51 protein-coding genes and 1 pseudogene (1 of these 52 cut by a window edge) are annotated in these 56,809 nt (G+C 61.8%); 34 read left to right on the top strand and 18 right to left on the bottom strand.

The features are described from left to right. The 7 genes from NA645_RS13825 to hppD form a co-directional block, all read left to right on the top strand. Window positions 1–837 carry the 3' portion of an MBL fold metallo-hydrolase gene (locus NA645_RS13825; protein ID WP_256049351.1) on the top strand. Its footprint begins 105 nt before the window's first position, so the window shows 837 of its 942 coding nt (coding positions 106–942); its start codon lies beyond the left edge, outside the window; its stop codon occupies window positions 835–837. Window positions 838–917: 80 nt separating this feature from the next. Further along, window positions 918–1,904, top strand: a complete 987-nt coding sequence (gene dctP / locus NA645_RS13820; RefSeq protein WP_256049350.1) for a TRAP transporter substrate-binding protein DctP — start codon at window positions 918–920, stop codon at window positions 1,902–1,904. A gap of 84 nt (window positions 1,905–1,988) precedes the next feature. Further along, on the top strand, window positions 1,989–2,564 hold the full coding sequence (locus tag NA645_RS13815) for a TRAP transporter small permease (RefSeq protein WP_256049349.1): 576 nt from the start codon (window positions 1,989–1,991) through the stop codon (window positions 2,562–2,564). Next, window positions 2,564–3,844: a TRAP transporter large permease gene (locus NA645_RS13810; RefSeq protein ID WP_256049348.1), complete on the top strand. Its 1,281-nt coding sequence runs from the start codon at window positions 2,564–2,566 to the stop codon at window positions 3,842–3,844. The genes NA645_RS13815 and NA645_RS13810 overlap by 1 nt, the downstream gene beginning before the upstream one ends. Before the next feature lie 46 nt (window positions 3,845–3,890). Beyond that, the gene (locus NA645_RS13805) at window positions 3,891–4,994 is read left to right on the top strand and encodes an AbrB family transcriptional regulator (RefSeq protein WP_256049347.1); all 1,104 of its coding nucleotides are present in this window, start codon (window positions 3,891–3,893) and stop codon (window positions 4,992–4,994) included. A gap of 107 nt (window positions 4,995–5,101) precedes the next feature. After that, complete coding sequence (gene maiA / locus NA645_RS13800; protein WP_256049345.1) at window positions 5,102–5,737, top strand: maleylacetoacetate isomerase; 636 nt, start codon at window positions 5,102–5,104, stop codon at window positions 5,735–5,737. A 132-nt stretch (window positions 5,738–5,869) separates the two neighbouring features. After that, window positions 5,870–6,949 (top strand): 4-hydroxyphenylpyruvate dioxygenase, encoded by a 1,080-nt coding sequence (gene hppD, locus NA645_RS13795; protein ID WP_256049344.1) that lies wholly within the window; start codon window positions 5,870–5,872, stop codon window positions 6,947–6,949. A gap of 61 nt (window positions 6,950–7,010) precedes the next feature. Here the strand turns inward: hppD and NA645_RS13790 are convergent, their stop codons facing one another. Beyond that, window positions 7,011–7,940, bottom strand: a complete 930-nt coding sequence (locus NA645_RS13790) for a LysR family transcriptional regulator (RefSeq protein WP_256049343.1) — start codon at window positions 7,938–7,940, stop codon at window positions 7,011–7,013. A 144-nt stretch (window positions 7,941–8,084) separates the two neighbouring features. Here NA645_RS13790 and NA645_RS13785 point away from each other — a divergent pair, with 144 nt between their 5' ends. Both NA645_RS13785 and NA645_RS13780 read left to right on the top strand, forming a co-directional pair. Beyond that, entirely contained in the window at window positions 8,085–9,134 is a 1,050-nt protein-coding gene (locus NA645_RS13785) for an oxidoreductase (RefSeq protein WP_256049342.1), read from the top strand. Between the two features lie 57 nt (window positions 9,135–9,191). Beyond that, window positions 9,192–10,505 carry an NTP/NDP exchange transporter gene (locus tag NA645_RS13780; RefSeq protein WP_256049341.1) on the top strand — a complete coding sequence of 438 codons (1,314 nt, stop codon included), beginning with the start codon at window positions 9,192–9,194 and terminating at the stop codon, window positions 10,503–10,505. Window positions 10,506–10,605: 100 nt separating this feature from the next. Here the strand turns inward: NA645_RS13780 and NA645_RS13775 are convergent, their stop codons facing one another. The 3 genes from NA645_RS13775 to NA645_RS13765 all read right to left on the bottom strand — a co-directional run bounded on the left by NA645_RS13775 (window position 10,606) and on the right by NA645_RS13765 (window position 12,995). Next, window positions 10,606–10,998 carry a GFA family protein gene (locus NA645_RS13775; RefSeq protein WP_256049340.1) on the bottom strand — a complete coding sequence of 131 codons (393 nt, stop codon included), beginning with the start codon at window positions 10,996–10,998 and terminating at the stop codon, window positions 10,606–10,608. A 193-nt stretch (window positions 10,999–11,191) separates the two neighbouring features. Continuing rightward, window positions 11,192–11,800, bottom strand: coding sequence for a LysE family translocator (locus tag NA645_RS13770; RefSeq protein ID WP_256049339.1), 609 nt, complete (start codon window positions 11,798–11,800; stop codon window positions 11,192–11,194). A 247-nt stretch (window positions 11,801–12,047) separates the two neighbouring features. Beyond that, window positions 12,048–12,995, bottom strand: a complete 948-nt coding sequence (locus NA645_RS13765) for a LysR family transcriptional regulator (RefSeq protein ID WP_256049338.1) — start codon at window positions 12,993–12,995, stop codon at window positions 12,048–12,050. 154 nt (window positions 12,996–13,149) lie between these two features. Here NA645_RS13765 and NA645_RS13760 point away from each other — a divergent pair, with 154 nt between their 5' ends. The 4 genes and pseudogenes from NA645_RS13760 to NA645_RS13745 all read left to right on the top strand — a co-directional run bounded on the left by NA645_RS13760 (window position 13,150) and on the right by NA645_RS13745 (window position 18,270). After that, on the top strand, window positions 13,150–14,385 hold the full coding sequence (locus tag NA645_RS13760; protein WP_256049337.1) for a uracil-xanthine permease family protein: 1,236 nt from the start codon (window positions 13,150–13,152) through the stop codon (window positions 14,383–14,385). Between the two features lie 295 nt (window positions 14,386–14,680). Continuing rightward, a pseudogene (locus tag NA645_RS13755) lies at window positions 14,681–16,072 on the top strand (amidohydrolase family protein). Window positions 16,073–16,105: 33 nt separating this feature from the next. Continuing rightward, window positions 16,106–16,813 (top strand): sulfite exporter TauE/SafE family protein, encoded by a 708-nt coding sequence (locus tag NA645_RS13750; protein ID WP_256049336.1) that lies wholly within the window; start codon window positions 16,106–16,108, stop codon window positions 16,811–16,813. Between the two features lie 200 nt (window positions 16,814–17,013). Then, window positions 17,014–18,270: an OprD family porin gene (locus NA645_RS13745; RefSeq protein ID WP_256049335.1), complete on the top strand. Its 1,257-nt coding sequence runs from the start codon at window positions 17,014–17,016 to the stop codon at window positions 18,268–18,270. A gap of 71 nt (window positions 18,271–18,341) precedes the next feature. On the opposite strand, the gene NA645_RS13740 is transcribed toward NA645_RS13745, so the two are convergent. From NA645_RS13740 to NA645_RS13730, 3 genes are all read right to left on the bottom strand, one after another. Beyond that, complete coding sequence (locus tag NA645_RS13740) at window positions 18,342–19,124, bottom strand: alpha/beta fold hydrolase (protein ID WP_256049334.1); 783 nt, start codon at window positions 19,122–19,124, stop codon at window positions 18,342–18,344. A 162-nt stretch (window positions 19,125–19,286) separates the two neighbouring features. Beyond that, window positions 19,287–20,918 (bottom strand): acyl-CoA synthetase, encoded by a 1,632-nt coding sequence (locus tag NA645_RS13735; protein WP_256049333.1) that lies wholly within the window; start codon window positions 20,916–20,918, stop codon window positions 19,287–19,289. Window positions 20,919–21,096: 178 nt separating this feature from the next. Continuing rightward, window positions 21,097–21,570: a MaoC family dehydratase gene (locus tag NA645_RS13730; protein WP_256049332.1), complete on the bottom strand. Its 474-nt coding sequence runs from the start codon at window positions 21,568–21,570 to the stop codon at window positions 21,097–21,099. A gap of 142 nt (window positions 21,571–21,712) precedes the next feature. On the opposite strand from NA645_RS13730, the gene NA645_RS13725 reads away from it, so the two are divergent. Continuing rightward, window positions 21,713–22,201, top strand: a complete 489-nt coding sequence (locus tag NA645_RS13725) for a DUF421 domain-containing protein (RefSeq protein ID WP_256049331.1) — start codon at window positions 21,713–21,715, stop codon at window positions 22,199–22,201. 25 nt (window positions 22,202–22,226) lie between these two features. Here NA645_RS13725 and NA645_RS13720 read toward each other — a convergent pair whose 3' ends face one another. Continuing rightward, a complete protein-coding gene (locus NA645_RS13720) occupies window positions 22,227–23,462 on the bottom strand; it encodes a CynX/NimT family MFS transporter (RefSeq protein ID WP_256049330.1) in 1,236 nt (411 codons plus the stop codon). Beyond that, window positions 23,459–24,085 (bottom strand): NAD(P)H:quinone oxidoreductase, encoded by a 627-nt coding sequence (gene wrbA, locus NA645_RS13715; RefSeq protein ID WP_256049329.1) that lies wholly within the window; start codon window positions 24,083–24,085, stop codon window positions 23,459–23,461. The genes NA645_RS13720 and wrbA overlap by 4 nt, the downstream gene beginning before the upstream one ends. Window positions 24,086–24,187: 102 nt before the next feature. On the opposite strand from wrbA, the gene NA645_RS13710 reads away from it, so the two are divergent. Further along, entirely contained in the window at window positions 24,188–25,096 is a 909-nt protein-coding gene (locus NA645_RS13710) for a LysR family transcriptional regulator (RefSeq protein ID WP_256049328.1), read from the top strand. A 15-nt stretch (window positions 25,097–25,111) separates the two neighbouring features. On the opposite strand, the gene NA645_RS13705 is transcribed toward NA645_RS13710, so the two are convergent. Continuing rightward, on the bottom strand, window positions 25,112–25,891 hold the full coding sequence (locus NA645_RS13705; RefSeq protein WP_256049327.1) for an IclR family transcriptional regulator: 780 nt from the start codon (window positions 25,889–25,891) through the stop codon (window positions 25,112–25,114). Window positions 25,892–26,006: 115 nt separating this feature from the next. On the opposite strand from NA645_RS13705, the gene hmgA reads away from it, so the two are divergent. Next, entirely contained in the window at window positions 26,007–27,302 is a 1,296-nt protein-coding gene (gene hmgA / locus NA645_RS13700) for a homogentisate 1,2-dioxygenase (RefSeq protein WP_256049326.1), read from the top strand. Window position 27,303: 1 nt separating this feature from the next. Continuing rightward, on the top strand, window positions 27,304–28,611 hold the full coding sequence (gene fahA / locus NA645_RS13695) for a fumarylacetoacetase (RefSeq protein WP_256049325.1): 1,308 nt from the start codon (window positions 27,304–27,306) through the stop codon (window positions 28,609–28,611). An 84-nt stretch (window positions 28,612–28,695) separates the two neighbouring features. Here the strand turns inward: fahA and NA645_RS13690 are convergent, their stop codons facing one another. The 8 genes from NA645_RS13690 to NA645_RS13655 all read right to left on the bottom strand — a co-directional run bounded on the left by NA645_RS13690 (window position 28,696) and on the right by NA645_RS13655 (window position 38,197). Continuing rightward, window positions 28,696–29,715: a hypothetical protein gene (locus NA645_RS13690; protein WP_256049324.1), complete on the bottom strand. Its 1,020-nt coding sequence runs from the start codon at window positions 29,713–29,715 to the stop codon at window positions 28,696–28,698. Between the two features lie 3 nt (window positions 29,716–29,718). After that, a complete protein-coding gene (locus tag NA645_RS13685; protein ID WP_256049323.1) occupies window positions 29,719–29,967 on the bottom strand; it encodes an acyl carrier protein in 249 nt (82 codons plus the stop codon). After that, window positions 29,964–31,883, bottom strand: a complete 1,920-nt coding sequence (locus tag NA645_RS13680) for an HAD-IIIC family phosphatase (RefSeq protein ID WP_256049322.1) — start codon at window positions 31,881–31,883, stop codon at window positions 29,964–29,966. Before NA645_RS13680 ends, NA645_RS13685 begins: the two co-directional genes overlap by 4 nt. A 37-nt stretch (window positions 31,884–31,920) precedes the next feature. After that, entirely contained in the window at window positions 31,921–33,459 is a 1,539-nt protein-coding gene (locus tag NA645_RS13675; RefSeq protein ID WP_256049321.1) for an MBOAT family O-acyltransferase, read from the bottom strand. Between the two features lie 621 nt (window positions 33,460–34,080). After that, on the bottom strand, window positions 34,081–35,421 hold the full coding sequence (locus NA645_RS13670) for a short-chain fatty acid transporter (RefSeq protein WP_256049320.1): 1,341 nt from the start codon (window positions 35,419–35,421) through the stop codon (window positions 34,081–34,083). A gap of 133 nt (window positions 35,422–35,554) precedes the next feature. After that, a complete protein-coding gene (locus NA645_RS13665) occupies window positions 35,555–36,736 on the bottom strand; it encodes an acetyl-CoA C-acetyltransferase (RefSeq protein ID WP_256049319.1) in 1,182 nt (393 codons plus the stop codon). Window positions 36,737–36,813: 77 nt separating this feature from the next. Next, on the bottom strand, window positions 36,814–37,473 hold the full coding sequence (locus tag NA645_RS13660) for a CoA transferase subunit B (RefSeq protein WP_256049318.1): 660 nt from the start codon (window positions 37,471–37,473) through the stop codon (window positions 36,814–36,816). 25 nt (window positions 37,474–37,498) lie between these two features. Beyond that, window positions 37,499–38,197, bottom strand: coding sequence for a CoA transferase subunit A (locus tag NA645_RS13655; RefSeq protein WP_256049317.1), 699 nt, complete (start codon window positions 38,195–38,197; stop codon window positions 37,499–37,501). A 149-nt stretch (window positions 38,198–38,346) separates the two neighbouring features. On the opposite strand from NA645_RS13655, the gene NA645_RS13650 reads away from it, so the two are divergent. The 17 genes from NA645_RS13650 to pcaD all read left to right on the top strand — a co-directional run bounded on the left by NA645_RS13650 (window position 38,347) and on the right by pcaD (window position 56,596). Next, window positions 38,347–39,243 (top strand): LysR family transcriptional regulator, encoded by an 897-nt coding sequence (locus tag NA645_RS13650; RefSeq protein WP_256049316.1) that lies wholly within the window; start codon window positions 38,347–38,349, stop codon window positions 39,241–39,243. Window positions 39,244–39,452: 209 nt separating this feature from the next. Continuing rightward, entirely contained in the window at window positions 39,453–40,406 is a 954-nt protein-coding gene (locus NA645_RS13645; protein WP_256049438.1) for an AraC family transcriptional regulator, read from the top strand. A 217-nt stretch (window positions 40,407–40,623) separates the two neighbouring features. Then, window positions 40,624–41,985, top strand: a complete 1,362-nt coding sequence (gene benA, locus NA645_RS13640; RefSeq protein ID WP_256049315.1) for a benzoate 1,2-dioxygenase large subunit — start codon at window positions 40,624–40,626, stop codon at window positions 41,983–41,985. Next, on the top strand, window positions 41,986–42,474 hold the full coding sequence (gene benB / locus NA645_RS13635) for a benzoate 1,2-dioxygenase small subunit (protein WP_256049314.1): 489 nt from the start codon (window positions 41,986–41,988) through the stop codon (window positions 42,472–42,474). 10 nt (window positions 42,475–42,484) lie between these two features. Continuing rightward, the gene (gene benC, locus NA645_RS13630; protein WP_256049313.1) at window positions 42,485–43,495 is read left to right on the top strand and encodes a benzoate 1,2-dioxygenase electron transfer component BenC; all 1,011 of its coding nucleotides are present in this window, start codon (window positions 42,485–42,487) and stop codon (window positions 43,493–43,495) included. 153 nt (window positions 43,496–43,648) lie between these two features. Continuing rightward, the gene (locus tag NA645_RS13625) at window positions 43,649–44,425 is read left to right on the top strand and encodes a 1,6-dihydroxycyclohexa-2,4-diene-1-carboxylate dehydrogenase (RefSeq protein ID WP_256049312.1); all 777 of its coding nucleotides are present in this window, start codon (window positions 43,649–43,651) and stop codon (window positions 44,423–44,425) included. A gap of 118 nt (window positions 44,426–44,543) precedes the next feature. Further along, complete coding sequence (locus tag NA645_RS13620; RefSeq protein WP_256049311.1) at window positions 44,544–45,887, top strand: MFS transporter; 1,344 nt, start codon at window positions 44,544–44,546, stop codon at window positions 45,885–45,887. 28 nt (window positions 45,888–45,915) lie between these two features. Then, window positions 45,916–47,037, top strand: coding sequence for a muconate cycloisomerase family protein (locus NA645_RS13615; RefSeq protein ID WP_256049310.1), 1,122 nt, complete (start codon window positions 45,916–45,918; stop codon window positions 47,035–47,037). A 15-nt stretch (window positions 47,038–47,052) separates the two neighbouring features. Beyond that, entirely contained in the window at window positions 47,053–47,343 is a 291-nt protein-coding gene (gene catC, locus NA645_RS13610; protein WP_256049309.1) for a muconolactone Delta-isomerase, read from the top strand. A gap of 72 nt (window positions 47,344–47,415) precedes the next feature. After that, entirely contained in the window at window positions 47,416–48,354 is a 939-nt protein-coding gene (catA, locus tag NA645_RS13605; RefSeq protein WP_256049308.1) for a catechol 1,2-dioxygenase, read from the top strand. 235 nt (window positions 48,355–48,589) lie between these two features. Next, complete coding sequence (locus NA645_RS13600; protein ID WP_256049307.1) at window positions 48,590–49,816, top strand: benzoate/H(+) symporter BenE family transporter; 1,227 nt, start codon at window positions 48,590–48,592, stop codon at window positions 49,814–49,816. Between the two features lie 114 nt (window positions 49,817–49,930). Further along, window positions 49,931–51,202 (top strand): OprD family porin, encoded by a 1,272-nt coding sequence (locus NA645_RS13595; RefSeq protein ID WP_256049306.1) that lies wholly within the window; start codon window positions 49,931–49,933, stop codon window positions 51,200–51,202. Window positions 51,203–51,348: 146 nt separating this feature from the next. Then, a complete protein-coding gene (locus tag NA645_RS13590) occupies window positions 51,349–52,191 on the top strand; it encodes an IclR family transcriptional regulator domain-containing protein (RefSeq protein ID WP_272892069.1) in 843 nt (280 codons plus the stop codon). A gap of 468 nt (window positions 52,192–52,659) precedes the next feature. Further along, window positions 52,660–53,517 (top strand): CoA transferase subunit A, encoded by an 858-nt coding sequence (locus NA645_RS13585; RefSeq protein WP_256049305.1) that lies wholly within the window; start codon window positions 52,660–52,662, stop codon window positions 53,515–53,517. Then, a complete protein-coding gene (locus NA645_RS13580) occupies window positions 53,517–54,311 on the top strand; it encodes a CoA-transferase subunit beta (RefSeq protein ID WP_256049304.1) in 795 nt (264 codons plus the stop codon). The genes NA645_RS13585 and NA645_RS13580 overlap by 1 nt, the downstream gene beginning before the upstream one ends. Continuing rightward, window positions 54,308–55,513, top strand: coding sequence for a 3-oxoadipyl-CoA thiolase (gene pcaF, locus NA645_RS13575; RefSeq protein ID WP_256049303.1), 1,206 nt, complete (start codon window positions 54,308–54,310; stop codon window positions 55,511–55,513). Before NA645_RS13580 ends, pcaF begins: the two co-directional genes overlap by 4 nt. 294 nt (window positions 55,514–55,807) lie before the next feature. Next, the gene (pcaD, locus tag NA645_RS13570) at window positions 55,808–56,596 is read left to right on the top strand and encodes a 3-oxoadipate enol-lactonase (RefSeq protein ID WP_256049302.1); all 789 of its coding nucleotides are present in this window, start codon (window positions 55,808–55,810) and stop codon (window positions 56,594–56,596) included. Window positions 56,597–56,809 lie beyond the last annotated feature (213 nt).

Genomic DNA, 56,809 nt, shown 5'->3' with positions numbered 1-56,809 from the left:
ACCGTAGGTACCGGGACCCCCGTACCTGAATCGGACCGCGCCGGCGCATCCGTCGCTGTGGTCTACGATGGCCGGTCGTTTCTGTTCGATGTCGGGTCGTCGGTTTCAAACCGTCTGATCAAGCTCGCCGAAGAGGGCGAGAAGAATCTGGCACCGCGCAACATTCAGCATCTGTTCATCACGCATATGCACAGCGACCACACGCTGGGCTTCGCCTCGGTGGCGTTGAATCTGTGGTGGTTGCGGGAGAAGCAGCTGCAGGTCTATGGCCCGGTCGGCACTCGTACGCTTGCCGAGCACATCATCAAAGCCTACGGACAGGACACCGGGATTCGCCAGAAATCGGTTGTCGGAGGCGCCGGAAGAATCACTGATCCGACTCCGATAGTCAGCGAGATCACCGAACCTGGTGTGGTTTATGACGATGGCGAAGTGAAGGTGGAAGCCTTCCTGGTGGATCATGGCGACATCGAGCCGGCGTACGGCTACAAGGTCACCACACCGGACAAGGTGACGGTGATTTCCGGTGACACCACTTATGACGAACGCGTCGCGGCCCAGGCGAAGAATGCCGATTACCTGATCCACGAGGTTTACAGCGAAGCGGGCCTGCAGGCCAGCACCGACCCGAAGCGACCTCAGCGCGCGGACTATCACCGCAACCAGCACGCCTCGATCGAACAGGTCGCAAAGATCGCAGAACAGGCTCAGCCGAAGCTTTTGGTGCTGACACACATCCTCAAGTGGACCGATTCGGTGGAAAACATGCAGACCGAAATGGCGCGGCACTATGACGGCCGTTTCGTATTCGCCCGCGACGCCATGAAGCTGGAATGACCCTGTCGTCCCAACGAGCACGCACGGCGGGGCGTCACCCATCGGCCCGCCAATAAACAGAATTACAAGAAGAGACCACCATGAAAAAGACAGCCCTTGCGTTAGCCGTCCTGTTCTCCGGTACGGCATTGTCCCAGGCCCAGGCAGCCGACTACACGATGCGCCTGAGCCATCAGCTGCCGGCGTCCCACCATGTCGCCAAGGCGCTCGAGCAATTCGCCGAAGACGTGAAGACCAACACCAACGATCAGGTCGAGGTGCAGATATTCGGCGGTGAACAACTGTTCAAGGCCACCCAGAACCACGCCGCTGTTGCCCGCGGCCAGGTTGAGGCGGCCTCGGTGGTGAGCCTGCTGTGGGGTGGCACCGTGCCGGAAGTGCAGGTGTTCAGCATCCCAGGCCTGATGACGACGCGCGCCCAGATCGAGAATTTCTACGGCTCGCCCGCCGAAACCTTGCTGAACGGCAAGCTGCAGAAAAAAGGTGTGCTCAACATCGGCTGGCTGCTGGATGCCAACAACATCACTTTTACTTCGCAGAAGCATCCGCTGCTCGTCCCGGCTGACTTTCAGGGTGTGAAGATCCGCGGCCTGAGTCGCCTCAGCGATGTCGGCTTCATCGCTCTGGGCGCGGCGCCGTCGACCATGCCCGGTTCCGAGGTTTACCAAGGTCTGCAGACCGGTGTGATCGACGCGGGCGCTAGCAGTGCCAGCGCCATCCATGCACGGCGTTATTACGAGGTGCAGAAATACGCCGTGGCGACGCCGCTGATCACCGTGTGGCAGAACCTGATCGTCAATCCACGCTGGTGGGCCTCTCTGCCGGCCGATGTCCAGGCGGGCATCGAGAAGTCTGTGCAGACGGCCGAGCGGCAGCTGTTGCCCGAGAGCGACGAGGTCGATCCCGAGGGTGTAGCCAAGCTCAAGGAGGCGGGCATGGAGGTGACGGTCGTTTCCGGACCGCAGCTCCAGGATCTGGTGTCGATCATGCAGCCGCCCGTCGTGGAGGAATTCAAGAAGACCACCAAGGACGGTGAAAAACTGATCGAGTTGGTCAAGCAACTCTGACCGGTTGTGTGGGGGACGGGTGGCGCGTGGTTGGCTCGCGGCGCCCGGCTCTCGCCTTTGTTGCCATGCGTGCCGAGGTGAGCCATGAATACCAAGCAAGTCTATCTGAGCAGCCAGATGAACGAGATCAATCCCCCGGCGTTCTGCCGAATCTTCAGCACAGCGGTGGCCGGGCTGTTCACCTTTGCGATGGCGCTCTCCGCCATTTGCGTGCTGGTCGCGTTGGTACTGATCGGCTACTCGATCGTAGTGCGTTATTTCGTTGGGCAGCCCTCGCTGTGGATCGACGAGGTGGTGGGCTTTCTGGTGGTCGGCATCGTCATGTTCGGCGCCGCCTGCGCGCTGCGTGAAGGCCGCCATATCGGGGTCGATCTGGTAACCGAAATGATGAGCCCGCGCGTGCAACATTGGGCGCAGGTCTGGTCGATGTCCGTGGTGCTGGTGTTATCCGTGTTCCTGATCGTCAACGGCTGGCGGACGGCGATGTTCTCCAAATCCATCGGGATGGTGACCCAGGGCTATCTGGAATTGCCGATGTACCAACTGCAGTTGTTAATTCCGCTGGGCGGCTTTCTGCTGGCGCTCGCCGCCATCGACAGCCTGTTGCGCCTGGCCTGTGGTGCCTCGGCCTTCGTCGTCAACCAAGAGGAAAAGCACTGATGCTCGCCATTTCTCTGTTGTTGGTGGGGTTGATCCTGCTGCTGCTCACCGGCTTGCCGATCTTCGCCGGGCTGTCGCTGTTCGGCGGTCTGCTGCTGCTCGGTGAGCCGGGCGGGCTGGACATCGTCTCCGATATCGTCTTCGCCAAGACCGGTATGTATGTGCTGGTCGCTATTCCACTGTTCGCCTACATGGCCCATGTGATGATTCGCGGGCGCATCGTCGATGACCTTTACAGCACGGCGTACACCCTGACACGGCACCTGCCGGGCGGTGTCGGCATCGCCACCATCATTGCTTGCATGATCTTTTCAGCGATTTCCGGCTCCAGTGTGGCGACAGCGCTGACCATCGGTGCGGTGGCGATTCCGCAGATGATCCGTTATGGCTACGACCCGAAGATCGCCTACGGACTGGTCGCCGCAGGTGGCACCCTGGGCATTCTGATCCCGCCGTCCGGGCCGATGATTCTCTACGGCGTGGCGACCGACACGTCAATCAGCGGCCTGTTCATGGCCGGTGTGCTGCCCGGCTTCCTGCTGGCCGTAATCTTCTGCGTCTATTGCATGTTTCGTCAGCGCGGCGCGCAGCGTGAAAAGCGTGCCAGCACCGGTGAAATGCTCGTCGCGATCCGTAAGTCCGGTTGGGCGATCACATTGCCCGCGCTGGTGCTTGGCGGCATGTACGCGGGCGTGTTCACCGCCACCGAGGCCGCCGCTGCGGGCGCCTTGCTGGCTCTGGCGATTGCCGCCCTGGTTTACCGCAGCTTCGGTTTGCGTGATGTTTGGGAGTGCGCTAAGGACGCCGCCCGCACCTCGGCGATGCTGTTCATGATCCTCGCCTCGGCAGCAGTGTTCAGCTATGCACTGACCAAACTGATGGTGCCTCAGCAGATCGTCGAGATGGTCACCAAAATGGATATGGGAGCACTGGGCTTCATCATCGCGATGATGGTGATGATCTTCGTGCTGGGCATGTTCCTCGAGTCGATCGCGATCATCCTCATCACCTCGCCGGTGATCATGCCGGTGATGGCGCACCTAGGCATCGATCCGATCTGGTACGGCGTGCTGCTGGTGATCAACCTCGAAGTGGCGATGATCACACCGCCGGTGGGCATGAATTTGTTCACCATCAAGGCCGTTACCCAGTCGCCGATGGGGCCGATCATCCGTGGCTCGTTGCCCTTCGTGGTGCTCATGCTGCTCAGTCTGGCGCTGGTGATGGCGTTCCCGCAGCTGGCGACGATGTTGCCGCAGAGCATGATGAACCCGACGTGATGACACTTGATCGCCATGCGACCCCTACGCCTTGGACCAACGATTGATGCACGTCAGGGTTTGGCTGACGTCGCGTCCGCTGTCGATCCAGTGGCTGGCGCTGATCCTTTGTGCCGGGGCGCTGGGAGGGCTGTTTCGGTTGATCGAATTGCCGGCGGCGTTCTTCCTCGGGCCGATGTTCGCGGGGATCGCTTTCGGCGTGATGGGCTGCGCGGCGCAGGTGCCGCTGCGGGCTTACCAGTTTTCCATCGGCCTGGTCGGCGCGCTGGTGGCGCAGTCGATCACGCTCGGCGTACTGGCGTCATTGTTGCAGGATTGGCCGCTGATGCTCGCTGCCGCGGTGCTCACCGTGTTGTTGAGTCTGATTGCGGGGCTGGCACTCATTTGGCTCGGCCGGCTTCCGCCAAGCAGCGCATTGTGGGGTACGGCACCGGGTGCCGCGCCAGTGATGATGTCGATGTCGGAAACCTACGGAGCCGATCCGCGCCTTGTCGCCACCATGCAGTACGTGCGGCTGATTTGTGTGATCGCCATCAGCGCGCTGCTCGGGCATCAGTTGGCGTCCGCGCCGGATTTGGTCGCGCAGGTCCCATCGGTTCCGCCGACGCTGCCAACGCACCTGCGGGATGTGGCGCTCAGCCTGGCGTTGGTGCTGGTGGGCGTCGTGCTGGGATTGCGTGTGCCGGCCGGCTTGATGCTCTGTCCGCTCATGCTCGGTGTATTGGCTCAGCTGAGTGGCGCGTTTCAGATCACCTTGCCTGGCACGCTGATGGCGGTGGCTTATGCGTTGATTGGCGGTTACGTCGGGTTGCGTTTCGACCGCAATACGCTTGTTTATGTAATGCGCAAGTTGCCGATGATGCTCGCGGCCGCGCTGTTGCTGGTCGCGCTTTGCGCCACCTCGGCCTGGATGTTCGCGGCTTTGCTGGAGCGTGACTACTTGTCGGTGTTTCTTGCGACCAGCCCGGGTGGCCTGGATTCGTTGTCGATCATCGCCATGGAGGCGGGCGGCGATGTCGGTCTGGTGGCGGCGTTGCAGACGCTGCGGTTGCTCGCCGTTGTGCTGCTCACGCCACCGCTGATCAGACTCTGCCTGCATCTCTACCGACGCAGGGCTGAAACAGCGGCGGACAGGAGGGGGAAGGCTTGACAGTCAGAGTCGACTGAAGCAGATTCCACTAAACGTAATTTAATTACGCAAAAATAATAATGCGCTCTGAAAATGAAGCGCGACCTTGCAAACAGCGTGGCCTCGAAATGGAACTACACACCTACTACCGCTCTACGTCGTCCTACCGGGTGCGTATTGCGCTTGCGCTGAAGGGCCTGGATTATCGCGCGGTGCCGGTCAACCTGATCCGTGACGGCGGCGAGCATCGCCAGTCGGGCTATCTCGCGCTCAATCCGCAGGGTAGGGTGCCGACGCTCCGCACCGACGAGGGCGAGCGGGTGATTCAGTCTCCAGCGATCCTCGAATATTTGGAAGAGCGCTATCCAGAACCGGCACTGCTGCCCCAAGACATCATGGCGCGTGCACGGCATCGGGCTGTGGCTGCGCTGATCGGTTGCGATATCCATCCGCTGCACAACGTCGCGGTGCTCAATCGCCTGCGCGGATTGCAGATTGCCGAAGAAGATGTGCTGGCGTGGATCGGCCATTGGATAGGCGAGGGCCTCAAGGCGGTCGAAGCTCTGATCGGCGACGAAGGCTACTGCTTCGGCGAGCCCGGTATGGCCGATGTGTATCTGCTGCCGCAGCTCTATGCGGCACGACGTTTCGATGTCGACCTGAGCGCCATGCCTCGCATCCTGCGCGTCGAGCGCCTGGCGCTCGCGCATCCGGCCTTTCAGCGGGCTCATCCAGATGTTCAACCGGATACGCCGCAAATATGAAGACGCTTGGCTTTCGACTGACCTTGGGCGACCACCTCGGGCGTAGTGTCCGCGGGATTTCCTGTGCGCCGCCGGGCTGACGTTGCCCTCACGTCAGCCTTTATCAATGCACAGCCAGTCAAGGAGCCAATCATGGCCGACCTATTTGAAAACCCCATGGGCCTCATGGGCTTCGAGTTCATCGAATTCGCCTCGCCCACCCCGAACGTCATCGAGCCAGTGCTGGAAAGCATGGGCTTCTCCCACGTCGCTAACCACCGTTCGAAGGACGTGGCGCTGTACCGCCAGGGCGAAATCAACGCCATCGTCAACCGCGAGCCCAAGGGCGTTGCGGCTTATTTCGCTGCCGAGCATGGCCCGTCGGTGTGCGGCATGGCCTTCCGCGTGAAAGATGCGCAAAAGGCTTACGCCCGCGCGCTGGAACTGGGTGCTCAAGCCATCGAATTGCCTACCGGGCCGATGGAGCTGCACTTGCCGGCGATCAAGGGCATCGGTGGCGCGCCGCTGTATCTGATCGACCGCTTCGGCGAAGGCAGCTCGATCTATGACATCGATTTCGTGTTCCTGGAAGGTGTCGATCGTCATCCGGTCGGTGCCGGCCTGAAGATCATCGATCACCTGACCCACAACGTGTACCGCGGCCGCATGGCTTACTGGGCGGACTTCTACGAGAAGCTGTTCAACTTCCGCGAGATCCGCTATTTCGACATCAAGGGTGAGTACACCGGCCTGACCTCCAAGGCCATGACCGCGCCGGACGGCATGATCCGCATCCCGCTCAACGAGGAATCATCGAAGGGTGCGGGGCAGATCGAGGAATTCCTCATGCAGTTCAACGGCGAGGGCATCCAGCATGTGGCCTTCCTTACCGATGACCTGATCCAGACCTGGGACAAGCTCAAGGCCAGCGGCACGGTATTCATGACCGCACCGCCAGAGACCTATTACGAAATGCTCGAAGGACGGCTGCCGAATCATGGCGAACCGGTCGAGGAGTTGAAGTCGCGCGGCATTCTGCTCGACGGTGCTTCGGAGAATGGCGAGCAGCGCCTGCTGCTGCAGATATTTTCCGGCACGCTGCTGGGCCCGGTGTTCTTCGAGTTCATTCAGCGCAAAGGCGACAGCGGCTTCGGCGAGGGCAACTTCAAGGCGCTGTTCGAATCCATCGAGCGAGATCAGATCCAGCGCGGTGTGCTCAGCACCGCCGAGTGATCGCATTGACGGCAGCCGGCTTCGGCTGCCGTTCGCTTTTCAATCGGCTCGGATGGGGCCGCTACAGTAGCCGGTCGGGCGCGGCGGGTGCGCTTTCGAGCGCCTCCGCCTTGATGAAGTCGACGAAGGCCCGGAGCGGTAAGGGCATATGGCGACGCCCATGGTAGTAGAGGTAGGGGCCGTCGAAGTGCTGCCACCAATCCTCGAGTATGGGCACCAGGCGTCCATCGGCGAGCGGCTCGCGCAGGAAATCCTCAAAGGTGTAGATGATCCCAAGGCCGTTGATGGCCGAGCGGGTCTTCAGATCATGCGATGACGTCAGCAGTTGCCCGCGCGGTGGAATACGCAGGATGCGCCCGTCTTTCTCGAACTCGAATACACCCACCTTTCCGCTTTCGAAGCGATGGCCCAGCAGCTCGTGGCCGTCCAGCTCCTCGGGATGACGGGGCGTGCCGCGCGCCGCCAGATAGGTGGGGGCCGCAGCGGCGACGAAGCGTTGTCGGCGCGGCCCGATGGGCACGGCGATGGTGTCCTTGGCCAGGCTTTCCTCATAACGCACCCCAGCGTCATACCCACCAGCGTTCACGTCGATGAAGGTGTTATCCATCACCACCTCGACACTGACGCCGGGATAGAGCTTGAGGAAGCGTGCCAGCAGGTCAGGCAATAGGAAGCGCGCCACCGGCACCGGCACGTTCAACTTCAACGTTCCGACGGGGCGATGTGCCTCGTCGTCCAGGTCATTGAAAGCGGCGTCGATTTGCTGCAGTGCCGGACGCAGTCGCTCAAGCAGCCGCTCGCCTGCGGCAGTTGGCGTGACGCTGCGTGTGGTGCGGTTCAGCAGGCGCAGGCCTACGTCACTTTCCAGCCGGCGCATGCAGTCGCTCAGCGATGAGGCCGAGAGGCCGCGCTTCTGTGCCGCAGCGCGAAATCCGCCGGCTTCCACCACAGCGGCGAACAGCGCGACATCAGTCAGGTTGGGTTGGCGCATGGCAGCTCCTCAATGTGCCCGAACTGTACGCCAGACCGTACGGGGCATCCATGAATATCCGGCTTATCCTCGGATATCCGTACACCAATAATCCCTTCTCGTCCGGACGCACCGGACATCCAAAGACGAGAAGAGGATTTAGCTATGTGGAACCTATCTACCCATTCGACGAACAAGGCGAGCAGGCCTTACCGTGTTTTACAGATGGCCCGCGCGTTGATCGCAGGCGTCGCGTTGGCAGGGGCTCTTGCCGCAGAGGCCACGAACCGTGCCGCGCCAAAGCCCGACTGGTCGGCCAGCGATATCCCCAGCCAGCAGGGCCGCATCGTTCTGATCACGGGCGGTACCAGCGGTATGGGTTATGAGGATGCGCTGGCGCTTTCACGCGCTGGCGCCGAAGTGATCATCGCCGCGCGCAACCCCGAGCGTGGCCAGGAAGCGATCGCGAGCATCCAGCAGGCGGTACCCGATGCCCGCGTGCAGTTCGAAGCCGTGGATCTGGCTGATCTGGCGTCCGTACGCAGCCTGGCTAGCCGCTTGCAGACACGACTCTCGCGGCTCGACGTGCTGATCAACAACGCCGCCATCATGGCCCCGCCGACTCGCGGCACGTCCGCTGACGGTTATGAGCTGCAGCTGGCGACAAACTATCTCGGGCATTTCGCCCTTACTGGCTTGCTGTTACCCATGCTGCGCGAAAGCGAGGACCCGCGAGTGGTTAGCCTGTCGAGCATCGCCAGCGCGCGGGGCCGCCTGAACTTCGCTGATCTGCAGGCCGAACGGGACTACAACCCTTACGCCACCTACGCGCAGTCCAAGCTGGCCGTGCTCACGTGGGCTCTCGAACTACAGCGGCGCAGCGATGCCGCCGGCTGGGGCATCCGCAGCATCGCCGCGCACCCAGGCGTCGCCGTCACCGAGCTGATCGCACGCGGCCCTGGGCTGAACAGCGAATTCGGCAAGCAATGGGCGCAAGACCGCGACGAGTACCACTCCGCCGCGCAGGGCGCCCTGTCGACGTTGTATGCCGCTACAGCCCCTGATGCGCTCGGTGGCGGTTATTACGGGCCTACTGGCGAGGACGAGAAGCGCGGACCGCAGGGTTTCGCCCGGATGCCCCAGGCGGCAGCCGACTCCGATGCGGCCGAGCTGTGGCAGGTATCGGAGCGACTCACTGGTGTGATCTATCCCTGAACGCCGCGGGCACGGGGAAGCTCCGTGCCTGCAACCACCGATCTTTCAGGAGCGCCCATGAACGCGTCCTCTTTGATGCACCGTTTAAGCGTCATTCTCAATGCCGAAAATCACGAACTGCGCCCTGCGCTACATGGCTTCCTGCTGTTCGTCTGTCTGTTCGCGGGTTACTTCATGCTGCGCCCGATTCGCGAGTCCATGGGTATCTCGGCCGGCGTGGAGAATCTGCAATGGCTGTTCACTGCCACCTTTTTTGTCATGCTGGCGGCCGTGCCGCTGTTCGCCTGGCTCAGCTCCCACGTGCCACGTTTGCACTTCATCGACTGGGTGTACGGCTTCTTCTGCGTGAACCTGCTGGTCTTCGCGGTGCTGTTTGGCATGCAGGCGGAAAGCCCCTGGATGGCTCGCGTCTTCTACGTGTGGATATCGGTTTACAACCTGTTCGTGGTGTCGGTGGCCTGGAGCCTGATGGCCGATGTATTCGACGGCGATCAGGCCAAGCGCCTGTTCGCCTTCATTGCCGCCGGCGCCAGTGTCGGCGGGCTGGCTGGACCGGCTCTTAGCGCCTTGCTGATCGGGCCGTTGGGCGAGTCCGGGCTGATGTTGCTGGCAGCCGTGCTGCTCGGCATTGCCATGGTGCTCAAGCGTGTACTGATGCGCTGGCGGGAGGAGGGCGGCGCTGGCCGCCGCGGTGCGGTACCTACCGAAAGCACGCGCCGGCCCTTGCGCGGAAACCCGTTCAGCGGGCTGACCGCCGTAATGAAATCGCCCTATCTGCTCGGCATCGCAGGCTTCGTGGTGCTGTTGGCCACCGTCACCACTTTTCTCTACTTCGAGCAGGCGCGTCTGGTGGCCGAGCACTTTCCGAACCGCGAGGCGCAGGTTCGCGTATTCGGCACCATCGATCTGGTGGTCCAGGCAGGCGCACTGCTGTCTCAGTTGTTCATCACCGGGCGTGTCGCCCAGCGGCTAGGGGTGGGCGTGCTGCTAGCGCTGGTACCGCTACTCGTCTGTGCAGGTTTCATCGGGCTCGCGCTCGCGCCCAGCTTTGGCTTGCTCGTGGCGCTGATGATCGTGCGCCGCATCGGTGAGTACGCATTCGTTCGTCCGGGGCGGGAAATGCTCTTCGCGCCGCTCGACGCCGAGAGCAAGTACAAGGCGAAGAACGTCATCGACACCGTCGTCTATCGCGCCGGCGACGCCATCAGTGGTTGGGCCAAAAGTGCATTGGACATGCTCGGTCAGGGCGTGGGCCTGGTTGCGTTGATCGGCGCGCTCTGTGCGCTGCTGTGGGGGTATCTGGGCTGGGAGCTTGGCAAAAGGGCTGACCAACGCAAGCGTGCGCCGGTGGTTGTGCCCGCGGTTACGTGATGGGCATTTTTTCACAGCAGCGACCGGGGCCACGATGGAGCGACTCCTTGATGACTATCACAAGGCTCGTCTCCGAAGACGGTGGTTTGCCGGAGGCCACCTAGTCCTCAAAGCGGCCCGTGGCGTCACGGTCGTGCTCATACCGTCTGGTGAGAGGAAACAACGGCAACCAGGACTCGCGACGGACCGTCCAGCTCTCATAGGTGGGCATCAGTTGGTCAGGGGCATCCAGGGATCCAAGGTTCACCTCGATTTCGTCCGCGGTACGCGCGAAAACGGACGAGCCGCAGCGAGGGCAGAAAAACCGTCCAGCGTAATCGCGTGTTTCGCCTTCGATCGTCACCGCGTCCTGAGGGAACACTGCGGCAGCAAAGAAGACGGCGCCGTGATGCTTGCGGCAATCGAGACAGTGGCAAAGGCCGACCCGGTACGGGCGCCCCGACGCCACAATTCGGACATTCCCGCAAAGGCAACCGCCAGTGAATCGGTCCATGCTGCTTCTCCTCTGAGTCAAAGGTTCGGAATTTTGCGAAGAATTCCCGTCGGCACCGATGATGCGCCCGCTCGCTCGTGCACCTCGCGGATGACCAGTATTGGTGCTTGTGCAAATTCTGCTAAACGAATGCGAGATTTATTGCCGCGTTAGTTGATGAATCTCCTGCCCGACTGGAGCCGGTGGACCGTCCTTACATGCGAAGGGGCAGGGCGGCACCGATCACGACGAAGATTCCCCCGCAGGCCTGGTTGAAGCGCCGCCCAACACGGGCCAGCAATGGCCGGACCCTGTGCGCCCCGCTCGCCAGCGCGAACTCGGTGATGATCTCGGTAGCCGCGAAGGTCGCGGCTACCACGACAAACTGTTGCACCATGCTGCGCTGAGGATCGATGAATTGGGGTAGAAAGGCACTGAAGAAGAGTAGGACCTTGGGATTGGTTGCGGCAGAGAGCAGGCCCTGACGAAACAGCAACCAGCCTTTCGCCTCGGCATATGCGCCGAGGGAGACAGAGATTGCAGGCGAACGCCAAACCTGGATACCGAGCCAGACAAGATAAAGTCCACCGATCCATTTCAAAGCCGTCAGCCAATGGATAGAGGACTGAATCAAGGCCCCGATGCCAAACATGCACAGCGCGATGATCAGCACGAAGCCCAGCGCGCCACCGAGGATGGTAAAGCAAGTTTTGCGGCTGCCATGCATGGCGCCATGAGTGAGGGCGAGCAGACCATTGGGCCCCGGCGACAACGACAGGCCTACCGATGTCGCCAGAAAGACAAGCCAGGTTTCGAATTGCATATGTAAGAGCGTCTCTTCAGAGCCTGACGAGGAGAGGGCGGTTGGAGAAGTGTATGCCGGAACGCAGCCGCTGCTTGGTTGGTTAATGCTTCTGACCAGCCTTCGCATGCAGGCCGCCAGTGGCTGTTTTTGGCCGGGGCTGAATAAAAACGCTTCTGCCTGGACGCGACCCAAATAGCGCCGCTACGTGCCTTGCCGGCATGAACAGAATATTGCGCTGCGCTGATCCATTTCTGCAGTGCTTCTTCTACCGAAGCACCAAATTTTGATTTATACGACCCTCAACGGCGGCCGGTTCGATAGAAAGCATTGCTTCTCGCAGCTGCTCTATCAGCACTGTTACGGCCAGCGGCATTTCGCGCTCGGCATGGCAGCACAATGTCAGCTGAGCCTTCGCAATGTGGCCATCGGCGAGTGGTTTGAACACCAGCTCTTCCCGAGCAAGCTCGCGAGCGATATCCAGCCGATTGAGAAACGCCACCCCCAGTCCTGACCGAACCAAGGATTTGATGCTCAGGATCCGGTTGCATGCCGATAAAGAGCTAAGGTCGACATCTGAACGCGCCAACACCTGTTCGAGCGTCGAGCCGTGGAACATCTCGGCTCCCGGCAGGATTGTGGGATAAGAACTGAAGTCGCGTAACCAAACAGTCTGCTTTTCAGCCAGTGGATGGTTGGGCGCCATGACCGCACCGAACTCCAGCCCGACCTGTTCGATAAACCGGACCCTGCGGGTTATTGGTGGGTTGATGCAGATACCGATGTCTGCGTCGCCAATCAGCACCTGCTCCAGAATGGTTTCTGTCATACCGGTGGCAAGTATCGAGCGCACACGCGGGAACCGCTCATGGAACTTGAATAGGATGTCGGGCAGCATCTGGTCAGTTAACGACTCCACGGTAGCGATCCTGACTTCCGCACACCCGGCGCCCTTGATCTCCCCGAGTTGCTCCAAGAGTCGCCGTTCATCTCGCTGCCATTGTCGCACTTGTTGAAGCAGCAGCTCACCAGCCGGTGAAAGTCTCAGGCCACGCGGAAGTCGTTCGAATAACGGCACACCAAGCTCATCCTCCAATTTCAAAATCTGGCGATTAATGGCTGAAGCTGCCACATGCAGCCGCTCCTCGGCCTTTCGTAGCGATCCCTGACGCGCTAGCTCTTCGAAATAACGAAGCCCCGACATCAACAAATTCATCGTCCTGACCTTTTATGACTGTTGCTGAATCGGCAACAAAGCAGCCGAAATATTGTTATAGACCAGAACAGTCGAGGCTACTAGGGTTCGCTCATAGAGGCGGCTATGCCGCTCCCAGTGAGCTACCGAACACAAAAATAAAAGGACAGCTGCTATGAGAACGACCCAGACGCCTTTTGAAAAAAGCTTAGATCCAGTGGACGAGAGACTTCCTATACGGACCCTCATCATTTTCGGCCTGCAACACGTTTTGGTTATGGCAGCGGCGCCAATCACGGCGGCCTTTTTGATCGGTCACACGTTGGGGCTTTCTGATGATGTAACCATCAGTCTCATGAGCGCCATTTTCTTAGCCTGTGGCCTGGGGACCATCCTCCAATCCACCGGTGTGGCCGGCTTCGGAGCCCGGCTTCCCTTCGTACAGGTGCCCGGCGGAGCACCTTTGGTGATTTTTCTAGGTATTGCCCAAGCCACTGACCTACAGACCGCCACCGGTGCCGTCATCATGACCGGGTTGTTCTACTTTCTGGCGTTGCCCTTTTTTACCAGGGCGCTGAGGTTCTTCCCGCCTATCGTGATCGGCACCATGCTGTTGCTGGTAGCCGTGAATCTGATCCGCATCTTCGGCAGCCTAATCACGGGCCGCCCGGGTTCGCCCGACTTTGCCAACATGACGAGCATTGCCTTAGCGCTGGCGACAATCGGATTTACCGTGCTCTTTGCGCGCGTTTTTACAGGCATGTGGCAGCGCATTGCGGTCATGCTCGGTTTGCTCGCAGGCGCTTTGGTTGCAGTAGCGACGGGAAGTATGACGGTTGAAAACGTGATGACCGGGGCCATGTTCGCGTTGCCCGAGGCGTTTCCGTTTGGGATGCCCAAATTCGATATTTTCGCTTCGCTTCCGTTGATCATCTTTAGTGTGGTTTCGATGACCGAAGCGACGGGTCAGACCATGGCCACCGCTGAGATCGTAGGCCGACATGGCGACCACCGCTCGATCGTTCCGAAGAACATCCGCGCCGACGCGTTGGGGTCGGTATTCGGCGGCTGTTTCGGCACCTCCTTGATCATTACCAGTGGCGAAAACATCGGAATCATCCGAGCAACAGGTGCTCGCTCCCGCTATGTCACTGTCATGGCAGGCTGCATGCTCACGGTGATGGCGCTTTTCGTCCCGCTCGCCAGGCTAGCCTACGCCGTGCCCAACGCTGTGGTCGCCGGCACTGCCGTAATCGTCTTCGCCATCATCGGGGTGATGGGGATCAACATCCTGCGCAGGGTTGATTTCAACACCAACGGCAATTTGTTCACGCTTGCATCAGCGTTGGCCATGGGCCTGATACCGATTGTTGTGCCTGGCTTCTACAGCGCGTTTCCCTCTCACTTCTAGGTTGTTCTGGGCAATGGCTTGGCCATGGGAACCCTGACGGCCGTGCTCGTGAACATCCTTTTCCACCACATGGGCAGCAGCTCCTCTCCAGCTAAAACAGCCGAGGCAGAGGTAGCGATGGCCCCCGCTGACCCTAATAAATCTTCCGCTTCGGAATAGCTCCGCCTGCCTCTACGCCCGAGCTAGAAGCGCCTGATGCTTGGCCGTAGGCCCGCTCGCTCAAAGGTTTGGTTACCGCGCTATTCGTGACAAGCACTTCACTGGCAACACGCAACTATGAATCTTAAGGACTGATATGAAACCGGCGAAAGAACATCTACCGAACCAGGAGCAATTAATGGCTCCCAATCAATTGCTCGCGCCGGAGTGGCTATTGCTGCCTGAGGGCCCCCGCCAAGGCCACGCCGTGTTGGTGACCGACGGGTGTTTTACCGATGTAGGTCCCCTGGCGTTGCTGCAAGGTCGTTATCCGGGTTTACCGGTACTGCGCCTGGAGCGTCAGTTACTGATGCCTGGGTTTGTCGATACGCATCACCACCTGAGCCAGAGCTTCGGTAAAGGACTCGTGTTCGGGGAGCCTTCCGAAATCTTCAAGCGCATCTGGGTGCCGCTGGAAGGCAGCCTGAACGCTGAGCTGCTCTACCTCACGTCAAAACTGGCTGCTCTTGAGGCTCTGCGTGGAGGCTTCACAACGGTTTGCGATGCGGGGACACGTGCGCAGGAGGGGTTGGAAGCTATCGCCAAGGCTGCGAAGGAAGCGGGCATCCGTTGTGTTCTGGCAAGGGTTTGCAGTGACCGCCGCGGCGAGGACGTCCTTGATTCCGCTCCTGTTCTTGCCGATGCCGAGCGGCATCTATCTGCATGGGACAGCGACCCGCTGATCGTTCCGTCACTGGCCGTCCCGATCCCGGAAATTGCTACGGATGACATGTTGAAGCGCGTGTATGGGCTATGTGCAGAAGCAGGGCGCGTGTTTCAAAGCCATGTCAATGAGCATCTGGTTGCAGTGGAGCGGTCCCTCGAGCGCTTTGGTCTGCGTCCGTTGGAACAACTGTACAAAGCAGGCGCTTTAGGCCCGCAGGCTTTGTTGGCTCATGCCACGCTGCTTACGCCTTCGGAGCTGTCCCTGCTGAGGGATAGCGGCGCGGCGGTTAGCTACAACCCTGTCGCTAGCGCATGGAAGGGCAACGCTGTCGCGTAGGCCCTGATGATGCACAGCCTGAACGTGCCGTTAGGACTCGGCACAGACGGGACCCGGAGCGATGGATTCCGCTTGCTCGATTACGCCGAAGCAGCACAGCGCTTCGCTCATGGCCTTGCCGTCGGGGACTCGGTTTGCGGTTCTGGTCAGGTCTGGTTGGATGCGGGCACGCAAGGCGGCGCCAAGGTACTCGGTCTAGGTGGCGTGACCGGACGCATCGCAACGGGTCTATCAGCGGACTTCCTGCTGGTCGATCTGGCTGTTCCCGAATTGCTGCCTTCTTGGGATCTGTCGTGGGAGCTGGTTCGCCTCGTCAACCGGGACCAGATCCAGGCGGTGGTTGTGCAAGGGCAGTTACGGTTGTGGCAGGGATGGCCAACGGACTGGGACGCGCAGGCGCTCATGACTCAGGTCGATGCGTTGGCCAAGGACGTCATCGCTAGAGCGCCCATTCACAAGGTCAATCCCAGCCCTTTGAATCGGTGATCCCTTCCATCATTAACGTGCACGGATCCAGCCATGCCGATCGAATCGTTTTTCTTCATCGCAGTCGCCGTCGCCGCAGGTGCTCTCGTTCAGGGCACGACAGGTATGGGATTTGCCTTGATCGTGGCGCCGGTGATGGGGCTGTTAGAGCCAACATTGCTGCCCATCACCTTGTTGGCCTTGATGCTGCCGCTCAACGCCATCGTTGCGTGGCGTGAGCGTCACGCTATCGATCTGCGGGGCAGTTCGTGGATTACCTTGGGCCGGGTGTTCGGCACGTTCGGCGGGATATGGGTGCTCTTCTGGCTACCGTTGTCCCAGCTCAATGTGCTGATCGGCTTGTCGACGATTGCGGCTTGTCTTGCCACTTGGATGGCACCGGTCTTCGTACCGGGTCGTTGCGCGTTCGTTTCCACCGGGCTCATAACGGGTATCACCGAGACGGCCACAGGTATTGGTGGTCCCCCATTGGCATTGGTTTACCAACATTCGCCAGTGGCTACCCTCCGCGGGTCCGTAGCCCTCTGCTTCCTGATAGGTGAAGTGATTTCCCTGGCAGTGCTCGCGGCAGGAAACCATCTGCATGTCGAGCAGTTTCCGCCCCTGTTGTGGTTGTTACCGCCGCTTGCGTTGGGCTTGGCGGCTAGCCACTGGGCACGGAATGTTATCGATGATGTCCGTCTGCGCCGCTTCGTACTCCTGTTTGCCTTCGTCTCAGGGCTGTTGCTCTTGGCTCAATAAGACGGCGTTGGCTTAAACGCGATGGTTGCTCGATTCCATTCAGTGGTGGGAATCGACAACAGCAAGGCTTGATCAGTGCTGTGGCTGATTGAGCACCACTGACCTGTTTGCCGCCAGCGCGGCAGCACTACTCCCCCTCGCTTTCGACATCCGCAACGGCGGCGGGGAGCCCTCAACCTTGAAAAAGGAAAATAACAACAATGAATCACCACACCACCCAAGCAAAATGTTTCCTCGCACCCACTCTGCTCGCCGCGTTCATCGCCGCTCTCGTCCCGCTGACCGCCGGTGCCGAGGGATTCGTCGAAGACGCCAAGATCACCGTGAACGCGCGCAACTTCTACATCGGCCGTGAATTCCGCGACGATTCCATTACTCGCACCAAGGCCGAGGAGTGGACCCAAAGCTTCTTCCTAAACGCCCAATCCGGTTACACACCCGGCCCGGTCGGCTTTGGCGTCGACCTGATTGCCGGTTTAGCGGTCAAGCTCGACGGCGGTCGCGGTACTACCGGTACCGCCCTGTTGCCGCGCGACAGTAACGGCCGCCCGGTCGACGACTATGGTCGCCTGGGCGTAGCTGCCAAGGCCAAAATCTCGAATACCGAGCTGAGAGTTGGCGAAATGATGCCAGTGTTGCCGATCCTGCGTTCGGACGATGGTCGCTCGCTGCCGCAGACCTTTCAGGGCGGCATGATCACCTCGCGCGAGTTCGATGGGCTGATGCTCTCTGCCGGCCAGTTCCGCCAGAACAGCGTGCGCGACGACGCGAGCACGGAAGACATGAGCTTTGACGGTGGCGTATCAGACCGCTTCAACTACATCGGTGGCGAATACGCCTTCAATGACAAACGCACCACCGTGGGCCTGTGGACCGCTGAGTTGAAGGATGTGTACGAGCAGCAGTACGTACAGCTGCTGCACACCCATCCGCTGGGCACAGACTTGTCCCTGACCGCCAACCTCGGCTATTTCCAGGGTGACGAAGATGGCAGCGCCCGTGCCGGCGAGTTGGACAACAAAACTTATTCCGGCCTGTTCGGCCTGAAGGCTGCCGGCAACACCTTCTACGTCGGCTTGCAGAAGGTCAGCGGCGACGCGTGGATGCGCGTCAACGGCACAAACGGCGGCTCGGTGGCCAACGACAGCTTCAACAACAGCTACGACAATGCCGGCGAGCGTTCCTGGCAGCTGCGTCACGACTACAACTTCGCTGCATTGGGCATCCCTGGCCTGACCTTGATGAATCGCTACATCAGCGGCGACAACATCAGAACAGCCGATACCGAAGACGGCGAGGAGTGGGGTCGCGATACTGAGCTGGCTTATACAATCCAGAGCGGCCCGGCGAAAAACCTCAACATAAAGTGGCGTAACTCAAGCTTTCGCTCCGAGATTAACGCCCGAGACCTCGACGAGAATCGCCTGATATTCAACTTTCCGTTCTCGATCCTGTAGCTGCGGTCTTTATTGCCCCGGTTGAACGCATTGCTGCTGCGTGCTCTTGCCCGCCATTGGCGGGCCTTTTTTCATTCAGCTTGAAGAAACCGAACAACCGCCTCGACGACAACTTCCGGCTGCTCGCGGTGCGGGACGTGATGGCAATTATCGACCAGCAATTTCTGCGCGGGGCCGCGCCCTAGCTCGACGATGCGTTGTGGGTGCGTTTCGGAGCCGTATTCGTCTTCGAGACCATGAATGGCCAGCAGCGGGCAGGCGATGCTCGGCGCGGTTTCTTCCAGTGTCCAGCCGGCGTAGGTCTCGGACAGCCAGGTGTCGATCCAGGCCGAGAGCACCCATGCGGCCTTGTCGCCGTGATATTTGCTCAGCCGGTCCATCTGACCGGGCTCGGCAAAGGCGGCCTGAGCCTGGTGGATGCCGTCCAGGGTCCGCTGCTCGACGAAGGCTTGCGCCGACTCGGTGATCAAGGCGCGGCATTGTTGCGGGTAGCGCGCCGCGATGCTGGCCGCCATGGCGCCGCCCACGCTGTGGCCGAAGACGATGAAGTGCTCGATGTCCAGCGCCTGCCATACCGGTGGGAAAAAACGCTCGGCCTCGTCGCGAATGAAGCGGTTCGACCAGTCGCCCGGATGCGGTGCGGAACGGCCGAAGCCCAGGCGGTCGTAAGCGATGACGTCGCGTGCGGTGGCCGCCGCGAGCCGCTCGGGAAAGTCGCGCCACAGCTCAACGCAACCGAGCGAGTCGTGCAGCAAGACGATGGGTATCTTGCGCGAGTGGCTTGTGCACCAACGGCGGGTGAACACGTCGCCGTGCTCGGTCGGCACGTAGCGATCTTCGGTCGAAACGGTCATGCATGGTTCCTTGCAATGAATACCGCTCGCCCGATGCGGCCATGCCGGGTTGTATGCGTACGGGCGAGTGAAAAGCGTGTTGCCAGCCGGAGCAGCTGTTCGAAGGGGAGCGCGTTTAGCCGGCTGCTCGTCACCGTGACGCCACGATGGCCGGCTTTAGCTTCAGCTGGTTACCGCCGTTGATGGCTGCGCAGATTTTTCCCGATCACGGAGAAGGAATCGCTGGATCTTGCCGCTCGGGGTTTTGGGCAGCTCATCGACGAACTCGATCTCGCGCGGGTAGGCGTGGGCGGACAGACGTTGACGTACGTGTTGCTGCAGCTGTTCGGCCAACGCGGCGTCGCCCTCGTGGCCGGCATGCAGCACCACGAACGCCTTCACCAGTTCGGTGCGCTCCGGATCGGGTTTGCCGATGACCGCCGCCTCGATCACCGCCGAATGCTCGACCAGGGCGCTCTCCACATCGAAGGGGCCGACGCGATAGCCGGATGTGGTGATCACGTCATCGGCACGGCCCACGAAGCTGATGCTGCCGTCATCGTTCAGCTCGACGGTGTCGCCGCTCAGGTAGTAATCGCCGACGAAGGCTTTGGTTTTGGTGCCCACATAGCCTGAGAACCAGAGCAACGGCGAGCGGCGACGGTCCAGCGCCAGCATACCGGGCGTGCCTGGCTCCAGTTCGCGTTGCTGGTCATCCAGCACCACGACGCGGTGTCCGGGCATGGCGTAGCCCGCCGTTCCGATGCTGACCGGGTGACTCAATGCATGGTGATTGCACAACACCATGCCGAGTTCGGTCTGGCCATAGTGATCATGGATGGTGCAACCGAGGCCGCTGCTGAACCAGCGGATGACCTCCGGCGTGAGTGGTTCGCCGGCACTGCTTACGGCACGCAGACGGCCCTTGATCTGCGCTTCCACCTCGTTGCGGGCCGCCAGTAGCAAGCGGAATGCTGTAGGGGAGCCGGCCATGTTGGTGATGCCGTATTCGCGGACCACGCGGCACGTGCTGTCTACGGTGAACCCGCCTTCATAGAACAGCGTGCTGTGGCCCATGGCAAGCGGGCCCGTGACGGCGTAATAAAGGCCGTACGCCCAGCCTGGATCAGCGATGTTCCAGAAGTTGTCTTCAGGCCGAAGGTCGACTGCGTCCCGCATGTAGGTGACGAATGCCACGATGGCCTTGAGCGGCACATGCAGCTGCTTCGCAGGCCCCGTGGTGCCGGAGGTGAACATCGCGAGAAAGGGCGCTTCGGCGTCCAGCAGCACCGGCTCGAACTCGGGCGACTGACGATTCACCTGGGTCCAGAAATCATCGGCGCCGTTTCCCACCACAAGCCGGCGCGGCGCCGCTTCGATGGCGTCCAGCTTCTCGCTGTTGGTCGCGTCGGTGACCACCATTTTTGCGCCGGATTCTTTGATCCGATGCTCGACTGCTTTGGGGCCGAAAGCAGTGAATAGCGGCTGGTAAATAGCGCCGACGCGCCAGGTACCAAGAATGGTGATCAGCAATTCCGGCGTGCGCGGCAGCAGACCTGCGACGGTATCGCCCGGCTTGATACCGTGGCTGTCCAGCAGATTGGCGAAGCGGGCGGCGGCTTCCTTGAGCTGCGCGAAGGTCCAGGTGGCGCGCTGGCCGTCGCGGCCTTCCCAGACGAGGGCTACCTTGTCCGAGTCTGCGTGGCGGTCGCAGCACTCGACACAGGCATTCATGGCCGAGAGATCACCAGAAAGAATCGCGGCGACCGTCTGGTCATAATCGAACTCGCTGGCCGCAGTGGCATAGTCGCGCATGTCTGGCTCCTGGGTTTCTTGTTATTGGTCCCTGGATATTGGCTCCGCCTGGACGCTGCAACAATGGCAAAAGCCATCAACCTCGATGAGCGGTTTGGACAAATATCGGGGGGCCGATGAGCGGTCTAGCAAGCCGCCCGCAGTCCAGCGTCGCAGCGGCTCTGGCCCGCGGTTTTCTTTAGGCCGCTCCGTTGGTTGGGTCGCCTTCGGCAACCATCTCAGCGAGGCGAGCCCGCTCCGCGTCGCCCGGTAGGACACCGGTGGTTTGCGCCTCGAGGACTGTTACGCCGTCAGGGTTGGTGATGGTGATTACCGCCGTGGCCCGGCCGCGATCGTCGATTTCCGTGATGCTCCAGCGGCAGGAGAGGGCTTCGTCGGCATAGACAGGCCGCCTGAAACGGAACGTCATGCCGGAGGCCAGCCACCCGATCTGCCCGCCGATTTCGGTGAGCAGGCTGGCGGTCAGCAAACCATGGGAAACCGGAGCCTTGAAGTTGCGCAGACGGGCGTAAGGTTCGTCGAGATGGACCGGATTGTAGTCCCGCGACAGGTGCGCGAACTGCCGAATTTCATCCGTTGTGAATGTGCGGGTCACGACGAACTCATCACCCACTGCAAGGCCTTCGATGGCTCGTTGTCTGAGTTGCTTCATGACGTCTCCGATTTGCTTGCTGGACCAGGCGTTGTCGTTCCGGTGACGAGCATAGCTGTTTCGGATAAGCGGCCAGCGGTGCGGACGCGATTGGTCGTGTCGTCTGGTCTGATGCAGACATCGGCCCGCTCTGGAACCTGACATGCTTGAAAACCTCGGAATCGAGACCTCGCTTTGGGAAATAGCCCTGCGCGGGTCGGCGGTCTACCTGCTGCTGGCAGTCGTGCTGCGCCTGGCGCCCAAACGTCATTCGGGCAGCCTGTCTCCCAACGATATGATCGCGCTGGTGATCATCGGCAGCCTGGCGGCCGACGGCATTCGTGGGGACGCCATGTCACTGGGTGATCTTCTGTTGATGGGTTTGGTGATCGTGATCTGGGATTACCTGTTCAACCTCGCCGAGTTCTACCTCCCGCGCCTACGAAACGTCACCCAGGATTCGCCGACCTTGCTGATTCACAACGGGCAGTTGTTACGGAAAAACCTACGCAAGGAAAAGCTGACCGAGGAGGAAGTTTCGGCAAATCTGCGCAAGCACGGCATCAACGACATCGCCGAGGTGCGCTACGCCGTCCTGGAGGTCGATGGCCAGATAAGCGTGATCGAACATCAATCGAAACCGGCCGAGTGATAAAGCGGGCAGCGGGAGACGGCCTTCAAATTACAGGTTTACCGCTGGGTGCATTCGGCGGCCGTTGTCTGAATGACGCGCTGCGTTGGAAAGCAGGACGCAAAACACCCGCGATTGCACAGGCCGCTATTGCCGAAACCACTACCACCGCGCCAGCCGCTCCCCAGCCAAATGCTGTGGTTGCGCTACCTACGGCCACCGGACCGAGCAATTGTCCAAGATTGCTCCCCTGCATGATCAAGCCAATGGCAATCGGCACGAGCGCCGCGTTAGGCGAGAGCAGCGGTGCGCTAGCCAACAACGTCGCCGGGACCAGTCCGCCAACCGCTGAGAAAACGAGGCACAAGATGAACGTCGGTAATGCCGGAAACAGGCCGAGAAATATGCCCAGCCCGGCTGCGCCCATGACGCTGCTCGCAACGATCATGAGCGAAGCGCGGCCGGCCCCACGCGCCATCAGGTAGCCGGCAGCAAGATTACCGCTGATGTTGATGGCGCTCGCCAACGCGGTTATCAGCCCGGCGCTATGGTGGGAGATGCCCATGCGCTCCATCAACAAGACCGGCAAGAAGCTGAACAACGCGAAGAACATCAGGCTGTAGAGCGCAAAACAGACGGCCAGCAAAGGGGTGCCGCTGGAGGACAGCAAGCGGCGAATGTCTCCAACCATGCGTCGCAGAGGCTGGCTACCGGGCGCTGCGCCGCGCGGTACGCAACAAGCCACCACCAGCGCCGCAACCGCTGCGAGTCCCGCGCTCGACCACCAGAACGACTGCCACGTATGGAACAGGGGCCCGGTCAGCATCGCGATCGCCATCCCGCACGGCATGAAACAGCTCCATAGCGAAAACGCCATATCGCGCTGCGAACCGGCCGTGAGACGTTGCATGATCGCCGGCCCGGCAACGGTGATGAGGAGAAAGCCGAGCCCCTCAAAAAGCCGGGAGGCCAAGAGAACGGGGTATGAGGGTGCGATAGCCCCAACCACGCTGGCAAAGGCCATCACCACCAGCCCCAACAGCAACATGCTTCGATCACCGGCAGTGGCCACCAAGGCGCCGGCCGGTGCGCCGCCGAGAAGTCCCAGGACAGCGAATATGCCGGTAAGCCATCCGGCCTGGCCGAGGCTCAGATGCAGGTCCGCCTGCAGCATTGGCGTCGCGATGGCGGCCTTGCCTACTTGCAACGCCGCAACGACTCCACAACCGAGGATCAGCCAGACAATTGCGCGGGGCCGTGCGCTGGAGGCTCCGGTGTTCACTGCGGCACACCGATGGGAGACGCCGCGAGCGCCGCAGCCACTCGTGCAACATGCCAACCCTGAAAACGAGCCCCGTCCAACTCGTTGTCGCTCGGTAGGCGACTGCCGCCGTTGCCGTCATCAGCAAGCGTCGAGGCGCCGTATGGCGTACCTCCGCTAATCGCGTCCATTCGCAGTTGCCCTTTGAAGCTATAAGGCAGCCCAACCACGATCATGCCCAGATGGAGCAGCACCGTGTGCGTCGCTAGAAGTGTGCTCTCCTGACCGCCGTGCTGGCTCCCCGTCGAGGTGAATACGCTACCCGCTTTGCCGACCAGTTTGTCCTCGAACCACAACCCACCGCACTGATCGAAAAAGTTCTTCATTTGCGATGCCATGTTGCCGAAGCGTGTCGGCGTGCCGATCACGATGGCATCGTAATCCGGCAGCTCCGACACGGTGGCCACGCTGGCGGGTTGGTTCAGCTTGTAGCCGGCCCTTTCAGCAACCTGCTCGGGCACCAGTTCGGGCACCCGCTTGATCACCGCCAAGGCGCCAGCCTGACGAGCGCCTTCGGCGACCGCTTGGGCAAGCGCTTCGATATGGCCGTAAGAGGAGTAATAGAGCACCAGTACTTTTGTCATGTCAGTCACCCGCCTAGCGTTTGTGGACGGGATAAGCCTATCCATTCCAAACGTTCTGCAAGAGTGATAAAAAAACGAACAACTTGATCTGCAGGAAAGATCATGCTGAATGGGTTGACGCTGGATCAGATTCGCACTTTTGTTACCGTGGTCGACAGCGGAAGCTTCCGCTCCGGCGCCGCGCGTTTGCTGCGTGTGCAGTCGGCGGTCAGCCATACGATCGCCAATCTGGAAGCTGAACTGGGTCTGCAACTGTTCGACCGTTCCGGCTATCGGCCCGTACTGACGCCGGAAGGGCAAGCCTTGCTGGCCAATGCTCGCGATCTTCTTCTCAGGGCTGATGCCATGCGGGCGCGGGCGCGCTCGCTGGGCGAGGGGGTCGAACTCGAATTGTCGCTGGTGGTGGATACCCTGTTTCCGCTCGCTGCGGCGGCGCAGGCGATGACCCAGGTGCGTACGCAGTATCCCTCGATCAGCTTCCGCCTGGAGTCCCAAGCGCTGGGAGGGCCACTCGCGGCACTAGAAGAAAAGCGCTGCACGCTCGCTATCGTTGTAGGCGAGGATTTTCGCAACCCGAGAATTGCGCTGGAAGCGATCGGCTCGGTTCAGCTGATTGCCGTGGTGCATGCCGATCACCCGCTAGCCCAGATAAATAACGGAAAGCCGCTCGGGTTGCCGGATCTCGCTGACCATCAGCAAATCGTGCTATCCGACCCCACGCCGCTATCGGAAGGCAGAACGTTCGGCGTTCTCTCGCCGTATACCTGCCGGGTGAATACTCAGGAAGCAAAGTTCGCGCTTATTCGCGCAGGCCTCGGCTGGGGCCGGCTGCCGGCCTGGCAGGTACAGGACGACCTCGATGCGGGCCGGTTGGTGCGCGTTGGCCTTTCGGATCTCGGCCGAGGCAGCCAAGTGCAATATGAAGCCTATCTGGCGCACCGCCTCGATGAGGCGCTCGGGCCGGTCGCTCAGGCCTTCCGCCTAGCCTTGGCCGAGCAGCCGGAGGCGTGAAGGACGGACATCAAATCAAAAAGAAGCACCCATCCGCTCGCTGATTGCACGAGCCACCTTCAGCAACTGCCGCGCGGCTTCGCCATCCACATCGGCCATGAAACCGGGCTCGGCGCCGACGATCGTGATGACGCCCGCCAATTGCTGATTGCCATTGAATAGCGGCGCAGAGAGTGCATTGACGCCGGCCATCAGCAGACCGTGCACGTGTTGAATGTGGGTGCGCTGCAGTTCTTTCATGGTCGTGGCTAGCGCTGCGGAGGAGGGCGCCGACGGCCGTTGCAGTTCCTCTTCGCGCAGCTCGGCAGTTTCCGCGTTCGGCATGAAGGCGTTGAACACCAGCCCGGTAGACGAACCCAGCAACGGCAGCACGGAACCCACCTGCGTCACCAGCGTGACGGCCCGCACCGCCTGCTCGACATGCACGACGGCCGGGCCACGGTTGCCCCATACGGCGAGAAAGCAGGTTTCGTTGAGCTCGTCGCGTAGTTGCGCGAGGTGTGGCGTTGCCAGCTTGACCACATCCAGCCGACCCAGCGCCGCCAGGCCGACGAACAGGGCGGCGCGGCCCAGACCATAATGGTTGGTCAGCGGATCCTGCTCGGCGAACCCGCTGGCCATCAGAGCCTGCAGATAACGGTGGACCTTGCTGGCTGGCATGCCGACGTGTTCGGCCAGGCGCGACAGGGATGTCGCCGGGGCCAGTTCGGCCAGTGCCGTGAGGATGTCCGTGCCCACTTCGGCGGCCTGCACTTTCTGTCGGCGGGGCGCCGTGTCTGCGTTGTTATCTGCCATGAATTCAATCGCCTGTTTTTGCTGGCTGCCTGGAAGGCGCTGTTTATAGCTTGACGCCCAAGTGAGTTCAAATTACTTTTTGCGTAAACGCATTACGCTAAAAAGAGAGACGGCTATGCAATCACAACAAGAAACCTCTCGATACCTGTCCGGTTTCGGCAACGAGTTCAGCAGCGAGGCCTTGCCCGGTGCGCTGCCGGTCGGTCAGAACTCGCCGCAGAACGTGCCGTACGGGCTCTATACCGAACTGTTCTCAGGCACCGCATTTACCGTGCCGCGCAGCGAAGCGCGGCGGACCTGGCTATACCGCATCCGTCCTTCGGCCAATCACGGTCAGTTCCAGCGTCTGGACCGGCAAATCGGCAGCGAGCTGGGGCCGGTCACGCCTAACCGGTTGCGTTGGAGTCCTGAGCCTTTCCCCGAGACCGCGACCGATTTCCTCGATGGGCTGATGTGCATAACGGCCAACGCCGAACCCAGCCAGCCGGCTGGGGCGAGCATCTACCGCTACGCGGCGAACCAGTCGATGGAACGGGTGTTCTTCGATGCCGACGGCGAGCTGCTGATCGTGCCGCAGCAGGGCGCGCTGAAGCTGGTCACCGAGCTTGGCGTGTTGGATGTCGCGCCGCTGGAGATCGTGGTGATCCCGCGCGGAATGCGATTCCGTGTCGAGCTGCTGGAAGCGACCGCACGCGGCTACGTTTGCGAGAATCACGGCTGCGCGTTGCGTCTGCCGGACCTCGGGCCGATCGGCAGCAATGGCCTGGCCAATCCGCGCGACTTTCTCGCGCCGGTCGCGCATTTCGAGGAACGCGACGAGCCGGTGCAGCTGGTGCAGAAATTCCTCGGCGAGCTCTGGTCGACCGAGCTGGATCACTCACCGCTGGACGTGGTCGCCTGGCATGGCAACAACGTGCCTTACAAATACGACCTGCGCCGTTTCAACACCATCGGCACGGTCAGCTTCGACCACCCTGATCCGTCGATCTTCACCGTGCTGACCTCGCCAAGTGCCATCCACGGCATGGCCAACATCGACTTCGTGATCTTCCCGCCGCGCTGGATGGTGGCGGAAAGCACCTTCCGTCCGCCGTGGTTCCACCGCAACCTGATGAACGAATTCATGGGTTTGATCGACGGTGCCTACGATGCCAAGGCCGATGGTTTCTCGCCTGGCGGCGCCTCGCTGCACAACTGCATGAGCGCGCACGGGCCGGATCAGATTTCGACTGAACAGGCGATCAAGGCCGAACTCAAACCGCACAAGATCGAGAACACCATGGCCTTCATGTTCGAGACCGGCCAGGTGCTTCGTCCCACACGCCAGGCGCTGGAAAGCCCGCAGCTGCAGAGCGACTACGATAGCTGCTGGGCCGGCCTGGCCAAGACCTTCGACAAGAATGAGAGATGACATGACCGCACAAACAGAACTTCGCAGCTGGGTCGAGTCGGCCAACGGCCTTTCGGACTTCCCCCTCGCCAACCTGCCGCTGGGCGTGTTCAGCCGTGACGGCGGCGAGCCACGTGGTGGCGTCGCCATCGGTGATTTCATCCTTGATCTGGGCGCTGCCTGCGACGCCGGTCTGTTCGACGGCCAGGCGCTGGACGTGGCGAAAGCGGCCAGCGGTGGCAGCCTCAATGCTTTTTTTGCACTTGGTGCGTCAGCCCGCAAGGTATTGCGCGGGGCGTTGCAGGACCTGCTCAGTGAAGGCAGCGCACAACGCGAGCGTTTGCAAAACATGGGTGAATCGCTGCTGCAGCCGATGACTCGCTGCCAACTGCACGTGCCGGCCAAAGTGGGCGACTACACGGATTTCTACGTCGGCATCCACCACGCCAACAACGTCGGCAAGCTGTTCCGTCCGGACAATCCGCTGCTGCCCAACTACAAATACGTGCCTATCGGTTATCACGGTCGCGCGTCGACCATCGACGTCTCAGGCGCGACGGTGAAGCGTCCCAACGGCCAGACCCTGCCGCCGGGCGCCAGTGAGCCGAGCTTCGGCCCGAGCAAGCGGCTGGATTATGAGCTGGAGCTGGGTATCTGGGTCGGCGAAGGCAACGCGCGCGGCGAGGCGATTGCCATTGGTGAGGCGGGCAGCCATGTCGCGGGCTTCTGCCTGCTGAACGACTGGTCCGCGCGCGATCTGCAGGCATGGGAATACCAACCGCTGGGGCCGTTCCTGTCCAAGAGCTTCGCCACCAGCGTGTCGCCCTGGGTGGTGACGCCGGAAGCGCTGGAACCCTTCCGCTGCGCCCAGCCGGCGCGCCCCGAAGGCGATCCGCAACCGCTGCCGTATCTGTACGACGAACAGGATCAGCAGCAGGGCGCGCTGGATATCGAACTGGAAGTCTTGCTGCTGACCGAAGCCATGCGCGAGCAGGGCCTGCCGGCGCAACGCATCGCCTTGAGCAGCACGACGAACATGTACTGGACCGTGGCGCAGATGGTTGCGCATCACAGCGTCAATGGTTGCAGCCTGCAACCGGGCGATTTGTTCGGCTCCGGCACCCTATCCGGCGCGAGCGCCGACAGCCTTGGCAGCCTGCTGGAAATCACCCAGGGCGGCAAACAGGCGCTGGAGCTGCCTGGTGGCGAGACGCGAACATTCCTCGAAGACGGCGACGAGATCATCCTCAAGGCGCGTTGTCGCCGCGAGGGTTATCCATCGATCGGTTTTGGCGAATGTCGTGGTCGCGTGATGCCCGCGTCGCGTTAAGCACGATTCGGCCGTGTCGGGTTCCGTTCCTGTAGGGCCGAATTCATTCGGTCACGGAGTTGCGGTGGCCGAACAAGTCTGGCCCTACGGTTTTGCCGGAACCCTGCGCATCTGCTCGGCCAACGCAACGGAAAATTCCTGCGCGGCGGACCAGCGCAGGTGCACCGCATCGACGAACGAATTCACCGGCGTGCGCCAGTCCTTGTCGGCGTTCCAGTAGGTGCCGCCAGTGCTACCCAGCGCTTCGGCGACACGCTTGTCGAAATCGGCTAAGAAAGTGCCGTCCGGGTCGTACTGTTCTTTCCACTGCGGATGCAACGGGGTGGAAACGACCATCAGGCTGCGGTTTTCGCGTTGCAGCCGTGCGCTCATTTCGCGCAGCGCATCGAAGCAATTGTCATCCAGCGCATCCGGGCGGCCATACATCAAATGGCGGGTGTTGCTGGTGACCAGCGGTCCATCGCCGAAGCGGTTGAACACCAGCGGGTCCCATTCGATTTGTCCCGCGCGTTGAGCCTTTACCGTCAGGGCATTGCGCGCGAGGGATTTGGGCGCGAAATAGCGCATGTAATAGCCCCAGTGCGATGCGCCTTCATAAACGTAAGGGTCGACGTGCTCACGGTTGAACACCGCGGTCGGGACCTTCCAGCAGCCTGCAAAATCCTGCGGATCGGCGATCATCACCACGCTGCGGATACTCGGCTCACGATCGAGCAACCAATGCCCGACATACACCGACTGGTTGGCGAACAGGCCGCAGAAGGCGCCGTTCATGGGGCGTGTTTCCGGCATCGCCTTGGTCAGGACATTGCCATCCACATGCCGCCAGGCCACTGATGAGCCGATGATCAGCAGATTGGGTGAACGAATCGGGTTGTTCCGCAGAAAGCTGAGTTTCTCGTCAATGCACAGGTTGTTGGAGAACGCTGGCGGTGGCAGGTTGCCGGTTCTGTCCAGGCCCAGCAGGCTCAGGCAGAACAGCGTCAGGGCGCCGAACAGGCCGGCGAACAGCGACAGCAGATACCGCGAACTCACCTGTCCCGGTGCGCTGGCCGTGCTGGCTGCGGTGCTCCCGTCCTGGGGAATGTCTGCGGTATGGGACATAGCCTATTTTCCTTCAAGCTTGGCGCCGATGACCTGCGCGAAGTGGCCGACGTTGCGCAGCGACTCCAGCTCCGCCGTGCGGAACTTGATGCCGAAGCGTTGTTCCGCCGCGACCGTGAGCATGACATGGGTCTGGCTGTCCCAGCCCTCGATGTCGTTGGCGGTCATCTCCGGCGAAAGGACGATGCTGTCGTCGTCGAACACGTCATGAAAAACCGGGGTGAGTGCTTTTATTACCTCTGCTTCGGTCATGCCTTTACCTCGATGAAGTGGCGGGGCGTGCGGGTGGATGTGAGTTCGTAGCGCCAGAAAGTGGCCTCGCTGGCGGCGTCCGCCGGGGCCGGATGTTGGACGAAGCCCAGCCGGGGAAAGTGTTCGGCGACCATGCCGTTGCGTTCGGTAGGACGGTATTCGCCGATCAATGCGTCATAGCCCGCGGCGCTGGCCGCCCTGGCGAGCACCTCGAGCACGGCTTCTTCGACCTGCCGACCCAGTACGCGACAGCTCATCAGCCAGCTGTCGATCAGCAACTCATCGTCGGCGATCGCCGCATCCGGTCTGGCCAGCACGACGCTGATCAGGCCGTTGTCGCCGAACTTGTCGGCCAAGCGGATCGCCAGCGCCACCGAGCGTGGATCGCTGGCAATGCGGTCGACTTCCGCTTCGCCGTAGCGGCGCGTGGTGAGGTTGAACTGGTTGGTCTTGTTGATTAGTTGCGTGCTGCGGGCGAGCTCGGCGGCGCCGATCGGCGTCGCGGTCAGCACCATCTCCAGGCCGCGCAAGTAGCCTTCCATGTCGGTGGCCTGGCTCAAGGCCGCTTTGCGCTCGGCATTCAATGCATAGTTGCGACCACGGCTGGCATCGTCCGAGGTAAAGGAAACCGCCTCGAAGTAGCCGGCCGCCGCGACACGCGCTGGATAGTCGGCTACATCCTCGGGCAACTCCGGGACAGCGACTTCGGGTAGCTCACGGCGCACGATGTCGCGCTCGGCCGGGTTGTCATCGACGAAGACCAGGCTGTCCAGACCGATATCCAGCATTGAGGCGATGCGGCGCAGGTTGCCTGCCTTGTCGTCCCAATTCGCGACGAAGGCGGCGATATCGCTGCGCTTGAGCGCCATTTCCGGATGCTCGAACGCCGCTTCGGCGACGCTCGGATCGTTCTTGCTGCACACCGCGAGGATGACGCCGCGGCGGGCCAGCAGCGCCGCGTAGCGCTGAAAAGCGAGGAATGCTTCACCGCTGGGCGAGCCTTGGCCGAGATGAATCCCGTCGACCCCATCATCACCGATCACGCCGCCCCATAGCGTGTTGTCCAGATCCAGCACCAGGCATTTGCGCGACAGGCCGAGGCTTGCGGCGGCGATGCGTGTCAGTTGATCACCATATAAAGGTGCCAGGTTCGGGCTGACCAGTTGCTTGGCCTGGTGCCAGCGCAGCGGTTCGGCCAGGCCGTCGCCGTAGCTGCCACGCGCCGCTTCCCAGGCGAGATCCATCAGCAGCACGCCGTCTTCGCGGGCAGCGCTGCGGATGGCCGCATTCAGTCGATCGATCACGGCATAGGGCGCGGCAGGCACCAATGCCTCGAACGAGCCGAAGATCGGCGGGTCGGCCGGCACGATGGTTTGCTGCACCACCTGGGCGGCATGGCGCTCACGGGCGCGGCGCCAGAGCAGCCGCAGTTCTTCGGTGCGCTCGGCCACCGCTGCATCGACTTCCGCTTGCGAAGCCTCCAGCGGCAGCTGCAGCGGCGCGTCACGGGCGTCCAGCGCCAGGATGATCAGCTGCGGGGCAAAGTCGGCCAGTTCCGGATCGTCCATCAGCAGCGCCTGGCGGTACATGCCATAAGGCGCGACGTGAACAGAAAGTGCCAGCCGCCGTTGCAGCCCGGCCACGCGGATTGCTGGCACCAGATGATCCACCGTGTGTGAGGAGAGCAGGGCGATGCGCAGTGGGCGCAGCCCCGACACCGTTGCCTCGCCACGGATCATGGCGCGTAGCCCGTCGGTTGCCAGCCGATCCAGGCGTGCGGTTTGGGTGAAGTCCCGCCGATACCCCGAGAGCCGCGCAGCCGCTGCGAGGCGTGTGAGTGGGTCGGTCTGACGCTTGGCCTCGCCGATGGCTGCGCTCAGGTCTGGATGTTCGGCTAGCCAGAGAAGCTGATCCATTAGCCATTAACTCCTTCGAGGGTTGGAACGGGATTGCTCAGAACTGGAAGTAGAGAAACTCGGTAGGGGCGACGGAGAACGCCACGGCAAGGGCGAGGAACCCCAGCACGCCGATGGCGACGCCGATTACCGGAGTCGGATTCCATGAGGTAATCGGTAGCCAGCGCAGCAGCAAGCTTTCGCTCGGCTGCGCGTTCAGGGCGATGCGGAAGCGCGCCATCCACTGCTGCACGTTGGGCATCAGCCAGACGAAGGCGAGCAGCAGCGCGACGGTGAGATAGTCCGACTTGTCGAACTTGGTACTCAGTTCGCTCAAGCCGACCATGCCCGACAGTATCGCCATCGCCGCCGAAACGCTCTCGGCGCGGAAGAACACCATCGCCACGACCACGCAGAGAAAGGTCAGCAGCACGGCGCCGCAGTGATGCAAGAGCTTGTCGCTGTCGAGCGGCAGCCCTCGGCGTGCCTTGTAGGCCCGGAAACCATGGGTGACCGCCAGATAAAAGCCATGCAGCAGGCCGAACACCACGAACTGCCAGCCCGCGCCATGCCAGACGCCGGAAATGAACATGGTCAGCACGGTGGGGTAGGCGAGCAGCACGACAAAGGTGCCAAGGCTCATCTTGCCCCGGCGTGGCAGCGGTTTGCCCGCCGCCATGCGCGAGCGCGTGATGCGCATGACGATGGGGTTGTAGATGTAGGCGGTGAGAAAGCGCGTCAGCGTCATATGCCAGCGCGACCAGTAGTCGATAAGGTTGTGCGCCTTGAACGGGCTGTTGAAATTCATCGGCAAGCGCAGGCCGAACAGCAGTCCGAGGCCGATGGCCATGTCGCTATAACCGGAGAAGTCGAAATAGATCTGCAGCGTGTAAGTGAGTGCGCCAAACCAGGCGTCGTAGAGCGCTGGTACGGTGCCATCGGCAGCGATGGCGAAGATCGGCGAGGCCTTGGCGCCCAGCGGGTCGGCGATGATCACCTTCTTGAACAAGCCGAGCAGGAACACCGTCAACCCCAGGGACATGTTGTCCAGCCGCGGGCGAAAGGTGTCGCGATCCTTGAACTGCTTGAGCATTTCGCTGTGGTGGGTGATCGGGCCAGCGATTAACTGCGGAAAGAATGTGATGAACAGGCAGTAATTGACGAAGTCGTGCTCGCTCACTTCGCCATCATGAGCATCGACCAGATAAGCGATCTGCTGGAAGGTAAAAAAGGAAATCGCCAAGGGCAGGATGATGTCGCCCACCGACCAGCCCAGGCCGAAGGCATCGTCGAGCGTAGCGAATAGAAAACCGGTGTACTTGTAATAGCCGAGCAACGCCACGTTGGCGGCGACGCCCAGCACCAGCAATGTGCGCGACGGTCGACGCATCAGAGCGCCGCCGACCAGGTAGTTAACCACCATACTGCTGATCAACAGCGGCACGTAAGCCGGGTTCCACCAGCCGTAAAACACCAGCGATGCCAGCGTCAGCCAGACGGCTACAAGGCGTTGTCTACCACTGCCCGCAAGAAGGATGAAACCAAGAAGTACCACCGGAAGAAACCCGGCGATAAATACCGCGGAGTTGAAGAGCATCGTCCTTTACTTCCCTGAACATCCATTGCCGTCCCGGAAATCAGAACGGGGGTCGCGTCGTGCATCGCTACGTCCCGGCAAAACATGCTCGGGGCGCTCGATTTCCATCGTTGCCGGCGGCCATGAAGGCGGCGCCGCAGCAGGCCTAGTTCCTTTCACTGCACGGATGCTTAGCTCTGTCTGTTACTGCGACTCAAGTCTGAAACAAAAAGTTTCGGAGGTGAACTAGGCGCTAACTCCGTTCAGACGAGTGGATATGTAGAGAAAACAAGCGAAACGGTGGTACTAGAGCCTCTGCATTGTGGTCGCCGGTGGGCACTGCGGCGGGCGGTCGCGCGGAGCACGACGCAGAGGGGTTAATCGCGCTGGCCGTTCTGATTTGGACAGTCCGGTAGGGTGGACTGGGCGGCGTTCCGCTTCAGCCCACCGTGGCTGCTGATGAACTTCGTCGGTAACGGTGGCGACGATGTCGAGGGCGGCGCGCTCGGGCTGGATCGCCAGCAGGCTGGCTTTGATCGCGCGTATCGAAACGGCGTTACTCACTCTGAGCGGAGTGGTTCGCACCGTGCGGGTTGCATCAAGGATGAAGGGCAGGGCCATTGCGGCGCCTGCCCTTTTTTGTCAGCCGAGGAAATAAAAGCAGCCGGATATAACCAGGCCCGAGTACACCAGGATCAACAGGCAATAACCCATGATGTCGCGCGCGCCGAGGCCGACAATGCCGAGGATTGGCAGCGCCCAGAACGGCTGAATCATGTTGGTCCAGGCATCACCCCAGGCGATGGCCATGGCCGTCACCGCCGGCGTCACGCCAAGCGCTTGGCCGGCTGGCAGCATGATCGGACCTTGCACGGCCCACTGGCCGCCACCGGACGGTACGAAGACGTTGACCAGGCCGGCGCTCAGGAAGGCTAGTACCGGAAAGGTATCGGCCGACGACGAGGCGATGAACGACTCGGTGATCTGCTTGCCCAGCGACAGGCCCTCGGCGTTGGCGCCGACCATCATGCCCATGATTCCCGCGTAGAAGGGAAACTGGATGACGATGCCGCTGATCCCGCCAATACCGTCTTGCACTGCACGCATGTAGCGCTCGGGCGAGCCGTGCAGCAGCAGGCCGATGAACAGGAACAGGCCGATGACGATATTGAGCGTCAGGGCGAAGCCGTTCTCGGCGAAGTAGTAGATGAAGTACACCGCACCCAGGGCGACGATGATCAGGTTGAGGATGCGGCTGTCGTCCAGGCGCTGGGCCAGCGTCTCGCGCGGCAGCGGCTGATGTTCCGGCTCCAGCAGCAGCGCGGGATCGGCGACTTTCGGCTGCTTGGGATGCATGGCCCAGTTGAGGATCGGCAGACCAATGACCAGCAGCGCGATGATGGTCAGGTTCAGCGTGGTGAACAGCGTATCGCCTACGCCGATGGCGCCGGTGATCACGCCGCCGGTCATACGCTCCAGGTCCGCGCCACCGGTCGCGAGCGACAGCGGAACCGAGCCGGACAGGCCGCCGTGCCAGATGAGGAAGCCGGAATAAGCCGCGGCCACCAGCAGCGGATAGTCGACGCCTTTGACCTCCCGGGCCAGCGCACGGGCGAAGACTGCGCCGATCACCAGACCGAAGCCCCAGTTGATCCAGGAACCGGCCAGGCCCACCAACGTGACCAGCACGATGGCCCGGCCAGGGGTACGCGCGATGCGGGCCAGGCCAGCGAGCAGGCGGTGAATGGCCGGGGCGCTGGCAAGTGCGTGGCCGGTGACGAGAATCAGCGCCATCTGCATGGCGAAGGTGAGCAGATTCCAGAATCCTGTGCCCCAGTGCTTCGCCATGGCCGGCAGACCCTGACCGGTGACGAGCATGCTGGCGGCCAGCACGATGAGACTGAGAAGAATGGCGAAAACGAAGGGAGAGGGTAGGTATCGCTGTACGAGCTTTACGCTCAAAGAGGTAACGGCGCCGAGCATGGTTGTGATCCTGTGTTGTTTTCTTTGTTATGAGCGGCGCGCGTGCGTGGCGCGCGCCGTTATTTCATCGATGTCTTCAGGCGGGCCTCAGGACCGCGTTTGGAATCCTCCTATGTGATCTGGCGAGAGCCGTTCAGTTGCGCTCGATAGCCAGCGCAACACCTTGACCACCGCCAATGCACAGGGTGGCGAGGCCTTTTTTGGCGTCTCGACGAATCATCTCGTGCAGCAGCGTCACCAGGATTCGGCAGCCCGACGCCCCGATTGGGTGGCCGAGCGCGATGGCGCCGCCGTTGACGTTGACCTTGTTCGCATCCCAGCCGAGTTCCTGGCCGACCGACAGCGCTTGGGCGGCGAAGGCTTCGTTGGCTTCGATCAGGTCGAGCTCGTCCAGCGACCAGCCGGCCTTATCCAGGCAGCGTCGAGTCGCCGAGACCGGCGCGATACCCATGATCGCGGGGTCGACGCCGGCGTTGGCGTAGGCCTTGATTCGTGCCAGAACCGGTAGGCCGAGCGCCTTGGCCTTGTCGGCGCTCATCAGCAGCACGGCGGCGGCGCCATCGTTGAGGCTTGAAGCATTGCCCGCAGTGACCGATCCATCCTTTTTGAAGGCTGGCCTGAGTTTGGCCAGCGCGTCGGCTGTGGTGCCAGCACGCGGCTGTTCGTCGGTATCGAAACGCAGCGGCTCGCCCTTGCGCTGGGGAATCTCGATTGGCGCGATCTCGTCCTTGAAGCGGCCCGCCTCGATGGCGGCGACGGCTTTCTGCTGCGATGAGGCGGCGAAGGCATCCTGGGCTTCGCGGCTGATGTCGAACTTGTCGACCAGGTTTTCTGCGGTGATGCCCATGTGGAAATCGTTGAAGGCGTCCCACAGGCCGTCACTGATCATGCTGTCGACCAGTTCGGCATGGCCCATGCGCAAGCCCGTGCGGGCCTTGGGCAGCACGTAGGGCGCCAGGCTCATGTTTTCCTGGCCGCCGGCGATGATCACTTCGGCGTCGCCGCAGCGGATCGCCTGGGTGGCCAGGTGCAGCGCCTTGAGGCCGGAACCGCACACCTTGTTCAGCGTGAAAGAAGGGACTTCGTGCGGGAGACCGGCCTTGACCGAGGCCTGGCGTGCGGGGTTCTGGCCGGCGCCAGCGGTCAGCACTTGGCCGAGAATCACTTCATCGACCTCCGCCGGATTCAGCCCGGTCTGTTCGAGCAGGCGCTTGATCACGGCGGAGCCCAGGTCCGGGGCGGCGATATTGGCCAGCGCGCCCTGGAAGGCGCCAATGGCGGTACGGGTAGCGGCAACGATTACGACGTCTTGCATGGCGAATCTCCTGGATTCAAAACGGGAAAAGCCCCGCGTGCGACAAGCGCATCACGAGGCTCCGAAACGATGCGGGATCAACCGAACTGCATTTCCGGTACATGGTCCGGTACCACCAGTTCACCGGCGGTCTTGGCGACGATTTCCTCGACGCTCACGCCGGGGGCGCGCTCCTTGAGCACGAATGCGCCATTCTCGATTTCAAGATAGGCCAGATCGGTCAGCACACGCTTGATGCAGCCAGCGCCGGTCAGCGGCAGTGTGCACTTGGACAGCAGCTTGGACTCGCCGTCCTTCGACGCATGGGTCATCAGTACGATGATGTTCTCAGCGCCAGCGACCAGATCCATCGCGCCGCCCATCCCCTTGACCAGCTTGCCGGGGATCATCCAGGAGGCGATGTTGCCCTGCACATCGACTTCGAAAGCACCGAGTACGGTGAGGTCGATATGGCCGCCACGGATCATCGCGAAGGATTCGGCGGAGTTGAAAATGGAAGCGCCGATGCGTGCGGTGACGGTCTGCTTGCCGGCGTTGATCATGTCGGCGTCGAGCTCTTCCTCAGTAGGAAAGGTGCCCATGCCGAGCAGGCCGTTTTCCGACTGCAGCATCACTTCCATGCCTTCGGGCACGTAGTTGGCGACCAGCGTCGGGATACCGATGCCGAGGTTTACGTAGTAGCCGTCCTGCAGTTCGCGGGCGACGCGCTGGGCCATTTGTTCGCGAGAAAGTGCCATCGTCTATTCCTCTTATTCTTTTTGATTAGCTACGGACGGTGCGCTTTTCGATGCGCTTCTCGAAGGTGCCGCAGATGATGCGGTCGACGTAGATGCCGGGCGTATGGATCTGGGTGGGATCGATTTCGCCGGGCTCGACGATTTCCTCGACTTCGACCACGGTGATCTTCGCGGCGGCCGCAGCCAGCGGATTGAAGTTCTGCGCGGTGTGGCGGTAGATGACGTTGCCGTAGCGATCGGCCTTCCAGCCCTTGACGATGGCGAAGTCGCCGGTGATGGCGTGTTCGAGAATGTGCGGGCGGCCGTTGAATTCGCGCACGTCCTTTCCTTCGGCGATGGGCGTGCCGTAGCCGGTGGCGGTGTAGAAGGCTGGAATGCCAGCGCCGCCGGCGCGCATTTTCTCGGCCAGGGTGCCTTGGGGCGTGAGCTCAACTTCCAGCTCGCCATTGAGCAGCTGCTTTTCGAACAGGGCGTTCTCGCCGACGTAGGAGGCGATCATCTTGCGGATCTGCCGGTCTTCCAGCAGCACGCCGAGGCCGAAGCCGTCGATGCCGCAGTTGTTGGAAACCACGGTCAGGTCGCGAGTGCCTTTGCGCTTGATCTCGGCGATCAGGTTTTCCGGGATGCCGCATAGACCGAAACCGCCAGCCAGTACGGTCATGCCGTCCTGTAGCCCCTCAAGGGCTTCGGCATAGGTGCTGACGCGTTTGTCGAAACCAGCCATAAACCATTCCTTCTTGTTGTTGATTGTTAACCCGAGTGTCGGCGTCGCGATTAGATTTGTTAAGTTGATTTTTAAGCGTTATTAATTGGCAAAGTTAAACAATCAACGCAGCGAATAGCCGCCGCTGTGGCCCGATCCGGATTCAAACCATGACCATCAAACAATTGCGTGCGTTTCTCGCCGTGGCGCATACCCTGAGCTTTGCCCAGGCCTGCGAGCGTCTGCATTTGTCGCAATCGGCGCTGAGCCTGACGATCAAGTCTCTGGAAGACGGGCTAGGAGGGCGGTTGTTCAGCCGTACCACCCGCGCGGTGAGCCTGACGCCGGAAGGGGAGGCGCTTTTGCCGCTTGCGCGCCGGTTGCTGGCTGATTGGGATAACGCCGAGGACGAACTGCGCCAACGCTTCACGTTGCGCCAGGGGCGGGTGGCGCTGGCCTCGATGCCCTCGTTTGCTGGCAATCTGTTGCCGTCGGTCCTGAAAACGTTCCGCCAGCAATATCCGTCGATCAGCGTCACGGTGCATGACGTGATCAACGAGCAGGTGATGGACATGGTTCGCGACCGGCACGTCGAACTGGGCATCGCCTTTGAACCCGAACCCACCACGCCGCTGAGTTTCACGCCGTTGTATACGGATCGCTTCGTGGCGGTGGTGCCCGCCGACTCGGTGCTGGCGAGCCAGGCTGAGGTGAGCTGGGAGGCGCTGCTCAAGCAACCCGTCATTACCCTGCAGCGGCCCTCTACCGTGCGCTTCATGCTCGAGGATCATCTGCGCCAGCGTGGGCGTAGCCTGCCCGTGCAGTTCGAAAGCCATCAGCTGGCAACGGTCGGACGCATGGTCGCCAGCGGTTTGGGCGTCAGCGCCGTGCCAGCGCTGTGTCGGGAGCAGATGCTGGAACTCGGGGCTCGTTGTGTCGCGCTGGGTGACCCGGTGATCGAGAAGCCGGTGGGCATACTGACCAAGCCCGGCCACGAGCTTTCGGTCGCTGCCCAGGCCATTGCCGATACCCTGCGTGCTTCCAGGAATTATCCCGGCATGGCGTAAACCGTTCTGCGAACGCTCCGCTGGTCGGACGGCAGCGAAAATGTGCGGTTACCGGCCGGTCGACTGTTGGCCGTTGGTCCAATCACTTATTGTGCTCGAACGCGTTAACGTTGATTTGAATCAGGCCTGGGTGGCGGCAATGCGCCTCGGTTGGGTTTGGCGACCGGCAATCATGCTGGCGTAACTATAAAAATAGCGAGTGCCTGATGATGGATAGTCTGCTGAAAGAGCGAAGCATGATTTTCGATCGCGCCGATCCTCACGCGGTGTCCGAGTACGTCAATCAGCACGTCGGTTCGCATTGCATCCAGCTACCTCGCACCGGTAATCCCCAGGCCAGCCTGAACCATTGCAAGTTCGGCAAGCTCGACCTCTGTCAGCTGAGTTACGGCGGCAGCGTGCATGTCACCTCGCCGGCGCTGGAAACCATCTATCACCTGCAATTGCTGCAGCGCGGGCACTGCCTCTGGCGTGGTCGCGGGCAGGAGCACTACTTCACGCCCGGTGAGTTGCTGCTGATCAATCCGGACGATCCGGTCGACCTGACCTATTCCGACGACTGCGAAAAGCTCATCGTCAAGGTGCCCGCGTCCTTTCTGGAAAAGGCCTGCACCGAGAACCAGTGGCGGGCGCCGAGCGAGGGGATTCGTTTCGCCGCCAACCGCTACGAGCTCAAGCAGCTCGACGGCATCGAAAGCCTGCTCGGGCTGATCTGCCAGGAGGCCGAAGCCGAGCACTGCATCCCGCAACTGCAAGACCAATACAGCCGCATCATCGCCTCGAAACTGCTGTGCACCCTGGCCAACAACATTCACCGCGAGCCGCTGACCGAGAGCTGTCCGTCGTTCGGCCGCATTACCGACTATATAGACGAGCACCTGAAGAAGGACATCTCGGTCGAGCAGTTGGCGCAGCTGGCGAACATGAGTCCGCGTTCGCTCTACATGTTGTTCGACCGCAAGGTCGGCACCACGCCGAAGTCCTACATCCGCCAGCGCAAGCTGGAGCAGATCCGCGGGCGCCTGAGCGATCCGGCGGACAAGGTGCGCAATATCACTGAAATCGCCATGGACTATGGCTTCCTGCATCTCGGGCGCTTCTCGGAAACCTACAAGAGCACCTTCGGCGAACTGCCTTCCGACACCTTGCGCCGCCATCACTGAAGCCTCTGAGCCGCTGTCGATCTGACGGTCGCGGCTCCTTCTCCCTTCGTTCATCCTGCCGCCGCCTCCCGCAACGGGTGGTGCGTTCGCCTGCGGCAATTTGCCATCTTGTCGTTTGCAGAAAACGGATAGAGGTCTTGCAGGAAACGGATATTGGTACCTCTCCCAGCGGCATAGCCTTCATCACGTTGAAACAATAACAATGGAGGCCCCGGCCATGGCCCTGGGATTCGATTACCTTGATTCGCTTGTTGAAGATGACAAAGAAAAAGGCATCTTCCGCTGCAAGCGCGAGATGTTCACCGACGAGCGCCTGTTCGACCTGGAGATGAAGCACATCTTCGAGGGCAACTGGATCTACCTCGCTCACGACAGCCAGATTCCCGAGAATAACGACTACTACACCACCTACATGGGTCGGCAGCCGATCTTCATCGCTCGCAACAAGGAAGGTGAGCTCAACGCCTTCATCAATGCATGCAGCCATCGCGGCGCGATGCTCTGCCGCTTCAAGAGCGGCAACAAGGCCACCTACACCTGCCCGTTCCACGGCTGGACCTTCAACAACTCCGGCAAGCTGCTCAAGGTCAAGGACCCCAAGGAAGCCGGCTACCCGGACAGCTTCAACTGCGACGGCTCCCATGACCTGAAGAAGATCGCCCGCTTCGAGTCCTATCGCGGCTTCCTGTTCGGCAGCCTGCGCGAGGACGTCGCGCCGCTGGAAGACTTCCTCGGTGAGTCGAAGAAGATCATCGACATGGTCGTCGACCAGTCCCCCGAAGGCATCGAAGTGCTGCGCGGCTCCTCCAGCTACGTCTTCGGCGGCAACTGGAAGCTGACCGCTGAAAACGGCGCCGACGGCTACCACGTCACCGCCGTGCACTGGAACTACGCCGCGACTCAGAACCAGCGCAAGCTGCGTGAGGCCGGTGAAGAAATCCGCACCATGAGCGCTGGCGGCTGGGGCAAGAAGGGCGGCGGCTTCTACTCCTTCGAGAACGGCCACCTGCTGCTCTGGACGCGCTGGGACAACCCCGAAGACCGTCCGCTGTTCAGCCGCCGCGATGAGCTGGTCGCCGAAGTCGGCGAGGCCCGCGCCGACTGGATGATCGGCAACTCGCGCAACCTCTGCCTGTACCCGAACCTGTACCTGATGGACCAGTTCGGCTCGCAGCTGCGCATCGCCCGACCGATCTCGGTGGACGAGACCGAAGTCACCATCTACTGCATCGCGCCGAAGGGCGAAAGCGACGAAGCGCGCGCCACCCGCATCCGCCAGTACGAAGACTTCTTCAACGTCAGCGGCATGGCCACACCGGACGATCTGGAAGAATTCCGCGCCTGCCAGGCTGGTTACCAGGGCCGTGCCATGGAGTGGAACGACATGTCCCGCGGTGCCAAACACTGGATCGACGGCCCCGACGAGGGCGCCAAGGAAATCGACCTGCATCCGCTGCTCAGCGGCGCACGTTCGGAGGACGAGGGGCTGTTTGTCATGCAGCACCGCTACTGGCAGGAACAGATGATTAAGGCCGTCGAGGCCGAACAGGCGAAGCTGATCCACGTGGAGGGCGCTTGAATGGCCATTACCTACGACGCCGCGCGCGACTTTCTCTACCGCGAAGCGCGCTACCTCGACGACAAGGAGTGGGACGCCTGGCTGGAGCTTTATGCCCCGGATGCCAGCTTCTGGATGCCGGCCTGGGATGACCGCGACCAACTGACTGAAGACCCCCAGCGCGAAATTTCGCTGATCTGGTACGGCAACCGTCGTGGCCTGGAAGACCGGGTCTTCCGCATCAAGACCGAGCGCTCCAGTGCAACCATTCCGGATACCCGGACCACGCACAACATCAGCAACCTCGAGCTGCTCGAACAGGCCGATGGCGTCTGCAAGCTGCGCTACAACTGGCACACCATGAGCTTCCGATACAAGACCGTCGATCATTTCTACGGCACCAACTTCTACACCTTGGACGTGCGCGGCGAGAACCCACTGATCAAGGCCAAGAAGGTCGTGCTGAAGAACGACTACATCCGCCAGATGATCGACGTGTACCACCTCTGAGGGCGCCGCCATGACTCATAAGATTGCTTTGAACTTCGAAGACGGCGTCACGCGTTTCATCGACGCCAATATCGGCGAAACCGTTGCCGACGCCGCCTATCGCCAAGGTATCAATGTTCCGCTGGATTGCCGCGACGGCGCTTGCGGTGCCTGCAAGTGCTTTGCCGAGGCCGGGCGCTATGACCTCGGTGAGGAATACATCGAAGACGCCCTCAGCGAAGACGAGGCCGAACAGGGCTATGTGCTGACCTGCCAGATGCGCGCCGAGAGCGACTGCGTGATCCGCGTGCCGGCATCGTCCCAGGTGTGCAAGACCGAGCAGGTTTGCTACGAGGCGGCGATCAGCAACGTGCGCCAGCTGTCCGAGAGCACCATCTCGCTGTCGATCAAGGGCGATTCGCTGACCCAACTGGCGTTCCTGCCGGGGCAGTACGTCAACCTCAAGGTGCCGGGCAGCGACCAGACCCGCGCCTACTCCTTCAGCTCCATGCCGCGCGATGGCGAAGTCAGCTTCCTGATTCGTAACGTACCGGGCGGGCTGATGAGCAGCTTCCTGACCGGCCTGGCGAAATCCGGCGACAGTCTGAGTCTGGTCGGCCCGCTGGGCAGCTTCTACCTGCGCGACATCAGACGCCCGCTGCTGTTGCTGGCTGGCGGCACCGGTCTGGCACCGTTCACCGCCATGCTGGAGAAGATCGCCGAGCAGGGCAGCGGGCATCCCCTGCACCTGATCTACGGCGTGACCCATGACCACGATCTGGTGGAGCTGGACAAGCTCGAGGCCTTCGCCGCGCGGATTCCGAACTTCACCTACAGCGCCTGCGTGGCCAGCCCCGATAGCGCCTATCCGCAGAAGGGCTACGTCACCCAGCACATCGAGCCGAAGCACCTGAATGACGGCGAGGTAGACATCTACCTCTGCGGCCCACCACCGATGGTCGAGGCGGTCAGCCAGTTCATCCGTGAACAGGGCCTGCAGCCGGCGAATTTCTACTACGAGAAATTTGCTGCCAGCGCCTGAGCACAAGGTGCGCAAGGTTTTTCCGTAGGAGCGAGCTTGCTCGCGAAAAAGGTCAGCAGGTTCGCCTGGATCAACGCACCGAAAAGCTTCGCGAGCAAGCTCGCTCCTACGGAAGCTGCGTAGCGGGTTTTCGGCTCCTTCGAGGAAAAGTAAATGAACAAGCGTTTTGAAAACAAAGTCGCGGTGATCACCGGCGCCGCTCAAGGCATCGGCCGCCGCGTCGCCGAGCGTTTCGTTGCCGAGGGCGGCAAGCTGGTGGCGGTTGACCGTTCCGAACTGGTGCACGAGCTCGCCGACCAGTTGGGACAGGGCGCCGAAGTACTGACCCTGACCGCCGATCTCGAGCAGTTCAGCGATTGCCACCGCGTGATGGATACGGCGAAGGAGCGCTTCGGGCGTCTCGACATCCTGATCAACAACGTCGGCGGCACCATCTGGGCCAAGCCGTTTGAGCACTACCAGGAACACGAGATCGAGGCCGAAGTGCGCCGCTCGCTGTTCCCCACGCTCTGGTGCTGCCATGCCGCGCTGCCGCACATGCTGGAGCAGGGGGCGGGCGCCATCATCAACGTCTCTTCCATTGCCACCCGCAGCCTCAACCGCGTGCCTTACGGCGCGGCCAAGGGCGGCGTGAATGCGCTCACTGCTTGCCTCGCGTTCGAAAACGCCCAACGTGGCATTCGCGTCAACGCCACCGCGCCCGGCGGCACCGAAGCGCCGCCTCGGCGCATCCCGCGCAACAGCGCCGAGCAGAGCGAAGACGAGAAGCGGTGGTACCAGCAGATCGTCGACCAGACCGTCGATTCGACCCTGATGAAGCGCTACGGAACCATCGACGAGCAGGCCGGCGCGATTCTGTTTCTGGCCTCCGACGATGCCAGCTACATCACCGGCGTGACCCTGCCGGTGGGCGGTGGCGATCTCGGCTGACAGCCGAGCGCCGGAGCCAGAATTTTTGCACCACCTCGAAGTATCGCAGCGCGAACAGCCCGACCCGATGGGCTGGCGCGATGAACCATGACTTACAAAAACAATAGAGAGTCTTGCCATGCGTACAGTTGACGTTCACCAGATCATCGATAACGCCCGTTTCAGCCAGTTCCACTGGCTGGTCATGTGCCTGTGCGCACTGCTGCTGATCTTCGACGGCTATGACCTGTTCATCTACGGCGTAGTCCTGCCGGTGATCATGCAGGAATGGGGGCTGACCCCGCTGGAAGCCGGTGCGCTAGGCAGTTATGCGCTGTTCGGCATGATGTTCGGTGCGCTGGTGTTCGGCACCCTGGCCGACCGTATCGGCCGCAAGAAGGGCATCGCCATCTGTTTTCTGCTGTTCAGCACAGCGACGGTGCTCAATGGCTTCGCCAGCACCCCGACGGAATTCGGCATCTTCCGCTTCCTCGCCGGGCTCGGTTGCGGCGGGCTGATGCCCAACGTGGTGGCGCTGATGAATGAATACGCGCCGAAGAAGCTGCGCAGCACCCTGGTGGCGATCATGTTCAGCGGCTATTCGCTGGGCGGCATGTTCTCCGCCGGGCTGGGCATCTACATGCTGCCGCGCTTTGGCTGGGAAGCGATGTTCTTCGCCGCCGCCGTGCCGCTGCTGTTGCTGCCGGTGATTCTCTGGAAGTTGCCGGAGTCGGTGGGCTTCCTGGTGCGCCAAGGCCGTACCGAACAGGCGCGCAAGCTGCTCAACCAGATTGAGCCGAGCCTTGCCCTCAGCGCCGGCGATGAGCTGGTGATGAACGAAGTGAAGGGTAAGAGCGCGTCGGTGCTGGAGCTTTTCCGTGAGGGCCGTGGCGTGCGCACTGTTTCGATCTGGGTGGCGTTCTTCTGCTGCCTGCTGATGGTCTACGCGCTGGGCTCCTGGCTGCCGAAGTTGATGGCCAATGCCGGCTACAGCCTGGGCTCTAGCTTGTCCTTCCTGGTGGCGCTGAATCTGGGCGGCATGTTCGGTGCGATTCTCGGCGGTTGGCTGGGTGATCGCTTCAACCTGGCCAAGGTCGTGGTGGTGTTCTTCGCGGTCTCTGTGGTGTCAATCAGCCTGCTGGGCTTCAAGACGCCGATGCCGGTGCTGTACGCGCTGATAACCATCGCCGGTGCCACCGTGATCGGCACGCAGATCCTGCTGTACGCAGCCGCCGCGCAGTTCTACGGCCTGTCGATTCGCTCCACGGGCCTTGGTTGGGCGTCCGGCATCGGTCGCAACGGGGCCATCGTCGGCCCGCTGCTGGGCGGTGCGCTGCTGGGTATCAATCTGCCGCTGCAACTGAATTTCATCGCCTTTGCCATTCCCGGCGTAATCGCCGCGCTGGCCATGGCCGTCTTCGCCGTCTCCGGTCAACGCAGCAGCAATGTTGCGCCAGCCGGTCTGTCGGCGGCGAAAGCCTGAACACTGAAACAGAACTCCGGGAGCCGATATGAGCCACACCCTGATCGAAAGCATCCAGACGTTGATCGTCGATCTGCCCACCATTCGCCCGCACAAGCTGGCGATGCACACCATGCAGAAGCAGACGCTGGTGATCATCCGCGTGCGTTGCAACGATGGCGTGGAAGGCATCGGCGAGGCCACCACCATCGGCGGTTTGGCCTACGGCAACGAAAGCCCGGAGAGCATCAAGACCAACGTCGACTGCCACCTCGGCCCGCTACTGGTGGGGCAGGACGCGAGCAACATCAACGCCGCCATGCTGCGGCTGGACAAGGCGGCCAAGGGCAATACCTTCGCCAAGTCCGGCCTGGAAAGCGCGCTGCTCGACGCCCAGGGCAAGCGCCTTGGGCTGCCGGTCAGCGAGCTGCTCGGCGGGCGGGTGCGCGACAGCCTGGAAGTCGCCTGGACCCTGGCCTCCGGCGACACCGCCAAGGACATTGCCGAAGCCGAGCAGATGCTCGATATCCGCCGCCACCGCCTCTTCAAGCTGAAGATTGGCGCCAACGAGGTGAACGCCGATCTCAAACACGTCATCGCCATCAAGAAGGCGCTGGGCGAGCGCGCCAGCGTGCGCGTCGACGTCAACCAGTACTGGGACGAGTCCCAGGCGATCCGCGCCTGTCAGGTGCTGGGCGACAACGGCATCGACCTGATCGAACAGCCCATTTCGCGAATCAACCGCGCTGGCCAGATTCGCCTGAATCAGCGCAGCCCCGCGCCGATCATGGCCGACGAGTCCATCGAGAGCGTAGAGGACGCCTTCAGCCTTGCCGCTGACGGTGCTGCCAGCATCTTCGCGCTGAAGATCGCCAAGAACGGCGGCCCACGTGCCGTGCTGCGCACCGCGCAGATCGCCGAATCCGCCGGCATCGCGCTATACGGCGGCACCATGCTCGAAGGCGCCATCGGCACCCTGGCCTCGGCACATGCCTTCGTCACCCTGAACAAACTGACCTGGGGCACCGAGCTGTTCGGCCCGCTGCTGCTCACCGAAGAAATCGTCACCGAGGCGCCGGTCTATCGCGACTTCCAGCTGGAAGTACCACGCGCACCGGGCCTCGGCCTGACCCTGGACGAAGAGCGCCTGGCGTTCTTCAGCCGTAAATGACTGGAGGCTGACAAGATGCTGTTCCACGTAAAGATGATCGTAAAACTGCCGGTCGACATGGATCCGGCCAAGGCCGCCAAACTCAAGGCCGACGAGAAGGAACTGGCCCAGGGCCTGATGCGCGAAGGCAAGTGGCGCCACCTCTGGCGCATTGCGGGGAAGTACGCCAACTACAGCGTGTTCGACGTGGCCAGCGTGCAGGAATTGCACGACACCCTGATGCAGCTGCCGCTGTTCCCCTACATGGATATCGAAGTCGAGGCGCTGTGCCGCCATCCGTCGTCGATCCGTGAGGACGATAGCTGACAAGCGTGAAGGCCGGGGTCCGCTCCGGTCAGTTAACCCGTGCGATGACAATTACAAAATGAGGCCTGAGCCATGACTGTGAAAATTTCCAACTCCGATCACGTCCAGAATTTCTTCAAGGAAGCCAGCGGCTTCCAGAATGACGAAGGGAGCAGCCGCCTGAAGAGCGTGGTCAACCGCATCCTGGTGGACACCGCGAAGATCATCGAAGATCTGGAAATCACTCACGACGAGTTCTGGAAAGCGGTGGACTATCTCAATCGTCTCGGCGGTCGCAACGAAGCCGGCTTGCTGGTCGCGGGCCTGGGGCTGGAGCACTACCTCGACCTGCTGCAGGACGCCAAGGACGAACAGGCCGGCCTTGTGGGCGGCACCCCGCGCACCATCGAAGGCCCGTTGTACGTGGCCGGCGCGCCCATCGTCGAGGGCGAGGCCCGCATGGACGACGGCAGCGAAGATGGCGTGGCTACCGTGATGTTCCTGCAAGGCAAGGTGACCGGGCCGGACGGCAAACCGCTGGCTGGTGCCACCGTCGACCTATGGCACGCCAACACTCAGGGCAACTACTCCTATTTCGACCAGAGCCAGACCGAGTACAACCTGCGCCGGCGCATCATCACCGATGCCGAAGGCCGCTACCGCGCCCGCAGCATCGTGCCGTCCGGCTACGGCTGCTCACCGGATGGTCCGACCCAGGAGGTGCTCGACCAGCTCGGCCGTCACGGTCAGCGTCCGGCTCACATTCACTTCTTCATCTCCGCGCCGGGTCACCGCCACCTGACCACGCAGATCAACCTGTCGGGCGACAAGTACCTGTGGGACGACTTCGCTTACGCCACCCGCGACGGCTTGATCGGCGATATCCACTTCAACGACGACCCTGAGGCCGCTCAGGCGCGTGGCGTGGAGGGGCGCTTCGCCGAGGTGGCGTTCGACTTCCAATTGCAGCAGGCGCCTGCGCCAACGGCAGAACAACGCAGCCGCCGGCCGCGTGCGTTGCAGGAAGCCTGATCGGACCAGATTGCCGGTGAGTGAAGCGACATCCACTGGCGGTGCACGGAGCGGTAGGGTGGAGGACGCTGTTTTCATCCACCGGCTTTTGTGGCCTGCCGGCGGTGGATGGGTGAGGCGTGATCCACCCTGCGTCGGCGTCGATACGGTCACCCAGTCACCGAGTCAATGCGTCACCACAACAAGAGCCATCCGGACACCGTCACGGATAGCCAGGCCTGTCTTGCGAGGCGTCATGAACACGCTACTCAAAGATTGTTCCCTCTCCGCGGTGGTTGCCGGTTTCATCGCGACCGTCATTTCCTACGCCGGTCCGCTGGTGATCATCTTCCAGGCGGCCCAGGCGGGTGGCTTGCCCCATGAGGTGATGTCGTCATGGGTCTGGACCATCTCCATCGGCAGTGGCGTGCTCGGCATCCTGTTGAGCCTGCGCTACAAGGTGCCGATCATCATCGCCTGGTCGGCGCCCGGTTCGGCCCTGCTGGTGACCATGCTGCCGGACATCAGCATGAGCCAGGCGGTGGGCGCTTATCTGGTATCGAACCTGATCATCCTGCTGGTGGGCTTGTCCGGTGCCTTCGACAAGGTGATCAGCAGGCTGCCGGCGGCGATCTCCGCGGCGATGCTGGCCGGTATCCTGTTTCGTTTCGGCACCGATCTGTTCGTCTCGGTGAAGGACCAGCCGTGGCTGGTGCTGGCAATGTTCGCAACTTATTTGCTGTTCAAACGAGCAATGCCGCGCTACGCCGTGATGGCGGTGCTGGTGGTCGGCGTCGCGATTGCCGTCGGCACCGGCGAGCTGCGCAGCGAAGCGTTGGTGCTCGGGCTGGCCAAGCCGGTGTGGATCACGCCGGAATTCAGTTGGCAGGTGATCCTAGGCGTGGCCTTTCCGCTGGTGATGGTGGCGCTGACCGGGCAGTTCGTGCCCGGTATGGTCGTGCTGCGCAACGATGGCTACCAGACCCCGGCCAGTCCGCTGATCAGCAGCAGTGCACTGGGCACCTTGTTGCTCGCGCCCTTCGGCTGCCACGGGCTGAATCTGGCGGCAATCACCGCGGCCATCTGCACCGGCAAGGAGTCCCATGAAGATCCCGGAAAGCGCTACATCGCCGGCGTTTCCGGCGGGGTGTTCTACCTGCTGCTGGGCATTTTCGGCGCGACCCTGGTATCGGTCTTCACCGCTTTTCCCTCTGCGCTGATCGCCGCGCTGGCGGGTCTTGCGCTGCTGTCGGCCATCGGCGCCGCCTTATCTAGCGCGATGTCGGTGCCGGCTGACCGCGAGGCGGCGCTGATCACCTTTCTCGTCACCGCTTCGGGCATGTCGTTCCTGGGTCTGTCCGCCGCCTTCTGGGGGCTGATCTTCGGCATCGCGGCGCACCTGCTGCTGACGCTCCGAAGTTCACCGGCAGCCTTGCCCGTGAAGCCGGCGCGGCCTCTGGATGAGGAACAACCGGCCCGCTGAACCCGCCGCGGCGGGCTACTAGGCAACCTGCTTCGCGAACTTTGTCGTTCCCACCGGCTTGCGCCGGCGGGACGGCAGCGTGCACCTCAAAAACAACAACAAGAGTCGAACTTCATGAAAAACAAGCCACAACGTTCTCGTATCGCATTGGCCATCGGCGCTTCGCTTTGCCTCCCCTCGGCATTCGCTGCCGAAGAGGGCTTAATCGATGGCACTACGGCTACGCTGCAGGCCCGCAACTACTACTTCAGCCGGGACTTCTCCGACATCGTCGGCGCGAATCAACAGTCGAAGTCGGAAGAATGGGCGCAGGGATTCATCCTCAACGTGAAATCCGGCTACACGCCGGGCACGGTTGGTTTCGGCGTGGATGTGCTCGGCCAGCTCGGCTTCAAGCTCGACAGCAGCGCCAGCCGGGTCAACACCGGCTTGCTACCGACCGGCAGCGACGGCAAGGCCGCGGACAACTTCGGTCGCATCGGCGCGGCGCTGAAGGCCAGGATGTCCAGGACTGAGCTGAAGCTCGGCGAGCTGGCGCCGAATCTGCCGGTGCTCACGTTCAGCGACATTCGCCTGCTGCCGCCGACCTACCAGGGCGCAAGCATCATTTCCCAGGAAGTCGACGGGCTGACCCTGCAGGCCGGTCAGTTTCATTCCGGCAGCGTGCTCAACGAGGCCGGCGACGGCAAGATGCGGGCGAAGCTCGGCCATGTGCCGCAGCTGGGCGGTGACGCCGAGACCGATCGCTTCAACTATGCCGGCGCCGATTACGCCTTCAACGACAAGCGCACCTCGGTCGGCGTCTGGTACGCGCAGCTGGAAGATATCTACAACCAGCGTTTCTACAGTCTCAAGCACAGCGAGCCGGTGGGCGACTGGGTACTGGGCGCCAACATCGGCTTCTACGACTCCAAGGAAGACGGCGACCGGTTACTGGGCAATATCGACAACCAGGCGGCGTTCTCCCAGCTTTTGGCCAAGTACGGCGGGCATGCCTTCATGATCGGCTATCAGGCCATGTTCGGCGACGACGCCTTCCCGCGCGTTTTCAACAACGTTACGCCGCTGGGCAACGAGGTGCCAACCTATGAGTTCGCCGGGGCCGACGAGCGCTCCTGGCAGGTTCGCCATGACTATGACTTCGCCGCGCTGGGCATCCCCGGCCTAGTGACCACGGTGCGCTTCATCAAGGGCGACAACGTGGACACCGGCATGGGCTTCGAGGGCAAGGAGTGGGAGCGTGATCTGGACGTCGGTTACACCTTCCAGAGCGGCGTGCTGAAGAACCTCGGCGTGCGTGCGCGCAACGTCGTCGCGCGCTCCAACTACCGCAGCGACATCGACGAGAACCGGCTGATCTTCAACTACACCTGGCAGCTGCTGTGACGGCCCGCGCGCCAGCGGCCAGTATTGCCTGGCGCAGTGGATGAAAGAGGTAATGCGATGACGAAGCACGGCGCGGGGTAGGCTTTTTGCGATTATCGATTTGTTGGTCGATAATCGCGCATTGCTCACTGACAAGGTAGTCCGCCATGACTGACGAAACCCGTTCAGGTGTCGCGCCGATGGTGCCTGCCATCATCGCATCGCCGGCCAAACGCATCGAAGCCCTGACCGGCGACCCGAATTTCATGACCTCGCTGGCACGCGGGCTGGCGGTGATCCATGCGTTCCAGGAGCGAAAACGTCATCTGACCATCGCGCAGATCAGCCACCGCACGGAGATCCCCCGCGCGGCGGTGCGGCGTTGTCTGCACACTCTGATCAAGCTCGGCTACGCCACCACCGACGGACGCACCTATTCGCTGCTGCCCAAGGTGCTGACGCTTGGTCATGCCTATCTGTCCTCGACACCGTTGGCTGTGACTGCGCAACCGATCCTCGATCAGCTCAGTAACCAGCTCCACGAAGCCTGTTCCATGGCCACCTTGGAAGGCGACGAGGTGCTCTACGTCGCGCGATCGGCGACGCCGCAGCGATTGATATCGGTGGATCTCAGCGTGGGAAGCCGCCTGCCAGCCTACTGCACGTCCATGGGTCGAATACTGCTGGCGGCACTCGACGATGCGGCGCTGGACGATTATCTGGAACATGCCAATCTGCAGATCAAGACCAGCCGCACACTGCATACACCCGAGGCTATTCGCGCCGCCATTGCCGAAATTCGCCAGCAGGGCTGGGTAATCATCGACCAGGAACTGGAAGTCGGCCTGCGGTCATTGGCCGTCCCGCTGAAGGACTCCGCCGGTCAGGTGCTGGCCGCGTTGAACGTCGGTACCCACGCCGGTCGAGTGACGCGGCAGGAATTGGAAACCCGCTTTTTGCCGGTGTTGCTGGAGGCAAGCAAGGAGCTGAGTACGCGGCTGTTTCACTGACATCGGCTCCGCAGTCGGGTCGGTGAAGCGTGACCCGACCTACAACGCTGGTCTAACTGCCGTCACCGTGGGCTGAAGCCCACCCTACGTCGCTGAACTCGAAGCGGGCAGGCAGCCGGAGCGGGACCTTGGCGTGTTCTTCTGCAGGTCGATGCCATCAGACCCCGCCTGCACGGGGTAGGACCGTAGGGTGGGCCGGGTGGCGCTCCGCTTCAGCCCACCGCAGCTAAGACGGAGTCCTTACCCAGCGGATTGGGCTGGATGATCGCGGATGGTGAGTGAGCGTAGGTAATTAGCCGAAGGCTTAATCCGGCATTTGCCGTTGAATCAAATAATTCTGATGTCATCATTCTGTTCGATTACCGAACGATTAATCGATTATCGGATTGTTCCAAGGCGAGGCGATGGGTAGTGTGGATCGCAAGCATCTGTTGGCAGGTGCACCCACGACCACAAGAGACTGACCCCATGGCCGAGCTTCTTTCCCTTGCCGAAGCAATCGATCGCTTCGTCGAGAATGGCGATACCGTCGCCCTCGAAGGCTTCACCCATCTGATTCCCACCGCCGCCGCTCACGAGCTCATCCGGCAGGGCAAGAAGGACCTGACCCTGGTGCGCATGACGCCCGATCTGGTCTACGACCTGCTGATCGGCGCCGGTTGTGCGAAGAAACTGGTGTTCTCCTGGGGCGGTAATCCCGGCGTCGGTTCTCTGCATCGCCTGCGCGACGCGGTAGAGAAGCAGTGGCCGCAGCCGCTGGAAATCGAAGAGCACAGCCATGCCGACCTGGCCAACGCCTACGTTGCTGGGGCTTCTGGCCTGCCGTTCGCGGTCCTACGTGCCTACCTGGGCTCAGATTTGCCGAAGGTCAACCCGATGATCAAGTTCATCGACTGCCCCTTCACTGGCGAAACCCTTGCGGCGGTTCCAAGCGTGCGTCCGGACGTCACCGTGATCCATGCGCAGAAGGCCGACCGCAAGGGTAACGTGCTGATCCAGGGCATCCTCGGCGTACAGAAGGAAGCTGCACTGGCGGCCAAGCGTTGCATTGTTACCGTCGAAGAGATCGTCGATGACCTCCAGGCGCCAATGAATGCCTGCGTGCTGCCGACCTGGGCGCTTACGGCTGTGTGTATGGTGCCGGGTGGCGCTCATCCGTCCTACGCGCACGGCTACTACGAGCGTGATAACCGCTTCTATCAGCAGTGGGATCCGATCGCCCGCAACCGCGACACCTTCAACGCTTGGATCGACGAGTTCATCCGCGGTACCGAAGACTTTTCAGCGTTCCAGGCCAAGCTGGCCGCGCAGCAGGAGGCCAAGTGATGAGCGCTCACGCCAGTGACTACAGCACCAATGAAATGATGACCGTTGCCGCCTCGCGCCGACTTGGCAATGGCAGCGTCTGTTTCGTCGGCATCGGCCTGCCGTCCAAGGCGGCGAACCTGGCGCGCCTGACCCATGCGCCGGAAGTCGTGCTGATCTACGAGTCCGGCCCCATTGGCGCCAAGCCCTCGGTATTACCGCTGTCCATTGGTGACGGCGAGCTGGCCGAGACCGCCGATACCGTGGTGCCTACCGGTGAGATCTTCCGCTACTGGCTGCAGGGCGGGCGCATCGATGTCGGCTTCCTCGGCGCTGCGCAGGTGGATAAGTACGGCAACATCAACACCACGGTGATCGGCGACTATCACCAACCGAAAGTTCGCTTGCCTGGGGCGGGCGGGGCGCCGGAAATTGCGGGATCGGCCAAGCAGGTGCTGATCATCCTCAAGCAATCGCACCGTACCTTCGTCGACAAGCTGGCGTTCATCACATCCGTCGGTTTCGGCGAGGGCGGCGAGCATCGCAAGCAGCTCGGATTGCCGGGCAGCGGACCGGTGGGAATCATCACCGACCTCTGCATCATGGAGCCTGAAGCAGGGTCCAACGAATTCGTGGTGACCTCGCTGCACCCGGGCGTGACCTGCGAACAGGTGATCGAGAACACCGGCTGGGCGATCCGTTTTGCTGACGAGGTCGGTGAAACTGCGCCACCGACCGACAGCGAACTGGTTGCCCTGCGCGCTCTGGAGGCCCGCACGGCCGCCGCCCATGGACAATCTGGAGGTGACGAGTGACACGCGAAGTCTTTATCTGCGACGCCGTACGCACGCCCATCGGCCGCTTCGGCGGCTCGCTGGCCGCGGTGCGCGCCGACGATCTGGCGGCAACGCCGATCAAGGCGCTGCTGGAACGCAATCCGCAGCTCGATCCGGCCGCCATCGAAGAAGTCTTCATGGGCAGCGCCAATCAGGCCGGCGAGGATAATCGCAACGTGGCGCGCATGGCCGCGCTGCTGGCCGGGCTGCCGGAAACCGTGCCGGGCGTGACGCTCAACCGTCTTTGCGCTTCGGGCATGGATGCCGTGGGTAGCGCCTTCCGTGCCATCGCCTGCGGTGAGATGGAGCTCGCAATTGCCGGTGGCGTCGAGTCCATGAGCCGCGCGCCCTATGTGATGGGCAAGGCCGATACGGCATTTGGCCGTACGCAGAAGATCGAGGACACCACCATCGGCTGGCGCTTCATCAACCCAAAGATGAAAGAAATGTATGGCGTCGATGCCATGCCGCAGACCGCCGACAACGTGGCCGAGGAGCACAAGATCAGCCGCGAGGATCAGGACGCCTTTGCCCTACGCAGCCAGCAACGCACCGGCAAGGCACAGGCCGCGGGCTTCTTCGCCGAGGAAATCGTGCCGGTAGTGATCAAGGGTCGCAAGGGCGACACGGTTGTCGACACTGATGAACATCCGCGCCCCGACACCAGTGCCGAGGCGCTGGCCAAACTCAAACCGGTCAACGGCCCGGACAAGACCGTCACCGCCGGCAACGCCTCGGGCGTCAACGATGGTGCGGCGGCGCTGATTCTTGCCAGTGCCGAAGCGGTGCAGAAATACGGCCTCACGCCACGCGCCAAGGTGCTCGGCATGGCCAGCGCCGGTGTTGCGCCTCGTGTGATGGGTTACGGCCCGGTGCCCGCGGTGCGCAAGTTGTGCGAGCGATTGAATGTGGCCGTAAGCGACTTCGATGTGATCGAGCTCAACGAGGCTTTCGCCGCGCAGGCATTGGCGGTCACCCGTGATCTGGGCCTGGAAGACGACAGTCCGAAGGTCAACCCGCAAGGCGGCGCTATCGCGCTCGGCCATCCGCTGGGCATGAGCGGCGCGCGCCTGGTGCTGACCACCGTGCATGCGTTGGAGAAGTCCGGCGGCAGGCTCGGTTTGGCGACCATGTGTGTCGGCGTGGGGCAGGGGTTGGCGCTGGCGGTCGAGCGGGTCTGACGCAATTACGCGGAGGGTGGTGGGCTGAAGCCCACCCTACGGCAGTGCTGAGCCTTTACGCTGCTGCGGTGGGCTGAAGCAGAGCGCCGCCCGGCCCACTCTACGAAGCCAACCCTTTGCGTGGAGGTCCGCTCCCGTAGGGTGGGCTTCAGCCCACCGTTCTTACCGCCATCGCGCATACGGCCTTTGATGGGCTTCGCGCCATGATGGATTACTCATGGCGGCACGCCGCAAGCCCATCGTTTTTCGCTCGTTTGCGGCTACCTTTAGATCAACTTCCAAGAGGGATTTCCCATGCCCACCGTCAAACTCGCCAATGGCGAACTGAACTACCGTCTCGAAGGCCCGGTCGATGCGCCGGTGCTGGTGCTGTCGAACTCGCTGGGCACCGATCTGCACATGTGGGACGCTCAGGTCCCCGCGTTCAGCGAGTATTTTCGCGTGCTGCGCTATGACACCCGCGGTCATGGCGGCTCTGCCGTTACGCCGGGGCCCTACAGCATCGAACAGCTTGGGCAGGATGTTCTGGGGCTGATCGATTCTCTCGGCATCGACCGTTTCGCCTTCTGCGGCCTGTCCATGGGCGGCCTGATCGGCCAGTGGCTCGGCATCAATGCCAGCGAGCGCCTGACACGGCTGGTGGTCTGCAATACCGGCGCGAAGATTGGCACTGACGACGTCTGGAACGAGCGCATCGACACGGTGCTCAAGGGCGGCGAGCAGGCCATGCGCGACATGCGCGACGCCTCGATTTCACGCTGGTTCACGCCGGCCTTTGCCGGGAACGAGCCGACCCAGACCAGTCGCCTTACCCAAATGATCGCCAGCACGTCGCCAGCCGGTTATGCCGCCAACTGTGCCGCGGTGCGTGACGCCGATTACCGTGAGCAGCTGGGCGCGATCAAAGTCCCGACACTGATCGTCTGCGGCAGCAAGGACCCGGTGACTACGCCCGAGCATGGGCGCTTCATGCAGGAGCGCGTAGCTGGCGCAGAACTTGTGGAATTCGAGGCCGCGCATCTGTCCAACGTCGAGGCTGGCGATGCCTTCACGCAGCGTGTGCTGGCTTTTCTTCGCGGTTGATTTGAACGACCAGGTTAATCGCGGGGATTTTTAGGGGTTGAGCTTGATGGTGGACTGGCAAGTTTGTGTGTTCGCCTATTTGGCATTTGAACGCCGCCGCGGTGTTTTCTGAAGTTCCTTGCTACGCCCCTCGGCCAGCTTCGTCTGTATCTCTTGAATGTTTCGCCATGGCCTCAGGCGCGCACTCAGCCGCCCCTTCAGGAGGGTGAGTGG

The organism is Stutzerimonas stutzeri, from assembly GCF_024448955.1.
In the GTDB taxonomy this organism is placed as follows: Bacteria; Pseudomonadota; Gammaproteobacteria; order Pseudomonadales; family Pseudomonadaceae; genus Stutzerimonas; species Stutzerimonas stutzeri_AQ.
Note: the sequence above shows the minus strand (reverse complement) of the source record. Positions and strands in the feature narration are given on the sequence as shown.

What these genes read in the sequence shown, in the direction of transcription:
- dctP (WP_256049350.1), top strand. Translation starts at nt 918, where the DNA reads ATGAAAAAGACAGCCCTTGCGTTAGCCGTCCTGTTCTCCGGTACGGCA.
- NA645_RS13815 (WP_256049349.1), top strand. Translation starts at nt 1,989, where the DNA reads ATGAATACCAAGCAAGTCTATCTGAGCAGCCAGATGAACGAGATCAAT.
- NA645_RS13810 (WP_256049348.1), top strand. Translation starts at nt 2,564, where the DNA reads ATGCTCGCCATTTCTCTGTTGTTGGTGGGGTTGATCCTGCTGCTGCTC.
- NA645_RS13805 (WP_256049347.1), top strand. Translation starts at nt 3,891, where the DNA reads ATGCACGTCAGGGTTTGGCTGACGTCGCGTCCGCTGTCGATCCAGTGG.
- maiA (WP_256049345.1), top strand. Translation starts at nt 5,102, where the DNA reads ATGGAACTACACACCTACTACCGCTCTACGTCGTCCTACCGGGTGCGT.
- hppD (WP_256049344.1), top strand. Translation starts at nt 5,870, where the DNA reads ATGGCCGACCTATTTGAAAACCCCATGGGCCTCATGGGCTTCGAGTTC.
- NA645_RS13790 (WP_256049343.1), bottom strand. Translation starts at nt 7,940, where the DNA reads ATGCGCCAACCCAACCTGACTGATGTCGCGCTGTTCGCCGCTGTGGTG.
- NA645_RS13785 (WP_256049342.1), top strand. Translation starts at nt 8,085, where the DNA reads ATGTGGAACCTATCTACCCATTCGACGAACAAGGCGAGCAGGCCTTAC.
- NA645_RS13780 (WP_256049341.1), top strand. Translation starts at nt 9,192, where the DNA reads ATGAACGCGTCCTCTTTGATGCACCGTTTAAGCGTCATTCTCAATGCC.
- NA645_RS13775 (WP_256049340.1), bottom strand. Translation starts at nt 10,998, where the DNA reads ATGGACCGATTCACTGGCGGTTGCCTTTGCGGGAATGTCCGAATTGTG.
- NA645_RS13770 (WP_256049339.1), bottom strand. Translation starts at nt 11,800, where the DNA reads ATGCAATTCGAAACCTGGCTTGTCTTTCTGGCGACATCGGTAGGCCTG.
- NA645_RS13765 (WP_256049338.1), bottom strand. Translation starts at nt 12,995, where the DNA reads ATGAATTTGTTGATGTCGGGGCTTCGTTATTTCGAAGAGCTAGCGCGT.
- NA645_RS13760 (WP_256049337.1), top strand. Translation starts at nt 13,150, where the DNA reads ATGAGAACGACCCAGACGCCTTTTGAAAAAAGCTTAGATCCAGTGGAC.
- NA645_RS13750 (WP_256049336.1), top strand. Translation starts at nt 16,106, where the DNA reads ATGCCGATCGAATCGTTTTTCTTCATCGCAGTCGCCGTCGCCGCAGGT.
- NA645_RS13745 (WP_256049335.1), top strand. Translation starts at nt 17,014, where the DNA reads ATGAATCACCACACCACCCAAGCAAAATGTTTCCTCGCACCCACTCTG.
- NA645_RS13740 (WP_256049334.1), bottom strand. Translation starts at nt 19,124, where the DNA reads ATGACCGTTTCGACCGAAGATCGCTACGTGCCGACCGAGCACGGCGAC.
- NA645_RS13735 (WP_256049333.1), bottom strand. Translation starts at nt 20,918, where the DNA reads ATGCGCGACTATGCCACTGCGGCCAGCGAGTTCGATTATGACCAGACG.
- NA645_RS13730 (WP_256049332.1), bottom strand. Translation starts at nt 21,570, where the DNA reads ATGAAGCAACTCAGACAACGAGCCATCGAAGGCCTTGCAGTGGGTGAT.
- NA645_RS13725 (WP_256049331.1), top strand. Translation starts at nt 21,713, where the DNA reads ATGCTTGAAAACCTCGGAATCGAGACCTCGCTTTGGGAAATAGCCCTG.
- wrbA (WP_256049329.1), bottom strand. Translation starts at nt 24,085, where the DNA reads ATGACAAAAGTACTGGTGCTCTATTACTCCTCTTACGGCCATATCGAA.
- NA645_RS13710 (WP_256049328.1), top strand. Translation starts at nt 24,188, where the DNA reads ATGCTGAATGGGTTGACGCTGGATCAGATTCGCACTTTTGTTACCGTG.
- NA645_RS13705 (WP_256049327.1), bottom strand. Translation starts at nt 25,891, where the DNA reads ATGGCAGATAACAACGCAGACACGGCGCCCCGCCGACAGAAAGTGCAG.
- hmgA (WP_256049326.1), top strand. Translation starts at nt 26,007, where the DNA reads ATGCAATCACAACAAGAAACCTCTCGATACCTGTCCGGTTTCGGCAAC.
- fahA (WP_256049325.1), top strand. Translation starts at nt 27,304, where the DNA reads ATGACCGCACAAACAGAACTTCGCAGCTGGGTCGAGTCGGCCAACGGC.
- NA645_RS13690 (WP_256049324.1), bottom strand. Translation starts at nt 29,715, where the DNA reads ATGTCCCATACCGCAGACATTCCCCAGGACGGGAGCACCGCAGCCAGC.
- NA645_RS13685 (WP_256049323.1), bottom strand. Translation starts at nt 29,967, where the DNA reads ATGACCGAAGCAGAGGTAATAAAAGCACTCACCCCGGTTTTTCATGAC.
- NA645_RS13680 (WP_256049322.1), bottom strand. Translation starts at nt 31,883, where the DNA reads ATGGATCAGCTTCTCTGGCTAGCCGAACATCCAGACCTGAGCGCAGCC.
- NA645_RS13675 (WP_256049321.1), bottom strand. Translation starts at nt 33,459, where the DNA reads ATGCTCTTCAACTCCGCGGTATTTATCGCCGGGTTTCTTCCGGTGGTA.
- NA645_RS13670 (WP_256049320.1), bottom strand. Translation starts at nt 35,421, where the DNA reads ATGCTCGGCGCCGTTACCTCTTTGAGCGTAAAGCTCGTACAGCGATAC.
- NA645_RS13665 (WP_256049319.1), bottom strand. Translation starts at nt 36,736, where the DNA reads ATGCAAGACGTCGTAATCGTTGCCGCTACCCGTACCGCCATTGGCGCC.
- NA645_RS13660 (WP_256049318.1), bottom strand. Translation starts at nt 37,473, where the DNA reads ATGGCACTTTCTCGCGAACAAATGGCCCAGCGCGTCGCCCGCGAACTG.
- NA645_RS13655 (WP_256049317.1), bottom strand. Translation starts at nt 38,197, where the DNA reads ATGGCTGGTTTCGACAAACGCGTCAGCACCTATGCCGAAGCCCTTGAG.
- NA645_RS13650 (WP_256049316.1), top strand. Translation starts at nt 38,347, where the DNA reads ATGACCATCAAACAATTGCGTGCGTTTCTCGCCGTGGCGCATACCCTG.
- NA645_RS13645 (WP_256049438.1), top strand. Translation starts at nt 39,453, where the DNA reads ATGGATAGTCTGCTGAAAGAGCGAAGCATGATTTTCGATCGCGCCGAT.
- benA (WP_256049315.1), top strand. Translation starts at nt 40,624, where the DNA reads ATGGCCCTGGGATTCGATTACCTTGATTCGCTTGTTGAAGATGACAAA.
- benB (WP_256049314.1), top strand. Translation starts at nt 41,986, where the DNA reads ATGGCCATTACCTACGACGCCGCGCGCGACTTTCTCTACCGCGAAGCG.
- benC (WP_256049313.1), top strand. Translation starts at nt 42,485, where the DNA reads ATGACTCATAAGATTGCTTTGAACTTCGAAGACGGCGTCACGCGTTTC.
- NA645_RS13625 (WP_256049312.1), top strand. Translation starts at nt 43,649, where the DNA reads ATGAACAAGCGTTTTGAAAACAAAGTCGCGGTGATCACCGGCGCCGCT.
- NA645_RS13620 (WP_256049311.1), top strand. Translation starts at nt 44,544, where the DNA reads ATGCGTACAGTTGACGTTCACCAGATCATCGATAACGCCCGTTTCAGC.
- NA645_RS13615 (WP_256049310.1), top strand. Translation starts at nt 45,916, where the DNA reads ATGAGCCACACCCTGATCGAAAGCATCCAGACGTTGATCGTCGATCTG.
- catC (WP_256049309.1), top strand. Translation starts at nt 47,053, where the DNA reads ATGCTGTTCCACGTAAAGATGATCGTAAAACTGCCGGTCGACATGGAT.
- catA (WP_256049308.1), top strand. Translation starts at nt 47,416, where the DNA reads ATGACTGTGAAAATTTCCAACTCCGATCACGTCCAGAATTTCTTCAAG.
- NA645_RS13600 (WP_256049307.1), top strand. Translation starts at nt 48,590, where the DNA reads ATGAACACGCTACTCAAAGATTGTTCCCTCTCCGCGGTGGTTGCCGGT.
- NA645_RS13595 (WP_256049306.1), top strand. Translation starts at nt 49,931, where the DNA reads ATGAAAAACAAGCCACAACGTTCTCGTATCGCATTGGCCATCGGCGCT.
- NA645_RS13590 (WP_272892069.1), top strand. Translation starts at nt 51,349, where the DNA reads ATGACTGACGAAACCCGTTCAGGTGTCGCGCCGATGGTGCCTGCCATC.
- NA645_RS13585 (WP_256049305.1), top strand. Translation starts at nt 52,660, where the DNA reads ATGGCCGAGCTTCTTTCCCTTGCCGAAGCAATCGATCGCTTCGTCGAG.
- NA645_RS13580 (WP_256049304.1), top strand. Translation starts at nt 53,517, where the DNA reads ATGAGCGCTCACGCCAGTGACTACAGCACCAATGAAATGATGACCGTT.
- pcaD (WP_256049302.1), top strand. Translation starts at nt 55,808, where the DNA reads ATGCCCACCGTCAAACTCGCCAATGGCGAACTGAACTACCGTCTCGAA.